General features: G+C 62.9%; 52 protein-coding genes (2 of these 52 running past the window's edge). 18 read left to right on the top strand and 34 right to left on the bottom strand.

Annotation, left to right across the window (positions count from 1 at the left end):
- The 13 genes from D8767_RS16545 to D8767_RS16485 all read right to left on the bottom strand — a co-directional run.
- A protein-coding gene (locus D8767_RS16545) for a TonB-dependent siderophore receptor (RefSeq protein ID WP_016714267.1) crosses the window boundary here: on the bottom strand, positions 1–132 show its start. 2,280 nt of this gene lie to the left of the window's left edge; the window shows 132 of its 2,412 coding nt (coding positions 1–132); its start codon is at positions 130–132; its stop codon lies beyond the left edge, outside the window.
- A 33-nt stretch (positions 133–165) separates the two neighbouring features.
- Complete coding sequence (locus tag D8767_RS16540) at positions 166–660, bottom strand: RidA family protein (protein WP_026020330.1); 495 nt, start codon at positions 658–660, stop codon at positions 166–168.
- A gap of 19 nt (positions 661–679) precedes the next feature.
- On the bottom strand, positions 680–2,242 hold the full coding sequence (locus D8767_RS16535) for an NAD(P)/FAD-dependent oxidoreductase (protein WP_016714265.1): 1,563 nt from the start codon (positions 2,240–2,242) through the stop codon (positions 680–682).
- Between the two features lie 359 nt (positions 2,243–2,601).
- Positions 2,602–3,696 (bottom strand): LLM class flavin-dependent oxidoreductase, encoded by a 1,095-nt coding sequence (locus D8767_RS16530; RefSeq protein ID WP_016714264.1) that lies wholly within the window; start codon positions 3,694–3,696, stop codon positions 2,602–2,604.
- A 62-nt stretch (positions 3,697–3,758) separates the two neighbouring features.
- Positions 3,759–5,093, bottom strand: coding sequence for an LLM class flavin-dependent oxidoreductase (locus D8767_RS16525; protein WP_122048342.1), 1,335 nt, complete (start codon positions 5,091–5,093; stop codon positions 3,759–3,761).
- A gap of 273 nt (positions 5,094–5,366) precedes the next feature.
- A complete protein-coding gene (locus D8767_RS16520) occupies positions 5,367–6,986 on the bottom strand; it encodes an ABC transporter ATP-binding protein (RefSeq protein WP_016714262.1) in 1,620 nt (539 codons plus the stop codon).
- On the bottom strand, positions 6,983–7,879 hold the full coding sequence (locus tag D8767_RS16515; RefSeq protein WP_016714261.1) for an ABC transporter permease: 897 nt from the start codon (positions 7,877–7,879) through the stop codon (positions 6,983–6,985). The genes D8767_RS16520 and D8767_RS16515 overlap by 4 nt, the downstream gene beginning before the upstream one ends.
- A 1-nt stretch (position 7,880) precedes the next feature.
- Positions 7,881–8,831: an ABC transporter permease gene (locus tag D8767_RS16510; protein ID WP_016714260.1), complete on the bottom strand. Its 951-nt coding sequence runs from the start codon at positions 8,829–8,831 to the stop codon at positions 7,881–7,883.
- Positions 8,828–10,447, bottom strand: coding sequence for an ABC transporter substrate-binding protein (locus tag D8767_RS16505; RefSeq protein ID WP_063977575.1), 1,620 nt, complete (start codon positions 10,445–10,447; stop codon positions 8,828–8,830). Before D8767_RS16505 ends, D8767_RS16510 begins: the two co-directional genes overlap by 4 nt.
- Before the next feature lie 93 nt (positions 10,448–10,540).
- Complete coding sequence (locus D8767_RS16500) at positions 10,541–11,338, bottom strand: class II aldolase/adducin family protein (protein WP_016714258.1); 798 nt, start codon at positions 11,336–11,338, stop codon at positions 10,541–10,543.
- 17 nt (positions 11,339–11,355) lie between these two features.
- On the bottom strand, positions 11,356–12,300 hold the full coding sequence (locus D8767_RS16495) for a D-isomer specific 2-hydroxyacid dehydrogenase family protein (protein WP_016714257.1): 945 nt from the start codon (positions 12,298–12,300) through the stop codon (positions 11,356–11,358).
- Complete coding sequence (locus tag D8767_RS16490; RefSeq protein ID WP_016714256.1) at positions 12,297–13,430, bottom strand: acyl-CoA dehydrogenase family protein; 1,134 nt, start codon at positions 13,428–13,430, stop codon at positions 12,297–12,299. The genes D8767_RS16495 and D8767_RS16490 overlap by 4 nt, the downstream gene beginning before the upstream one ends.
- 212 nt (positions 13,431–13,642) lie before the next feature.
- Positions 13,643–14,533: a LysR family transcriptional regulator gene (locus D8767_RS16485; RefSeq protein WP_016714255.1), complete on the bottom strand. Its 891-nt coding sequence runs from the start codon at positions 14,531–14,533 to the stop codon at positions 13,643–13,645.
- A 357-nt stretch (positions 14,534–14,890) separates the two neighbouring features.
- Between D8767_RS16485 and D8767_RS16480 the strand changes: the two genes are divergently transcribed.
- Together D8767_RS16480 and D8767_RS16475 are read left to right on the top strand one after the other, a co-directional pair.
- Complete coding sequence (locus tag D8767_RS16480; protein ID WP_016714254.1) at positions 14,891–15,856, top strand: ABC transporter substrate-binding protein; 966 nt, start codon at positions 14,891–14,893, stop codon at positions 15,854–15,856.
- A gap of 16 nt (positions 15,857–15,872) precedes the next feature.
- Positions 15,873–16,829 (top strand): aliphatic sulfonate ABC transporter substrate-binding protein, encoded by a 957-nt coding sequence (locus tag D8767_RS16475; protein ID WP_016714253.1) that lies wholly within the window; start codon positions 15,873–15,875, stop codon positions 16,827–16,829.
- A 72-nt stretch (positions 16,830–16,901) separates the two neighbouring features.
- On the opposite strand, the gene D8767_RS16470 is transcribed toward D8767_RS16475, so the two are convergent.
- Positions 16,902–19,379: a TonB-dependent siderophore receptor gene (locus D8767_RS16470; RefSeq protein ID WP_016714252.1), complete on the bottom strand. Its 2,478-nt coding sequence runs from the start codon at positions 19,377–19,379 to the stop codon at positions 16,902–16,904.
- Positions 19,380–19,847: 468 nt separating this feature from the next.
- On the opposite strand from D8767_RS16470, the gene D8767_RS16465 reads away from it, so the two are divergent.
- Positions 19,848–20,408 carry a hydrolase gene (locus D8767_RS16465; protein ID WP_016714251.1) on the top strand — a complete coding sequence of 187 codons (561 nt, stop codon included), beginning with the start codon at positions 19,848–19,850 and terminating at the stop codon, positions 20,406–20,408.
- Positions 20,409–20,450: 42 nt separating this feature from the next.
- Here D8767_RS16465 and D8767_RS16460 read toward each other — a convergent pair whose 3' ends face one another.
- Together D8767_RS16460 and D8767_RS16455 are read right to left on the bottom strand one after the other, a co-directional pair.
- On the bottom strand, positions 20,451–21,458 hold the full coding sequence (locus D8767_RS16460) for a zinc-binding alcohol dehydrogenase family protein (protein WP_016714250.1): 1,008 nt from the start codon (positions 21,456–21,458) through the stop codon (positions 20,451–20,453).
- Positions 21,459–21,593: 135 nt separating this feature from the next.
- A complete protein-coding gene (locus tag D8767_RS16455) occupies positions 21,594–22,388 on the bottom strand; it encodes an SDR family oxidoreductase (protein WP_016714249.1) in 795 nt (264 codons plus the stop codon).
- A gap of 106 nt (positions 22,389–22,494) precedes the next feature.
- Here D8767_RS16455 and D8767_RS16450 point away from each other — a divergent pair, with 106 nt between their 5' ends.
- A complete protein-coding gene (locus tag D8767_RS16450) occupies positions 22,495–23,445 on the top strand; it encodes a GlxA family transcriptional regulator (RefSeq protein WP_019096431.1) in 951 nt (316 codons plus the stop codon).
- Between the two features lie 116 nt (positions 23,446–23,561).
- Here the strand turns inward: D8767_RS16450 and nhaA are convergent, their stop codons facing one another.
- From nhaA to D8767_RS16420, 6 genes are all read right to left on the bottom strand, one after another.
- The gene (gene nhaA / locus D8767_RS16445; protein WP_016714247.1) at positions 23,562–24,920 is read right to left on the bottom strand and encodes a Na+/H+ antiporter NhaA; all 1,359 of its coding nucleotides are present in this window, start codon (positions 24,918–24,920) and stop codon (positions 23,562–23,564) included.
- A gap of 292 nt (positions 24,921–25,212) precedes the next feature.
- Entirely contained in the window at positions 25,213–25,704 is a 492-nt protein-coding gene (locus tag D8767_RS16440) for a DUF1543 domain-containing protein (RefSeq protein ID WP_016714246.1), read from the bottom strand.
- 98 nt (positions 25,705–25,802) lie between these two features.
- Positions 25,803–27,326 carry a histidine ammonia-lyase gene (gene hutH / locus D8767_RS16435; RefSeq protein WP_016714245.1) on the bottom strand — a complete coding sequence of 508 codons (1,524 nt, stop codon included), beginning with the start codon at positions 27,324–27,326 and terminating at the stop codon, positions 25,803–25,805.
- Positions 27,327–27,338: 12 nt separating this feature from the next.
- A complete protein-coding gene (locus D8767_RS16430; protein ID WP_121757653.1) occupies positions 27,339–28,172 on the bottom strand; it encodes a glycine betaine/L-proline ABC transporter ATP-binding protein in 834 nt (277 codons plus the stop codon).
- A complete protein-coding gene (locus D8767_RS16425) occupies positions 28,169–29,020 on the bottom strand; it encodes a proline/glycine betaine ABC transporter permease (protein WP_016714243.1) in 852 nt (283 codons plus the stop codon). Before D8767_RS16425 ends, D8767_RS16430 begins: the two co-directional genes overlap by 4 nt.
- 73 nt (positions 29,021–29,093) lie before the next feature.
- Positions 29,094–30,062, bottom strand: coding sequence for an ABC transporter substrate-binding protein (locus tag D8767_RS16420; RefSeq protein ID WP_016714242.1), 969 nt, complete (start codon positions 30,060–30,062; stop codon positions 29,094–29,096).
- Positions 30,063–30,259: 197 nt separating this feature from the next.
- On the opposite strand from D8767_RS16420, the gene D8767_RS16415 reads away from it, so the two are divergent.
- Positions 30,260–31,174, top strand: a complete 915-nt coding sequence (locus tag D8767_RS16415) for a LysR family transcriptional regulator (RefSeq protein ID WP_016714241.1) — start codon at positions 30,260–30,262, stop codon at positions 31,172–31,174.
- Positions 31,175–31,220: 46 nt separating this feature from the next.
- Here the strand turns inward: D8767_RS16415 and D8767_RS16410 are convergent, their stop codons facing one another.
- Complete coding sequence (locus D8767_RS16410) at positions 31,221–32,120, bottom strand: DMT family transporter (RefSeq protein WP_016714240.1); 900 nt, start codon at positions 32,118–32,120, stop codon at positions 31,221–31,223.
- Positions 32,121–32,279: 159 nt separating this feature from the next.
- Positions 32,280–33,380 carry an SDR family oxidoreductase gene (locus D8767_RS16405; RefSeq protein WP_016714239.1) on the bottom strand — a complete coding sequence of 367 codons (1,101 nt, stop codon included), beginning with the start codon at positions 33,378–33,380 and terminating at the stop codon, positions 32,280–32,282.
- 73 nt (positions 33,381–33,453) lie between these two features.
- On the opposite strand from D8767_RS16405, the gene D8767_RS16400 reads away from it, so the two are divergent.
- The 5 genes from D8767_RS16400 (at position 33,454) to D8767_RS16380 (ending at position 38,537) form a co-directional block, all read left to right on the top strand.
- Positions 33,454–33,840 (top strand): MerR family transcriptional regulator, encoded by a 387-nt coding sequence (locus D8767_RS16400; protein ID WP_016714238.1) that lies wholly within the window; start codon positions 33,454–33,456, stop codon positions 33,838–33,840.
- Between the two features lie 92 nt (positions 33,841–33,932).
- The gene (locus D8767_RS16395) at positions 33,933–34,457 is read left to right on the top strand and encodes an RNA polymerase sigma factor (RefSeq protein ID WP_016714237.1); all 525 of its coding nucleotides are present in this window, start codon (positions 33,933–33,935) and stop codon (positions 34,455–34,457) included.
- Positions 34,454–35,290, top strand: coding sequence for a FecR family protein (locus tag D8767_RS16390; RefSeq protein WP_016714236.1), 837 nt, complete (start codon positions 34,454–34,456; stop codon positions 35,288–35,290). The genes D8767_RS16395 and D8767_RS16390 overlap by 4 nt, the downstream gene beginning before the upstream one ends.
- 78 nt (positions 35,291–35,368) lie before the next feature.
- Entirely contained in the window at positions 35,369–37,807 is a 2,439-nt protein-coding gene (locus tag D8767_RS16385; RefSeq protein ID WP_016714235.1) for a TonB-dependent receptor, read from the top strand.
- A 214-nt stretch (positions 37,808–38,021) separates the two neighbouring features.
- The gene (locus D8767_RS16380) at positions 38,022–38,537 is read left to right on the top strand and encodes an MgtC/SapB family protein (RefSeq protein ID WP_016714234.1); all 516 of its coding nucleotides are present in this window, start codon (positions 38,022–38,024) and stop codon (positions 38,535–38,537) included.
- 39 nt (positions 38,538–38,576) lie between these two features.
- Here the strand turns inward: D8767_RS16380 and D8767_RS16375 are convergent, their stop codons facing one another.
- The 3 genes from D8767_RS16375 to D8767_RS16365 all read right to left on the bottom strand — a co-directional run bounded on the left by D8767_RS16375 (position 38,577) and on the right by D8767_RS16365 (position 44,478).
- Positions 38,577–42,686: a CheR family methyltransferase gene (locus D8767_RS16375; RefSeq protein WP_016714233.1), complete on the bottom strand. Its 4,110-nt coding sequence runs from the start codon at positions 42,684–42,686 to the stop codon at positions 38,577–38,579.
- Between the two features lie 121 nt (positions 42,687–42,807).
- Positions 42,808–43,905 (bottom strand): mechanosensitive ion channel family protein, encoded by a 1,098-nt coding sequence (locus tag D8767_RS16370; RefSeq protein WP_016714232.1) that lies wholly within the window; start codon positions 43,903–43,905, stop codon positions 42,808–42,810.
- A gap of 72 nt (positions 43,906–43,977) precedes the next feature.
- A complete protein-coding gene (locus tag D8767_RS16365; protein WP_016714231.1) occupies positions 43,978–44,478 on the bottom strand; it encodes a DUF4142 domain-containing protein in 501 nt (166 codons plus the stop codon).
- Between the two features lie 212 nt (positions 44,479–44,690).
- Between D8767_RS16365 and D8767_RS16360 the strand changes: the two genes are divergently transcribed.
- The 6 genes from D8767_RS16360 to D8767_RS16340 all read left to right on the top strand — a co-directional run bounded on the left by D8767_RS16360 (position 44,691) and on the right by D8767_RS16340 (position 49,386).
- Positions 44,691–44,876 carry a hypothetical protein gene (locus D8767_RS16360; RefSeq protein WP_016714230.1) on the top strand — a complete coding sequence of 62 codons (186 nt, stop codon included), beginning with the start codon at positions 44,691–44,693 and terminating at the stop codon, positions 44,874–44,876.
- Positions 44,877–44,890: 14 nt separating this feature from the next.
- Complete coding sequence (locus tag D8767_RS16355; protein WP_016714229.1) at positions 44,891–46,216, top strand: iron-containing redox enzyme family protein; 1,326 nt, start codon at positions 44,891–44,893, stop codon at positions 46,214–46,216.
- Positions 46,216–47,169 carry a class I SAM-dependent methyltransferase gene (locus D8767_RS16350; protein WP_016714228.1) on the top strand — a complete coding sequence of 318 codons (954 nt, stop codon included), beginning with the start codon at positions 46,216–46,218 and terminating at the stop codon, positions 47,167–47,169. Before D8767_RS16355 ends, D8767_RS16350 begins: the two co-directional genes overlap by 1 nt.
- A gap of 7 nt (positions 47,170–47,176) precedes the next feature.
- Positions 47,177–48,283 carry a carboxylate-amine ligase gene (locus tag D8767_RS16345; RefSeq protein ID WP_016714227.1) on the top strand — a complete coding sequence of 369 codons (1,107 nt, stop codon included), beginning with the start codon at positions 47,177–47,179 and terminating at the stop codon, positions 48,281–48,283.
- 119 nt (positions 48,284–48,402) lie between these two features.
- Entirely contained in the window at positions 48,403–48,540 is a 138-nt protein-coding gene (locus D8767_RS29475; protein ID WP_182774216.1) for a PSPA7_2676 family Cys-rich small protein, read from the top strand.
- A gap of 9 nt (positions 48,541–48,549) precedes the next feature.
- Positions 48,550–49,386: a Ku protein gene (locus D8767_RS16340; RefSeq protein WP_016714226.1), complete on the top strand. Its 837-nt coding sequence runs from the start codon at positions 48,550–48,552 to the stop codon at positions 49,384–49,386.
- 1 nt (position 49,387) lies between these two features.
- On the opposite strand, the gene D8767_RS16335 is transcribed toward D8767_RS16340, so the two are convergent.
- Genes D8767_RS16335 through ligD form a run of 5 tightly spaced genes read right to left on the bottom strand, consistent with a single transcriptional unit; the run spans position 49,388 to position 54,900 of the window.
- On the bottom strand, positions 49,388–50,050 hold the full coding sequence (locus tag D8767_RS16335; protein WP_016714225.1) for a glycosyltransferase family 2 protein: 663 nt from the start codon (positions 50,048–50,050) through the stop codon (positions 49,388–49,390).
- Complete coding sequence (locus tag D8767_RS16330; protein WP_016714224.1) at positions 50,047–50,646, bottom strand: bifunctional 2-polyprenyl-6-hydroxyphenol methylase/3-demethylubiquinol 3-O-methyltransferase UbiG; 600 nt, start codon at positions 50,644–50,646, stop codon at positions 50,047–50,049. Before D8767_RS16330 ends, D8767_RS16335 begins: the two co-directional genes overlap by 4 nt.
- A complete protein-coding gene (locus D8767_RS16325; RefSeq protein ID WP_016714223.1) occupies positions 50,643–51,413 on the bottom strand; it encodes a PIG-L deacetylase family protein in 771 nt (256 codons plus the stop codon). Before D8767_RS16325 ends, D8767_RS16330 begins: the two co-directional genes overlap by 4 nt.
- A complete protein-coding gene (locus tag D8767_RS16320; RefSeq protein WP_016714222.1) occupies positions 51,410–52,435 on the bottom strand; it encodes an acyl-CoA dehydrogenase in 1,026 nt (341 codons plus the stop codon). The genes D8767_RS16325 and D8767_RS16320 overlap by 4 nt, the downstream gene beginning before the upstream one ends.
- The gene (ligD, locus tag D8767_RS16315) at positions 52,432–54,900 is read right to left on the bottom strand and encodes a DNA ligase D (protein WP_016714221.1); all 2,469 of its coding nucleotides are present in this window, start codon (positions 54,898–54,900) and stop codon (positions 52,432–52,434) included. Before ligD ends, D8767_RS16320 begins: the two co-directional genes overlap by 4 nt.
- Before the next feature lie 153 nt (positions 54,901–55,053).
- Between ligD and D8767_RS16310 the strand changes: the two genes are divergently transcribed.
- Positions 55,054–55,515: a hypothetical protein gene (locus D8767_RS16310; protein ID WP_016714220.1), complete on the top strand. Its 462-nt coding sequence runs from the start codon at positions 55,054–55,056 to the stop codon at positions 55,513–55,515.
- On the top strand, positions 55,512–55,742 hold the full coding sequence (locus D8767_RS16305; protein WP_016714219.1) for a metallothionein: 231 nt from the start codon (positions 55,512–55,514) through the stop codon (positions 55,740–55,742). Before D8767_RS16310 ends, D8767_RS16305 begins: the two co-directional genes overlap by 4 nt.
- Positions 55,743–55,839: 97 nt before the next feature.
- On the opposite strand, the gene D8767_RS16300 is transcribed toward D8767_RS16305, so the two are convergent.
- The gene (locus tag D8767_RS16300) at positions 55,840–56,268 is read right to left on the bottom strand and encodes a hypothetical protein (protein ID WP_028698737.1); all 429 of its coding nucleotides are present in this window, start codon (positions 56,266–56,268) and stop codon (positions 55,840–55,842) included.
- Between the two features lie 26 nt (positions 56,269–56,294).
- Positions 56,295–56,353, bottom strand: the end of a protein-coding gene (locus tag D8767_RS16295; protein ID WP_016714217.1) for a lysylphosphatidylglycerol synthase domain-containing protein. 901 nt of this gene lie beyond the right edge of the window; 59 of the gene's 960 nt are visible here — the last part of the coding sequence; its start codon lies off the right edge, out of view; its stop codon occupies positions 56,295–56,297.

The following is a 56,353-nucleotide window of genomic DNA, read 5'->3' as shown; positions in this document are numbered from 1 at the left end:
GCCACGGTTGCCGGTGACGATCACCGTGCCCAGGGCCTGGGCACTGGGTTCATCGGCCAGTGTCGGGGTAGTTTGCAGCCCCGCGGCGAGGGCCATGGGGAGTAACGAGGCAGAGGTAAAGACTTGCTTCATGCACGCAGTTCCTTGTTGGGCGGGGTGGCGCGCTCAGGGCGCCTTGGCCGCGATCGCGTCGATTTCCACCAGCGCGCCCGGCAACGGCAGGGCCACCACCTGCAAGGCGGTGCGGGTCGGGGTGCGGGGTTGATCGGCGGTGGCGAAGAACTCGGTGTAGGCCGCTTGCAGTCCGGCGAAATCGAGGTTGCCGCCATTGGCCGGATCGCCCACCAGGAACACCCGCAACTGGACGATGTCGCCCAGGTCCAGGCCTTGGCTCTGCAAGGCTGCGCGCAGTTTCTTCAGCACCGACCGGGCCTGTGTTTCGGTATTACCCAAGGCCGCGACGCTGCCCTTGGGCGCCTTGGGGTCTGCTACATCCGGCAGGGTGCCGCTGATGAAGGTCAGCTGACTGCCGGCCGGCACCGTGACCAGTTGCGAGATGGGGAAGTTCGAGCCAGGTGGCGCGACGCGCTTGATGCCGTCGGCGTGGGCGTTGAGGGTCAGGGACATGAGCACTCCGGCAAGTAGAAGAAGACGAGGCATGGGTAGAATTCCTGCAGGGTCAGGCGGCAGCGCCGCGGGTGGTCTGGCTGGCGTGTCGGGCGATCAGGCTGACCACGCGGCGGGCGGATTCGGCGGCGCTGTTCTGCCAGATGCCCACCCCGCCATGGGCCAGGGCGTCACTGGCCAGCCAGGTGCGGCCCTGGGGCTGGTTGAGCCGGTCGTAGCCGGGCTGGGCGACTTCGTCGTGGACGATCCACGGCGCCTCGCTGAAGGGGATCTTCGACCAGTTCACCACCACCGGCCGGCCGAGTTTCTGGCTGTGACCGGGGTGCAGCGATTCCACCGCCTGGCGCGACGAGGCAATCTGCGCGGCCAATGGCTTGGCGGCGAACTGCTGGGCCACGCCACCGGTGTTGTAGGTGGCCACCAGCACGCCTTGGGCGCTGTTGAGACGATCACTGGGGTACCACAGGGTGCGCGCCTCGTGGTTGATGTAGCTGAGGCCGCCGTAGATCTGAAAATCCGTTTCCCAGAACCGCGGCGACTGCCAGGCGACCTTGTTGGCCTTGTCGCCTTCGGCGCTGGCGATGGCTTGCTTGAACGGCGCGTCGAAGTTGTTCGGCAACTTGGCCAGCAGCGGCAAGGGCAGGGTGACGATGGCGTAGTCGGCCTGTTCGACGTGCTGCTGGCCGCTCTTGCGATCACGCCACACTACCTTGGCGCCGGTGTCGCCGGTTTCGACCCCGAGCACCTCGGCGCCCAGGCGTACGCTGTCCTGGACCTGGCGGTAGAAGGCCTTGGGGATCTGGTCCATGCCGCCCACTGGCTGGAACATGGTCGAGGAAAACTCGGGGATCTCGTCGAACACCAGCGGCAGTAGCAGGTTGCTGTCCAGCAACTGATCGAGCGGCACGGGTTGGCGCTGGATCGGCGTCTGGTCGCCGGCGCCGGCGAAGCGAGTGTAGCCGGCGCGCACCGAGCCGCGGTACTGCTGTTGGCTGTCGAGGTCACCGTAGACCTTGAGGAAGTCCAGCAGCGCCTTGCGCTGGCCACTGCTGAGTTCGGCATCCAGGCTGTTGCGGCTGACGCTGCGCGCCAGCAGTTCGCTGAAATGCCCACGGGTGTCGTTGACCGCCTGGCGCAGCAGCAGCGGTGGACGGGCAAGGTCGGGTTGGGCCAGGGCGTTGCGGCTGCTGTTGACCAGCACCTGCAACTCTACGCCCAGTTCGCGGCAGTAACCCAGGATGGTCAGGTGATGGCTGGGCAGGCGCGCGGCGCCGGCGTTGAAGAACTGGCCCTGGTCGAACTCCACGCGCTGCGTGGTGCCGTCGTTGTGTTCGATACGGTCGCCCTGGCGCAGGGTCCAGACCCGGCCGCCGACCCGCTCGCGGGCCTCCAGCACGGTCACATTGAAGCCTGCCTTGCGCAGCTCGTAGGCCGACACCAGTCCGGAAATACCGGCGCCGACAATCAGCACGCGCTTGCCGTTGCCACCGTTGGCGGCCAGTTGCAGGGGTTCGAAGGTGGCGGCCAGGGCGTTCTGCCCCAGCGCGCCCAGTGCCGCCGAATAGCCGCCGATGGCGGCGAGGCGGGCGATCAGATCTCTACGGGACAATCCCATGTCGCGGTCTCCGAGAAGTTGGGTTCGGATGTGCGCAACAGGGCAGGCGGACGCAGGCGAGGCCCGACGACGGTTGGCACGAATCCATTTGCCTCCGCCAGGTCGGGGTCGGTTTACAGAACTTAATGATCTTTGCGTGGGTTGGGAAAGGCTTTTTTGTTCTAAGTTAATTATGTAATTTCATGATTATGTTTGTTTTACTAAATGCGTGATTTGTATTTTGTGATGTATTGTTCATTCATTTGGCGGCAACATGAAAAGGCCCCTTCGCGGGGCAAACCCGCTCCCACGATGCACAACGGTCGTGCTTTCGTGGAAGCGGGTTTGCCCCGCGAAGGGGCCGTTGCCGTTATGAAGATCTAAGCCGTACGCGCGCTACGCTCACCTTCCCGCAGCGCAACCAGCGCCTTGATCCGCGGAATCAACGCCTGCCCATACTCCACCGCATCGCGCAACTGATCGAACCCCCGGAACAAGAAGGTACTCACCCCCAGCTCGTAATACGCGTGCGCAGCCTCGGCCACCTGGTCCGGCGTGCCCACCAGCGAGGTGGAGTTGCCCGCACCGCCGCCGAGCGCGGCGATCTCGGTCCACAGCCGGGTGTCGTGCACCTTGCCGGCCAGCTGCACCAGCCGTTCGGAACCCACGTTGCTCTTGCCGAAGTTCTTCTCGCGGCGGTTGCCCTGGCGGATGCCGATACGCTGCTTGGCGTCGGCCAGAATGCGCTCGGCGCGGGCCCAGGCTTCGTCCTCGGTGGCGCCGAGGATCGGGCGCAGCGACAGGCTGAAGCGGATGTGCTTCTCGCGCCCGTAGCGGGCGGCGGCCTTGCGGACCTTGGCAATCCGCTCGCGCACCTGCTCCAGCGGCTCGCCCCACATCATGTACACGTCGGCGTGCTTGGCGGCGACCTCCACGGCGGCGTCGGAGGCGCCGGAGAAGTAGATCGGCAGCTTGCCCACCGGTTTGACCAGGGTCAGGTTGTCTTCCACCCGGTAATGTTCACCCTGGTGGTCGAAGGGCTCGGTGCGGGTCCAGGTGTTGCGCAGCACCTCCAGGTACTCGTCGGTGCGTGCGTAGCGGGCGTCCTTGTCGAGAAAGTCGCCATCGCGCTGCAGGTCGCCGCTGTCGCCGCCGGTGATGACGTTGATCGAGGCGCGGCCACGGCTGAGCTGGTCGAGGGTGGCGAACTGGCGGGCGGCGAAGGTCGGTGCCTGGAAGCCTGGGCGGTGGGCCACCAGCAGGCCGATGCGCTCGGTCAGCGCGGCCACGTAGCTGGCCAGGATCATCGAGTCCGGCGCGCTGGTGTTGACTGCCAGCAGCGCCTTGTCGAAACCGCCGTATTCCTGGGCCTGGGAGAACGCCTTGATGAATTCCAGGTCTACCAGCGGGCCGCGCGGGGCCTGGGATTCGCTGCCTTCCTGGGGGCCGATGAGGCCGACGAATTCGAGAGTCATGGAGCAAAATTCCTTTTCTGGGGGTATGGGCGGGCTGGGGCCGCAAAGCAGCCCTGGCGGTCTCAAGCCACTGCGCTTTGTTCGCGGCGCAAGGTATTGCGGTTGGCCGGCACATCCAGCCCGAAGTTGGCGCGCAGGGTGTCGCCTGCGTACTCGCCGCGTACCAGCCCGCGCGCCTGCAACAGCGGTACCACCAGCTCGGTGAAGTACTGCAGGCCATCGGGCAGCAGCTGGTTGATGATGAAACCGTCGGCGGCGCCGTGCTCGAACCAGTCCTGCAGGGCGTTGGCCACTTGCTCGGGGGTACCGACGAAGTCGCGGCGCGGGCGCGAGAAGCGCAGGGCCAGTTCGCGCAGGGTCAGTTGCTCGTCCCGGGCCAACTGCTTGAGCTGGTCGGCGGTGCCTTTGTGGCTGTTGTCGCCCAGGGTGCCCAGGTCGGGGAAGGGCGCGTCCAGCGCGTGCTGGCTGAAGTCGTAGTCGTTGAACGGGCGGCCCAGGGCGACGATGGCATCCTCGATGCTCACCAGCTCCACGGCCTGCTGGTAGCGGTGTTGCACTTCCTCCTCGTCACGCCCGACGATGGGGCGGATGCCCGGCAGGATAAACAGCTGCTCAGGGTCGCGGCCATGCTTGGCAGCGCGCTGCTTGAGGTCCTGGTAGTAGGCGCGGGCGTCACTGAACGACCCGGGGCTGACGAAGATCGCATCGGCGTTCTGGGCGGCGAAGTTACGTCCGTCCTCGGACACTCCGGCCTGGAAGATCAGCGGCTGGCCCTGGGGCGAGCGCTGGATGTTCAGCGGGCCTTTGACCTTGAAGAACTCGCCCTGGTGGCCGAGGGTGTGCAGTTTGTCCGGGGCGAAAAACTCGCCGGTGTGTTTGTTGCGGGTGAAGGCATCGTCCTCCCACGAATCCCACAGGCCCTTGACCACCTCGACGTGCTCGCGGGCGATGCGGTAGCGCACGGCATGCGGCGGGTGCTCGGCCTTACCGAAGTTGTCGGCAGTGCCTGATAACCACGAGGTGACAACGTTCCAGCCGGCGCGTCCGCCGCTGATCAGGTCCAGCGAGGCGAACTGGCGTGCGACCTGGAACGGCTCGGTGTAGCTGACCGTGACCGTGGCCACCAGACCGATGTGCGAGGTGACTGCGGCCAGGGCCGAAAGAATGGTCAACGGCTCGAAGCGGTTGAGGTAGTGGGGGCTGGAGCGGGCGTGGATGTGCAGGCTGTCGGCGATGAAGGCGAAGTCGAATTTGGCGGCCTCGGCCAGCTGCGCCTGCTGCTTGTAGAAGCCGAAGTTGACACTGGCATCGGCCAGCGCCTCGGGGTGTCGCCATTCGCCCCAGCCGTGGCCGACACCGTGGATCATCGCGCCGAGTTTGATTTGTCGCTTGCTCATGGGGAGTCCTTCTGCAATCAGGTGATGGAGGCCTCCGCCGGGTGTGGGGTCGGACTGGTAAAGGGGACGTTAGCGTGGAGGGGAGGGGGTTGTGAAAGGCTTTGTGGTTCTAAGCTAATTATGCATAAGTATTATTTGAGTAATTAAACAATATGCATTGTTTTTTTGTTTCCGCCTGATCCTGTCGCAGGCTTCGCCAGCTCCCATAGTGTCCGGTGTGAACCTTGTGGGAGCGTGCGACAGGGCCGTCAGGGCAAATCAGGGGATCCGCCTTTACACCGCCACCGGCAACACACTGCGCGAATGCCCCGGGATCGCCGCAATCAACTCCCGGGTATAGGCACTGGCCGGCCGGCTGAACACCTCCAGCGCCGGCCCTTGCTCCACCACCTGCCCGCGCCGCAGTACCAGCACCTGATCGGCCATGCTGGCCACCACCGCCAGATCATGGGACACCAGCACATAGGCGATCCCCAGCTCGCGCTGCAACTCATCGAGCAGCGCGAGGATCTGCGCCTGCACCGACACATCCAGCGCGCTCACCGGCTCGTCCAGCAGCAACACGTGCGGCTCCAGCGCCAGGGCCCGGGCGATCGCCACCCGTTGGCGTTGGCCACCGGACAACTCCCGCGGCAGGCGGTCGAGAAAGTGCACTGGCAACTGCACCCGGGCGATCAATTCACGCGCCTTGCGCTCCAAGGCCTGGCCCTTGAGCACACCAAACGCCACCAGCGGCTCGACGATGCTGTCGAACACCGTGAAGCGCGGATCGAGCGCGGCGAAGGGGTTTTGCTGCACCAGCTGGATACGCCGGCGCAGTGGCCTGAACTGGCGCCAGCTGTAGTGGGTAACGTCCTGGCCTGCAAACTCAACACGGCCCTGGCTGGGCGTCTCCAGCCCCAGGGCGATGCGCAGCGCGGTGCTCTTGCCCGAGCCCGATTCACCGACGATGGCCAGGGTTTGGCCTGCTTTGACCTCCAGGCTCAGGTCGTGCAGGGCAGTGAAGTTGGCGTCCTTGCCCGGCAGCGCAAAGCGCTTGCCGACGTTGCTCAGACGCAGCAGCGGCGTTTCTCCCAGGGCCGTGTTCGGCCGCTGGCGCGGCACGAAGGCGGGCGCAGCGGCGAGCAGGTCGCGGGTGTAGGGCTGTGGCGTGCCCCACAGCACCTGACGCGGCGAGGCGTGCTCCACCAACTCGCCGTGCTTCATCACCAGCAGGCGGTCGGCGCGGTCGCAGGCCATCCCCAGGTCGTGGGTGATGATCAGCAGCGAGATGCCGCGCTCGGCCACCAGCCGTTGCAGGTGGTCGAGAATGCGCCGTTGCACGGTCACATCCAGCGCGCTGGTGGGCTCGTCTGCGATGATCAGGCGCGGATCGCCGGCCAGGGCGATGGCGATCAGCACCCGCTGGCGCATGCCGCCGGACAGCTCGTGGGGGTATTGGCGGGCGCGCAGGGCCGGGTCGTCCAGGCCCACTTGGGTCAGCAGCTCCAGCACATCGGTGTCCAGCCCCGGATAACGCCGGCCGCGGGCCAGCAGCAGGGCTTCGGCGATCTGCCGGCCAATGCGCAGGGTGGGGTTGAGGCTGACCATCGGGTCCTGCGGTACCAGGCCGACGGTACGCCCGCGCAACTGGCGGCGGGCCGGCTCGCTGGCCGTGGCCACATCGACCCCGGCGACCAGCAACTGGCCCTGGTCGATCCGTGCGTTGCCCGGCAGCAGGCCCAGCAGGGCGTTGGCCAGGGTCGACTTGCCCGAGCCTGACTCGCCGACGATGGCCAGGGTTTCGCCCTGGTTCAGGCTGAACGACAGTTGGCGTACGGCTTCGGTACGCTGCCCGGCGAAGTGGTAGCTGACACTGAGGTCGCGGACCTCGATCAACGCAGGCTGGCTCATCGGGCATGCTCCTCGACGCTGCGCGCCAGGTGGTTGAGGCTGAACACCACGGCCACCACGAATAATCCCGGCAACAGGGACACCCACGGGGCGGTGATGAGGAAGTGGCGGCCATTGGCGATCAGTGTGCCCCATTCGGCCGCCGGTGGCGCAGCGCCAAAGCCGAGAAAGCTCAGGCCCGCGGTGGCGAGGATGGCCGCGCCGAAGTCCAGGGTGGCGAGCACCGCCACTGGCCCCCAGGCATTGGGCAGCACATGGCGCAGGAGCGTGCGCGCCCAGCTGGCGCCGCCCAAACGCGCGGCCTCGACATAGGGCAGGGTCTTGATGCGCAGCACCTCGGCGCGGGTGGTGCGGGCAAAGCCGGGGATGATGCCGACGCCCACGGCAATCGCTACCGGCACCGTGCCAAAGCCGATGGCGGTGACGATCGCCAGGGCCAGCAACAGACCGGGCAGGGCCAGCAGCACGTCGATCAGGCGCATCAACGCGGCGTCCACGCGCCCGCCGGCAAAGCCGGCCAGCACGCCCAGGCCCAGGCCGCCGGCCAGGGCGATGGCCACCGCCAGCAGCGCGGCCTGCACGCTCAAGCGCGCGCCGTAGACCACCCGGGTGTACAGGTCGCGGCCCAGCTCGTCGGTGCCGAACCAGTGCACAAGGTTCGGCGCGCTGAGTTTGTCGGCGGGGGAGGTGGCGTAGGGGTCGAAGCTGGTCAGCAGTTGTGGAGCCAGCGCGCTCAGCAGAGCGAACAGCACTACCAGCAAGGCCAGGCTGAAACCGGGGCGGCGCAGCAGCGGGGCCACGGCCTCGTGCAGGCGTTGCCAGCGCGTGCGGCGTTGCCATTGCTGTGCAGCCGTTGAGGGGACTGGATGATAGAGGCGAGTATCGGAAGTCATATCAGCTCACCTTGGCGGTATGGGTGATGCGTGGGTCGAGGTACGGGTACAGCAGATCGACAATCAGGTTCACCACCACGAAGGCCGCCGCCGACACCGCGACGATGGCCAGCACCACCGGAATGTCCTGGCGTAGCACGGCTTCCTGGGCCAGGCGGCCGACGCCGTTGCGCGAGAAGATGGTCTCCACCAGCACCGCACCGGACACCGTGTTGCCCACCTGCAGGCCAACCAGCGTGAGCAGAGGCAGCGCCGCGTTGCGCAAACCATGCCGGGCCTGCACCTGCGCCCGGCTCAGGCCCTTGGCGAAGGCGGTGGCGATGTACGGCTCCTGCCACACGCCTTGGAAGCCTCGTTGCAGCACCTGGGCGTACACCGCAGCGCTGGGAATGGCCAGTGTCACGGCTGGCAGCACCAGGCTGGCAAAGCCCTGGCTGCCGGTGGCCGGGAACCAGCCCAGACCAAAGGCGAACACCTGGATCAGCAGCAGCCCCATCCAGAACACCGGCACCGAAAAGCCCAGCGACGGCAGGCGGGTCAGCGCGGTCTTGAGCGGGCGCCATTGCAGGTAGGCGGTCAGGTAGGCAAGGCCCACGCCACCCAGCAACGACAGCACGATCGCCAGGCCGGCCAGCGACAGGGTCTGCGGCAGGCGCTCGGCCAGCAGCGCGGTGACCGGCCGGCCCAGCGAAAGTGACTGGCCCAGGTCGCCGTGCACGGCGCGCCAGAGCAGGTCGAAATACTGCTCGAACAGACCCTTGTCCAACCCGTAGTAGGCGCGGGCCTTGGCCAGGTCTTGGGGCGACAGGCCGTCGGCTTCCATGCCGGAGGCGCTGAGCATGATTGCCAGGGTGTCGCCCGGCAGCAGGTAGAGGATGAAATAGCTGATGGTGTAGGCACCCCACAGCACCAGCAGCGCCTGGCCGACGCGGCCGATCAGGTAGCGCTTCATGGCTGGCCGACCTGGATGTCACTGAGGAAGGCGAAGCCTTCGGCGGTCCAGCGGAAGTCCTTGACCCGTGGCGCGGTGGCCGCCTGCCAGACCCGTTCGTACAGCGGGAAGGCTGCCGCCTCGTCCACCAGCAGGTCCTGCAACTGGCCGTAGGCGGCGGCACGCTGCGGGTCGGCGGTGGCGGTGATGCCGCTTTCGAACAGCGCCTGGACCTTGGGCAGGGTGTGCGGCTCGTAGCTGTTGGTGGCCAGCGTTGCGCTGTTGGCGGCGCGCGGGTCGAGGATGGTCTGCAGGATGATCGGGTCGGCGCGGGTCATGTAGGTGGACGTCAGGTCGTAGTTGCCGGAAGTGTTGCCGGCCACCCACTCGGCGCGGGTCAGCACATTGAGCTTGAGGTCGATGCCTACTTTGCGCAGTTGGTCCTGCACCAGCACATCGCCTGCGCTTTCGGCGGGGGTGAGGTTGTAGCGCAGGGTCAGGCGCTGGCCGTTCTTCTGCCGGTAGCCGTCCTCGCCCTTGTGCCAGCCGGCGGCTTCGAGCAGTTGCTCGGCGCCCTTGGGGTCGTAGGCCAGCTTGTCGGCCTGGGCCTTGAAGTACGGCGTGGTCACGTCGTACACCCCGCTGACCACCGGGAACTCGGCGTTGTACACGGTGTGCGCGTAGCTGGTGCGGTCGATGGCTTTCTGCAGGGCAAGACGCACCTGGCGGTCGCCCAGCAGGCGGTTGTTGCGGGTATTGGGGTAGAGGTTGAGCGCAGGCCCCGGCAGCGACCGGCTCTGGATGGTCGCGCCCTTGGACTGGAACAGCTTGAGGTCGACCTCCGAGAACGGGTTGCGCGGCCACAGGATGTCGGCTTTGCCTTGCAGGAACAGGCCGTTGCGCACGCTTTCTTCGGGGATGTAGCTGACCTCGACGGTGTCCAGGTGGGCAGCGCCCTGGTTGCGCACGTTGGCCGAAGCCCAGGCGTAGTCCGCGCGTTTGACCAGCTTGGCGCCGACTTCCGGCGTGTAGTGTTCGAGCACGAACGGGCCGGTGCCGATGATCTTGCCCAGCGAGCGCTCCTGGGCGGTCAGCTTGTACGAGGCCGGGGCGAGGATCGCCAGGTTGGTGGTCGAGGTGGCTTGCAGGAAGCCTGCATTGGGCTTGGACAGCACCAGGCGCACGGTGAAGTCGTCAATCACTTCGGCGTGATCGTAACCGGCCAGGTAGGTGGCGCCGAAGGTGGCGGGGAGTTGCGTGGCGAAGGCCTTGTTGCTGTCGAAGGCTGTCTTCACGGCGTGTGCGTCGAAGCGCTCGCCGTTGCTGAACGTGACGTCCTGGCGCAGGTGGAAGGTGTAGCTCAGTGCATCGCTGCCGATCTCCCAGCTTTTGGCCAGCCACGGGATGATGCGTCCGGTGTCCGGGTCCTGGTCGGTGAGCGACTCGGCGACGTTGCGCAGCAGCACGCGGTGTTCCAGCCAGTAGACCTGGAACGGGTCGACGCTGACCAGGGTGGTGTTGTCGCCCCAGAAGGCGATGTTGAGGGTCTTGCTGGCGGCGGTGTTGTCGGCGGGGGAGCAGCCGGACAAGATCAGGGCCAGGGAACTGATGGCGAAAAGGCGGTGCAGTGAGGGCATGGGGTGATCCTTGATCAAGATGGAGTTCGCCAGTACCGGCCCTTTCGCGGGCTTGCCCGCGAAAGGGCCGGTACTGGCAGCAGATGCCTTCAGTCAGTCCTGATAGTCCCGCCCCTCCCGATCCAGCTGGCGAATCAGCGCATCCCAATGCCGCTGGATCCCCTCACCCTGGCCGTCGGAAAACCGCTTGGACTGCTCATGCACCTTGGCAATCGCCGCCGGCGCCGCATGCAGCAGCTGATCACTGCCCCCAGCCTGGGCCGCCACCTGGATATTGCACGCCCGCTCCAGCCCGTGCAGCTCGCGGAAGGCATGCTCCACGCTGACACCGCCCGTGAGCAGCCCGTGGTTGCGCAGAATCAGGATGTTGCTCGCGCCCAGGTTGGCCACCAACCGCTCTTGCTCGTCCAGGTCCAGCGCCACGCCTTCGTAGTCGTGGTACACCACGCGGCTGTAGTAGGCCAGGGCGTGCTGGGAGATCGGCAGCAGGCCATCGCGCTGGGCCGACACCGCCGCGCCGTCGCGGGTGTGGGTGTGCAGTACCGCCTTGAGGTCGGGGCGGGCACGGTGGATGGCGCTGTGGATCACGTAGCCGGCCTGGTTGATGCCCAGCCCCAGCGGGTCGTCGATGATCGTGCCGTCGACATCCACCTTGACCAGGTTGGAGGCGGTGATTTCATCGAACAGCAAGCCGAAGGCGTTGATCAGAAAATGCTCCTCCGGCCCCGGTACGCGGGCCGAGAAGTGCGTGTAGATATGGTCAGTCCAGCGAAACAGCGCGGCCAGGCGGTAGGCGGCGGCCAGCTTGACGCGTACTTCCCATTCCTCGGCGCTGACCCGTTGGCGAACGCTCTGGGCGGTATTGCTGGTGACGGCAGACAGTGAAGTCATGGTGTGTTCTCCGGTGGTCAGTAGCCGCGCGCGGTATCGACCAGGTTGGCCAGGGGCGCCTGCTCGCGGTAGCGGTGGAAGTTGGCGATGAAGGCGTCGAGGAAGGCCGGGTAACCGTCCTCGGAAATAGCCGAGGTGTGGGGTGACAGGAACACCCGTGGGTGGTGGTACAGCGCATGGCCCGCCGGCAGCGGCTCGGGCTCGGTGACATCGAGACTGGCGCGGGCGATCAGGCCGCTGTCCAGCGCGTCGAGCAGCGCCTCCTGATCGAGCAAGCCGCCCCGGGCGATGTTGATCAGGTGCAACCCGGGGCGGGCATGGGCCAGCACCTGGCGGTCGATCAGCCCGCGGGTGGCGGGGGTCAGCGGGGCGGCCAGCACCAGGTGGTCGCTGCCAGCGAACAGCTCACGCAGATCGGCGGCACGCTCCACGCCGGGAATCTCGGCGATGGGTTGGCCGGGGCGGCTCAGGGCCAGCACTCGCAGGCCGAGGGCCTGCGCCTTGCGCGCCAGGCTCTGGCCGATGCTGCCAAAGCCGAGAATGCCCAGGGTGCGGCCACGTACCGGGGCCAGTGGGGTCAGGCGCCAGTCGGCGTCCTTGACCCACAGCTCCGGCAGTTGCTTGGCGGCGGCGAACACCAGGGCCAGGGCGAACTCGGCCACGTGCTCGGCGTTGGCGCCCTTGCCGCTGGTGACCGGCGGGCCCTGGAACACCCAGTCGGGGTAGAAGTCGATGCCTGAGGACACCAGTTGTACCCACTTCAGGTTCCACGGCCAGCCCGGCGGCGGGGTGTCGACCCGCTGTCCGCGGATGTTCACCGGGCGCAGGATGAAAACATCGGCGGGCACATCGACGTGTAACTGGCCGAAGGGGATATCGATTACCTCATGGTCCACCAGTCGCTCGCGCAAGACTTGGTTGGCCTGGGTGTCCAACTGGCTGGCGATGATCGAACGGCTCATGCTGCGACCTCCGTCAGCGCGTTGCGGCCGACCTGGCCGAACACCACATCGTCCTGGGGCGTGTGAATGCGGCTGCACAGCACGTCGCGGTAATGCCGCTCCAGTGGGTTGCGCCGCGACAGCCCTGGGTTGCCGGCGGCCTCGATGGCCAGCTCGACGGCCTCGATGGCGTTGGCGCTGACCAGGTGCTTGATCTGCCCGGCATGACTTGGGGCGATGTGCCCGGCAGCGGCCGAATCGAGCAGGTTCTGATTGGCGAACAGCAGGGTGTCGATGCGCCCGAGCACGTCCTGGAAGCGCGGTAGGCTGGCCAGTGGCGCGCCGAGGTTGGACGGCGTGCGCTCGTTGAGAAAGCGCGCCAGCCAGTCCCGCGCGGCGCGGGCCACGCCGTCGTACACCGCCGGCAGCAGCACGGCCATCCACAGCAGCCCCTCGCCATCAAGTTCGGCGCGCGGTGCGCTGGCGGGACTGACACTGACGGCGTGGTCGAGGGGGATCAGGACGTCGTCGAAACGCACTTCGTGGCTGCACGTGGCGCGCATGCCCAGGTGGTCCCAGTCGTCGATGATGCGGATGCCGGGGGTATCGCGGTGGACCAGAAAACCACCGACCAGCGGGTCGCTGTCATCGCTGCGGCCCCACACCAGGTACCAGCTCAGGCCATGGCTGCCGGTGGAGTAGATCTTGCGCCCGCTCAGGCGCCAGCCTTCGGCGGTGCGCCTTGCCACGGTGGCCGGCAGCCCGCCACGGGCCGGGGTACCCAGCTCGGGCTCGACACGCAGGGCATTGATCAGGGCTCCGTGGCGCACGGCGTCGTCGGCCACGCGCTGGCGCAGGTGGGCGGGCCAGCGGGTGTCGTCCTGCAGGCGAAAGTGTTGCAGGTACTGCATCACCAGGATCAGCGCGGTGGCCGGGTCACCCTTGCCGACCGCGCCGATCACCCGGCGCGCGGTGGCCAGGTCCGCGCCGCCGCCGCCGAGGGCGCGGGGCACGGTGAGGCCCAGCAGGCCGTGGCGCTGGAGCAGGTCGAAGTTGTCTTTGGGAAACTGCGCGCTGCGATCGTAGCGCTCGGCGTTGGCCGCTAGGGCCTCGGTGAGTTCGGCCAGGGCGCTGTCGGAAGGGTGACTCATGGGGGTTCATCCCTGAATGACGGTGTGTGACTAAGACCGTATTCGTATGAATGAGCTCTGTAAAAGTCTTTTTTGTTCTATGCTAATTATCAGTTTATGGAATTTATATTTTTACTAATTATGCGTAATTTGCATTTAGAGGGGCGTGGCGGGCTTCCCCGCGATGGCGATGTCAGCGTTGTACCGCTATCGCGGGGCAAGGCGTCACGCTTTCACCCTAACAACCGATGTCCCGCCACCTCACCAAACAGCTCCACCGGCTCCTGCAAGTTCCCCAGATAGCGCGGATGGAACAGCCACAGATCCACCTGCGGCTTGAAGTCGCTCACATTCAGGACCTCCAGGGTATCGCGGTGCCGGCTGGCCATCAGCAAGGGCTCGGGCACCAACCCCAGGCCTTGTCCGTTGGCCACCAGCCCCAGTTGCAGCTCGGTGCCGAAGGTCTCCAGGTTGATCGACAGGCTCAGTCCCTGTTCGCTCAGCGCTCGCTGCAAGCCTGCGCGGAAACCGCAGCCATCGGGGTTGAGCACCCAGCCACGGGTGTAGCAGTCGCGCAACTTGTAGTTGCGTTTGCCGGCGCTGCCCTTGGCAGCCACCACCTTGAGCGGCATGCGCGCGATAGACTGGCTGGCGATGCCCTCGGGGAAGATCTTGCCCGGCGGGAACAGCGCGGCGGCGGCGTCCAGCTCGCCGTTTTCCATGCGCGCGATCAGGCTGCTGCCCCAGCCGCTGCTGACCTGGGTGCGCAGTTGCGGATAGGCCTCGCGGATCTGCGCCAGGGCGTCGAGCAGCACCACATCGCCCAGGGTTTGCGGCACGCCCAGGCGCAGGGTGCCGGAGGGGGCGCCGTCGTTGGCCACCAACTCGCGCAGTGAATCGATCTCGCGCAGGATCGCCTTGCACTGCTCGTACACCCGCAGGCCCATGGGGGTTGGCTTGAGCGGCTTGGTGTTGCGGTCGAGCAGGGTCGCGCCGAGGTCTTCCTCGAAGTTCTGCACCCGGCGGGTGATGGCCGGTTGGGTGAGTTGCAGGGCCTCGGCGGCGAGGTTGGTCGATTGGCAACGAATGACCGCCACGAAGGCGTCCATGTCATCGATTTTCATGTTCGGTGCTCACGCAAGAGAACGGAAAAAATAAGGTATTAGCATAATCCTGGTTCTATGTAATGCCATATATTCTTGCAGGAGAGCACCCAGCCCCGCTGGGCTGCGCTATCGCGCAGAGAACTGATTTCGCCAGCGCGCCGCGTACCCTTGGGGAGCGGTTTTAGCCGCGAAGCAGACAACGCGGTGTATGGCACCGGCTACGCCGGTGTTCGCGGCTAAAGCCGCTTCTACAGGTTTTCTGTAAATTTGCATATTAGGTTATTCCTAAAATCACTTTTTGTAATTAAGCACTTCTCGCTACAGTCGCAGCTCCCGGGCCGCAAGACGCCGCCCGCCACGACACCGAGGAGCGCCATGTCCATTCGTTCGAAGTTGCTGACCCTTGCCGCCGCTGCGCTGCTGGCCAGCCAGGCTGCCGCCAGCGAGCGCCTGACCCTGCGTATCGGCGACCAGAAAGGCAATATGCGCGCCCAACTGGAGGCCGCCGACGCCCTGCGCGATTTGCCCTATGACATTCACTGGGCTGAGTTTCCCGCCGCCGCACCGCTGGCCGAGGCGCTCAATGCCGGCGCCATCGACGCCGGCATCATCGGCGATGCGCCGCTGTTGTTCGTGCTGGCCTCGGGGGCGCCGGTCAAGGCCATCGCGGTGGACAAATCCGACCCCTATGGAACCGCGCTGCTGGTGCGCCCGGACGCTCAACTGCACAGCGCCGCCGACCTCAAGGGCAAGCGCATCGCCACCGGTCGCGGTTCGATCGGGCATCACCTGGCGCTCAAGGCGCTGGATCAGGTCGGCTTGAGCGAAAAGGACGTGGAGTTTCGCTTTCTTGGCCCGGTGGACGCCAAGATCGCCCTGGCCAACGGTTCGGTGGACGCCTGGTCGACCTGGGAGCCCTACACCGCGCTGGCCGAACTGAGCGGGCAGGGCAGGGTACTGGTGAACGGCCGCGGCCTGTCCAGCGGCAACAGCTTCCTCGCCGCCACCGACAAGGCCCTGGACGAACCTGCCCGACGCGCTGCGCTGCAGGACTACCTCAACCGTCTGGCCGGCGCCCAGGTGTGGGCCAACCAGCACCTGGACACCTACGCCAAGAACCTGGCCGCGATCATCGGCTTCCCCGAGGACGCCGCGCGCCTGCAATTCGAGCGACGCCAGTTGCGCTGGCAGGTGATTGACCCACGCACCGTGGCCGAACAACAGGAAACCGCCGACTTCTACCAGGCCCACGGCCTGATGAACCAACGCCTTGATGTGGCGCCGACCTTCGCCACCGGCTTTACCGTGCCGACCAACGCCAAGCTGGCCGCACAACCCTGACTCGGAGACCCGCCCCATGACCTTCAAACCCCTGCGCCGTGTGGCCCTGGTGCTGCTGGCCAGCGCCTTGCTGCCGAGCTTTGCCAGTGCCGAGCAGACCCTGCGCATCGGCTACCAGAAATCCTCGACCCTGCTGACCCTGCTCAAGGCCCGCGGCACCCTCGAACAACGCCTGCAAGCCGAGGGCATCCGCATTAGCTGGCACGAATTCCCCAGCGGCCTGCCGCTGCTGGAGGCACTGAACCTGGGTAATGTCGACCTGTCGGCGGACGTCGCAGATACCGTGCCGGTGTTCACCCAGGCCGCCGGCGCCAAGCTTACCTACTTTGCCCGGGAAACCCCTTCACCCACGGCCCAGGCGATCCTGGTGCCGGCAGACTCACCGCTCAAGACCCTGGCCGGCCTCAAGGGCAAGCGCGTTGCGGTGACCAAGGCCGCAGGCAGCCACTACCTGCTGATCCAGGCCCTGGCCAAGGCCGGGCTGACCTTCAAGGACATCACCCCGGCCTACCTGATTCCCGCCGACGGCCGAGCCGCCTTCGAGAACCACAAGGTCGATGCCTGGGTGACCTGGGACCCGTACGTGGCCAGTGCCCAGCGCCAGCAGAACGCGCGTATCCTGGCCGATGGCAGCGAGCTGGCCAGCTACCAGCGGTACTACCTGGCCGGGAGCGACTATGCCAAGACCCATCCCGAGGTGCTGCAGCAGGTGTACCTGGCTCTGCGCGAGGCAGGTGCCTGGACCAAGGCCAATCCGGCGGAGGCTGCGCGTATTCTCGGCCCATTGTGGGGCAACCTGGACAGCGCCACGGTGCAGCAGGCCAACGCGCGGCGCAGTTATGACGTGCAGCCGGTAAAGCTGGACAACCTGGCTGAGCAGCAGCGTATCGCCGATGCGTTCTATCGCGAGGGGCTGCTGCCAAAGGCGGTGGATGCCAGCTCGGTGAGCCTTTATGAGCCGGCACAGGACTAGCCATTGTTCTTAGGTCAAGCGTCACCGAACTGAAGACTGTGCGTGGAATTGTTGGGCAGCCTGCGCCTGTGGTCAGAAGTCGTAGGCGATTTTGCTGTACCAGAATCCGCCGCCAGGATGGAAAGGGGGGGATCCGTAGTTGTACTTGTAGGCAGCCTGGGTAATGCCGTTGTTGTCGGGGCGCACGTTGAACAGGTTGGTGCCGCCGATGCTGAGCGTCAGGCTGTCGAAAAACACGTAGGACAGGTCGAGGTCGGTGATCCACTTGGCGCCAAATGAACGGTCATTGGCCGCATTCTGTTGCCAGGTCTCGACCTTGCCGTAGCGGGTGGTTTGCAGGTTGGCGGCGAAGTTTCCAAGTGTCCAGTTCGCGCCCAGTATCCATTTGCTGCGCGGGGTGGCCGCCACCAGCAAACCCTCTGCGGCGTGACCAACGACACTGATGCCCGCATTCTGCAGTGCGGCCGGCGTACCGCGGCTGCCTTCGACGGTCGTCTTGTTGTAGTTGAAGGCCGCGCTCCAGCGCACATCGCCCCAGGCGCCGAACTGGCTGCTGTGATCGGCTACCAGGTCGATGCCACGCGTACGGGTATCGAAGGCGTTGGTGTAGTAACTGACCCAGGTATTGCGTGCCACGCCGACGGATTCGAGGATGTCGCCGATCGCGCCGTTGCCGTTGCTGCGGTCATACAGGTTTTCACTGAGCAGGATGCGGTCGTCGATGTCGATCACATAGGCGTCGGCGGTGAAGCTGGTACGCGCAGCTGGCTGCCAGGTGATACCAAGCCCTGCGTTACGCGATTTCTCTGGTTTCAGATCCGCTGCGCCCAAGGCTTGAGCTACCTGGCTGTCCGGCGTTGCGGTGTAACGCAGGGCGGGTACTGCGTTGCCATTGGCATCAGCCGCCGTACGGTTGTCCGTTACGGTGTAGCCGAGCTGGGTCAGAGAGGGCGCTCGGAAGCCGGAACCCAGGGTACCGCGGACGGCAACCTGGTCAGTAAGCGCGTAGCGGGAGTTCAGCTTGAAGCTGTAGGTGTTTTCCTTGATGTCATCATAATGTTCGGCGCGCCCGGCGAGGCCGATGTACCAACGTTGGGTGAGATCGAAGCCAAGATCCAGGTAGGCTGCAAAGTTGTTGCGTTTCAGATCGGCCTCGTCTTGCGGGCGGATGGCCAGCACGCCTTGGGCGCCCGTTGAAGGTTGGGAACCATTGGCGACATACAGCTGACTGCCCACCGGGAAGGTGTAGGGGCCGACGCTGTAGGCGCGTGGGTCATTCCCGGCAAATGTCCTGAAGCGCTCCCAGCGGTGCTCCAGTCCAACGGACACTTGGGTGGGGACGGACACACCGAAAAGCCCATCGAAGTGGCGCGTGATATCCAGGTTGTTGACCCACTGTTCGAACTGCAAGGTCGCCAGGTCATCCCACTTGGTCGGGGACTGGGGGCCATAGGTCGGGTTGGCAGTCAGGTCGCTGGCATGCTCGATCTTGTTCCGGCCATAGCTGGTGGACAGGTCCCAGTCCCACTCGGCCGCGTTGCCTTTACCCCCGAACAGGATCTGATAGTCGGTGTCCTTGAGGTTGTTCAAGGGGTAGTAGCCATCCGGAAACAGCTCCGGGATCGATGCCCCGCCGTTGGCCGCGCGCAACTGGTTGTTCGCTTCGGTCTTGCGCTCGCCATAGGTGGCATAGGAGTAGAGCTTGAGGTCGTCGGCCAATGGCAGCTCGGCATTGTAGGCCAGATTGAATGCTTTCAGATCCGGGTCGCCGTTCTTGGTGCTCACATGATCCCAGGCGGCTTGGCGATCATCCTCGAAAAACGCACGGACGCTGTCCGGTGACTTCCCAACCCACGTAGCGGTACCGCGTTTGCGGGCATCTGCAGACAGGTGCAGGAAGCCCCCGTCACCCAGCTCGAAACCATGATCGGCAGCGCTCTTGATGGTTTCACCCTGGCCCGAGAACAATTGACCGTAGCTGGCCTCGGCATGACCACCAGAAGCACTGCTCTTGAGGATGATATTGATGACCCCGGCTACTGCGTCCGAGCCGTATTGGGCTGCAGCGCTGTCCTTGAGCACCTCGATATGGTCGACGGCACTGATCGGGATCATGTCGATGTCGACAGCGTTGGCGCCACTGGTATCGATGCTGCCATTGGCGGGGGCAGCGCCGTTATGCCGACGTTTGCCGTTGACCAGTACCAGCGTGTAGGCCGGCCCAAGGCCGCGATTGCTGAGCGGGCGTACTTGCGAGTTGACCCCGGCGATGTTGGTGCCGAAGTTGAACGATGGCAGCAATTTCGATATGGCTTCCGACAGTTCCGCCCGACCGGTCTTGAGCAGTTGCTCGCTGTTGATGATGTCGATGGGCGCTGGGCTGTCGGCGACCGTACGTTGTTGCCCACGCAGGCCAGTGGAAATTACCGAGACGGTGTCGAGCCGAGTCTCCTCCTGCTCGGCTGCCTGCACTGAGAGTTGCGGCAGCGCCAGGCATGCGACGAGTGCTGTCAGCCCTGATCGCAGTGGAAAGGGCGGGCGTTGGTTCATGTTGAGCTTTCCTTGTGTTGGCAAGCGGCAATCAGGGGCCGCGTTTTGTTAAGCCAGCACTGGCCCTTGGTGCGGGTACAGGATGCTTAGTCCCGATACAGTGGGACGTGTTGTATGGTGGGTGGGTTGGCCTGAGCGTGGGGGTGTTGGCATGCAGCGTTGGTCCCTCATCACGGGTGTAGGGGGGCAGATCGCTGCGCCGCTCGCTTTAGCGCCCCAGCGTGATGAGGTGGCCGTGTAAGACCGTATTCTTATATTTTTCCTCTGTAAAAGGCTTTTTCGTTATAAGCTAATTATTACTAATACTGATTTATCGTTGTTTGAAATATGCAAAATTAGAATTTTAAACTTCTGGATGGCTAGCCTTCCTTGACCCGCACGATTCAGGGCTGCATCGATATGAATGTAACCCGGCTACGTTGACGGCGCATGGATGGGGACAGACAACAACAAATGGAAAGGTGCGTTATGAGTGGTGTTCTGATTGATGCAAGCCAGGCGACGTTGCTGGTTGTCGATGTGCAGGAAAAGCTGATAGGTGCCATGCATGAGGCCGAGCGCCTCACCGCACGGGTCGAGTGGCTGGTGGCTGCCTGCGCGCGGCTGGCCTTGCCGGTGGTGTTTTCCGAGCAGTATCCCAAGGGCCTCGGCCCGACCCTGGCACGGCTGAGGGAAGCCTGCGCTTCGGCGCCGGTGGTGGAGAAACTGCATTTTTCGTGCGTACCCGCCGAATGCCTGCCGCAGGCGATGATGCAGCGTGAGCAGGTCATTCTCTGTGGCATCGAATGCCATGTGTGCGTGCTGCAGACCGCACTCGACCTGCTGGCCGCCGGCAAGCAGGTGTTCGTGGTCGCTGACGCAACGTCGAGCCGCACAGCGGAAAACCACCTCGCGGCGCTTCAGCGCATGGCGGCGGCTGGCGTTCAGGTCGTCACCCGCGAAATGGTCGTGTTCGAACTACTGCGCAGTGCAAGCCACGAACAGTTCCGTGAAATCAGCAAAGCCTTCCTGGCGGGCGAGCAGCCTTAGCTGACCCATGCAGGGTAGCCTGGGTCGTTGTGCTGGCGGCAATCAGAAGCCTTCCAGCACAATCTTGCCGCGCGCTTTTCCACTTTCGATCATGGCGTGGGCGCGCTTGAGGTGCTCGGCGTTGATCGTACCGTAGTGCTCGCCGAGGGTGGTTTTGAGCACACCACTGTCGACCAGTTGCGCAACGCGATCGAGCAGTTGGTGCTGCTTGATCATGTCTTCGGTCTTGTACAAAGAACGCGTGAACATGAGCTCCCAGTGCAGCGACAGTGACTTGCGCTTGAGCGGCATGACATCCAGCTGCGCCGGGTCGTCGATCAACGCAAGCTTGCCTTGTGGGCGAAGCACTTCTACCAGTTGCGGCAGGTAGGTGTCGGTGTGGGTAAGGCTGATCACGTAATCGACCGGGCCCAGCTTGAGCGCCTCCAGCTGAAGCGGGAGCGACTCGGTGTGATCGATCACATGATGGGCGCCCAGTGCCTTTACCCACGCCTGGGTTTCGGGCCTTGACGCTGTGCCGATGACGGTCAGCCGAGTGAGTTTGCTGGCAAGCTGGACCAGGATGGAGCCAACCCCGCCACCGGCACCGACCACCAGAAGGCGCTGGCCTTCGCCACCGTTTTCTTCAACGCCCAGGCGGTCGAACAGCAGCTCCCAGGCGGTAATGGAAGTGAGGGGCAGGGCGGCGGCACTGGCATTGTCCAGGCTGCGAGGCTTGTGCCCGACGATGCGTTCATCCACCACATGCAGCTCGCTGTAGCTACCCGGGCGGTCAATGGCGCCGGCGTAGAAAACTTCATCGCCCGGACGGAACAATGTGACCTCAGGCCCGACCTCGCGGACAACGCCGACAGCGTCCCAGCCCAGCACCTGCGGCTGGTCACCGCCGCGGCTTGCACGGATTTTAGTATCAACCGGGTTGACGGCAATGGCCCTGACTTCGACAAGCAGGTCCCGGGCACCGGGTTTGGGGGTGGGCAGTTCCGCGTCGTACAGCGATTGTGGGGCGTGGATCGGCAAACCGGGTTGGGTGTAAACGACGGCCTTCATTGGCGCTACCTCCAGGGTGGTCGAAAAGTGCATTCAGGCTATGCGATTCGATTTGCTCAAAAAACAGCCTGAATGCAGTAAGACTTTCTCGTTTTCAATGAAAATGAACGGTGCGGCTTGGTTTCATCTTGATCACTAGGCCCTGTAGCGGGGCGCGAGCTGGTTGCTGGACAGTTGGCCGAACAAGGCCTGGCGGCTGGCTTCGTAATGCTCGAACGCTTGCAGGTCGTGTACCGAAGGCAGGGAGATCAGCACACCCTTGTCGAAGTCCTGCAGGGCGCCGTCCACCAGGTCCTCGGCCGACATCACGATGGCAGGGTCGAGGTTTTCGAGCGGCAACCCACCTGTCTGCCAGAGGTCAGTCGCCGTGGCCCCGGGCAGGACAGCCTGGACCTGGACGCCTTTGCCGGCCAGTTCCTTGTCAAGCGCCTGGGTGAACGCGGTGACATAGGCCTTGCTGCCGCCGTAGACGCCGTTAAGCAGTTCCGGTGCCAGGCTGACGATGGACGAAATGTTGATGACCGCGCCTTGTTTGCGCGCCACGAAGCCAGGCACAGCCGCGTAGGTGAGGCGGGTGAGGGCGGTCACGTTGAGGCTGATCATTTCGGCCATGCGCTCGACGTCACTTTCCAGCAGGCCGGTATGGGTACCGATACCCGCGTTGTTCACCAGCAGGCTGATGCTGGCGTCTTCGCGCAGTTTGCGTTCGACCTTGGCGAGGTCGGCTGCGTTGGCCAGGTCGGCCGGGAACACTTCCACGTTCTGGCGGGTTTCGCTGGTTAGCCGGGCGGCCAGTGCGTTAAGGCGTTCGCGGTTGCGTGCTACCAGCACCAGGTCATAGCCACGTCGGGCCAGATGGTCTGCGTAGATCGAGCCGATGCCGGTGGAGGCGCCGGTGATGAGCGCGGTGCCTTTGAATTGCTGCGTCATGGTGATGCTCCTGTGTTTGGGTGTGGAGCCATCATGCAAAATGTATTTTGTGACTTAAATGACGTATATGATACGTTTTCAGGACATCGCAAAGAGGGCTTCAATCATGCACCGGGTTGGCTACCTGATACCCGAAGGCTTCCAGGTCATGTCCCTGGCAACACAAACCGTATTCGAATTCGCCAATATCGTGGCGGGCGAAGCGGTTTACAGGATCGAGAATTTTTCCATCGGGGGTGGCACGGTGCGTTCTTCCCTGGGGATGCATATCGACACGTTGCCATTGAGCGCACCGGGCCTGGCCGACACCTGGATGGTCGCCGGTACGCTGACCCCGCTCACGCCCCCCAGTGAAGAGGTACTCGCCAGCGTGCGTGGATTCGTCGACGGTGCGCGCCGCACCGCAGGCCTTTGTACCGGCTGCTTCATGCTGGCGCAGGCCGGTGTGCTGGATGGCCGGCGCGCCACCACCCACTGGGCTTATGCAAACAAGCTGCGCGAGTTGCACCCGAAGATCGACGTCGAGGAAGACCGGATTTTCATTGTCGATGGGCCGGTATGGACGTCCGCCGGCATGACCGCCGCCCTGGACATGGCGCTGGGCATGGTCGAAAAAGACCTGGGCACCGAGCTGGCAAGGTCGGTGGCGCACAAGATGGTCATGCACCAACGCCGCTCTGGTGGGCAATCCCAGCATTCCGAACTGTTATCGCTTTCGCCCAAGTCGGACCGTATCCAGAGCGCGCTGGATTACGCCCGCAAACACCTCAGCCGCCCGCTAAGTGTGGAGGAACTTGCCGATGTGGTGCACCTGAGCCCGAGGCAATTCACCCGTGTATTCACCGCTGAGACCGGTGAGTCACCCGCCAAGGCCGTTGAGCGCCTGCGGCTGGAGGCAGCCCGTTTGATGATAGAGCAGAGCCGGCATAGCCTGGATGTTGTAGCCAGGGAGACCGGGTTCAGGGACCGCCGGCACCTGCGAGAAGTGTTCATGCGTGGGTTTGGTGTGCCTCCACAGGCTGTGCGCAGGGATGCCAGGAGGTTAGTGTCCATTTGATAGTGGGCGCTAGGGTGGCGGGGTGTTAACACCCTGATGCCGCAAGATAAAAATAGGTGCGTGCCTCACTTGCGGGCCGCCAGGACTCGGCGCACCCGCAGGAGGTGACTGGCAGGCTAACCGGCGTTCAAAGGCTTGGCGTTAGCGGCCTTTCTCATGCTTATGGCCCCCCACAACAGCCCGACTGTTGCTGCAATGAGCGAGCCGGTAAGGATGCCGAGCTTGGCTGCACCCAGTGAACCTGGGTCAACAAAGGCGAGGTTGGCGATAAAGATCGACATGGTGAAACCGATGCCTGCCAGCAAGCCGATCAAGGTAATGCCACGCCAGGTGACACCCTTGGGCAGTGCACACCAACCCAGGCGAACCATCAGCCAGCTGATGCCGACGATGCCCAGGGGTTTGCCCAGGACAAGTGCCAGGGTGACAGCGAGCATGACGTGGTATGGCCCTTCGGAGGACAGGTCGACCCCAGACAGCCCGACCCCGGCATTGGCCAGCGCGAACAGGGGCATTATCACGAAGGCGACCCAGGGGTGCAGTGCACTCTGTACCCGCACCACAGGCGGTACCAGGTCACGCTGGGCAAGCCGCAGGCGTTTCAGCGGGTCGATCAGGCTGCTGCTGTCTTGCTCTGGCGCTTTTGCACTGCCGAGCAAATCGTTGGAGAACCGCTTGACGGTGTCCACAGGGCGCTCACCCATGGGGGCTGAGCGCACGGGTGTCATGAGCCCAAGCACCACACCCGCCAGTGTGGGGTGGGCGCCGGTCATCAGCACGCCGAGCCAGGTAATGGCGCCCGGAATAACGTACGCATAGGCCGAACCAACGCCGATCTTCTGCAACCCGACAACCAGCAGGATGCCAATGATGGCAACGCCAAAGCCGGTGTAGTCCAGGCCCCCGGAATAGAAAATGGCAATGATCAGCACCGCGATGATGTCGTCGATGATCGCAAGTGCCAGCAAGAAGATACGCACGTTGGACGGGATCGATTTACCGAGCAAGGCGAGCACGCCAACCGCGAAGGCGATGTCGGTGGCCGTGGGGACAGCCCAGCCGTTCTGTTCTTGCGGGGCATGCGCGAACGCTAGGTAAATCAGGGCGGGTACAACCACGCCGCCAACGGCTGCCGCCATGGGCAAGGTGGCCTGGCGCAGGCTCGCCAGCGCGCCTTCGTGAATTTCTCGACGGATCTCCATGCCGACCACCAGGAAGAAGATGGTCATGAGGCCGTCATTGATCCAGAAGTGCAGGGATTGCGAGAAGACCATCGACCCCACACCGAACGTTAGCGATGTGTGCCAGAGCGTATCGTAGCTATCCGCGAGGGAAGAGTTTGCCCAGGCGAGTGCAGCCAGGGCGGCTATGAGCAGTACGACACCACTCACGGCCTCGACATGCAGGTAGCGTTCAAGCGTGTCGAACGCGCGACGGGCCAGTTGTTGGGCGAGGGGAATTCGAATTTTTTGCATAGGCACAAGCAACCCCGCAAGGCGGCCCGACCTGCGCTGTTCTTTAACCTGCGTCGCTGCCTCATGCAGCTAGCACCCGGGGGGAGTCTATCATCCAAAACGCGGTTTTGCGGTGATAGATTGTGACGCTCCTTTTCCGCAGCTCAGGAGCAAGTGGCGTGCGTTGTGGAAGACGGCGGAAGAACAACTGTCACTCAGCCCCGCGCTAACTGAAGCAGAAGCAAAGGTTAACGCTTGCCAGGGTTGTCAGGCCAAAAAGAGCGGGGCTGGCACCGACCTCGGCCCACGCCCTTCAGAGCAGAATGTAGTCGCTGAACTGTCGGACACCCGCATGCTCGCCCTTGACCAGATGCACATAGCGGCCTGCCACCAAGTCGACCGGCAGGCAATCGTCGACATCCAGCACAGCGTCGATATGTGGCTTGAGCCAATCTTCTGCCATGCGTTGCTTGCCCAGGCGCTTGGCCTCGGCCTTGTCGACAGCCGCCACCAGCAGGTACCGGTGAGCTTCGCCGAAGACCTGCCGTTCATAACCGCCCAGGTTCAGGAAAAACAAGCGCATGGCGCCGGGGCCGGGGGCTACTTGGCTCAGTTCGACACGGTAGCCATCGACCCCGCCGACTTCCAGCCAGGAGTCGATGTGCAGGCCTTGTGCGCTGCCGAACCAGGCTTCGCGCAATTGGGGATGGAGCTGTTCCAGGGTGTCGGCCTGGGCGAAGACCACATCGTGGACTTCGATACGGGCTCGAGGGTGGCGACCGCCGAGCATGACGATGTAGAGCATGAGTAATCCTTTGGGGCAGCATCAAGCGCTGTAGTGTGAACACCCTAGCGCTGTTCGCCAAGCGCACAATCCGTCGGCACGGCGCCGTTCAGCACGCGTCATAGCAGCCAAGGAAAGGCAGCGCCTGGCAGGCCGGGATCCTTCAGGATCGATGCACTGCTGGCAATGTCCGGCGCCAGCCAACGGTCCTGGGCATAGGCCGGCACCCGTTCGCGCAACAACCGCCAGGCTACGTGGGTCCCTGCGCCAAAGCGCTGCTCCTTGAGGAACTCGAATGCCTGGGCCGCCAACAGGTATTCGATGGCAAGGATCTGTGTACAGTTTTCCAGGGCGCGGTGCAGCTTCAAGCCGGCGTTGGTGCCCATGCTCAGGTGATCCTCCTGCAGACCAGAGGTGACGTAGTTGTCGACGACTGCCGGTTGTGCGAGCTGACGGTTTTCTGCACACAGTGAAGCAGCCACGTACTGGACAATCATCATGCCCGAGTTCACACCCGGTTGGCTGACCAGGAAAGCCGGCAAGCCGCTGACCAACGGGTTGATCAGGCGATCGAGTCGGCGCTCGGCAATCGCCCCGATTTCGGCCACCGCGATGGCCAGCAAGTCGGCCGCCATGGCCACCGACTGGCCGTGCGGATTCGCCTGGGACACCACCCGATACGACTCGGGTGTACCGAGCAACATGGGGTTGTCGGTCGTTGAGTTGAGTTCGGTTTCGATCTGCCGCGCAGCGTGATCCAGCTGATCGCGCGCGGCGCCATGAACCTGCGGAATCGAGCGAATGCTCAAGGCGTCCTGGGTGCGAATGCCATGGCTATTGGCAATTATTTCGCTGCCGTCGAGCAGGCGACGCAAGTTACTGCCCACGCGCTGCATGCCGGGGTGCGGTTTCATCGCGATAATTTCGGGGTCGAAGGCGTCGAGTTGACCCCGCAGGGCCTCGAAGCTCATGGCGCCGATAACGTCCGCCCATTGGCTCAGGCGCGTGGCGTCGTCCAAAGACAGGCAGCTCAGGCCCGTCATGCAAGGAGTACCGTTGACCAGGCACAGGCCATCCTTGGCGCCCAGTTTGACCGGCGCCAGGCCGACCTCGGCCAAGGCTTGCCGGGCCGGCACGATCTGGCCGCGATAACTGACCTGGCCGACGCCCAGCAAGCTGATGCTGATATGTGCCATGTGGGTCAGATACCCCACAGACCCCTGTTTCGGAACCTGCGGGGTGATGTGCTGGTTAAGCAAGGTCAGCAGCGCCTCGACCACCTTGCGCTGAAGGCCGGAACGGCCCTGGCAGAAATTGATGATCGCTGCGCACATGATCGCGCGGGTCTGTTCGTCTGACAGCGCTGTGCCCACGCCACAGGCATGGCTGAGCAAGGTGTTGTGCGACAGCTGGCTGAGTTGTTCGTCCTGCAACGAGACATTGCACAAGGCGCCAAGCCCGGTGTTGACGCCATAGGCGCGTTCACCGCTGGACACGATGCGCCGGACAATCGCCTGGGCGTTATCAATCCGCGCCCAGGCCGATGGAGCCAGCTCAAGCTTCGCCCCGTGTCGGGCCACTGCCACCACGTCCTGCCAGCGAACTGGCGCGTCGGCGATGATGATCTTTTCGGCAAGTGACATACACGCGGTTCCTTAAAGCGAAGCTACACGGCGCTGCACGAAACGGTCTACGTATTCGTCCGCAGGCTGGTAGAGGATTTCTTTCGGCGTGCCGACCTGGATCAGGCGACCGTCCTTGAGAATGGCAATCCGGTTGCCGATACGCACCGCCTCGTCCAGGTCGTGCGTGATGAAGACGATGGTCTTGTGCAGGGTCTTTTGCAGTTCCAGCAACTGGTCTTGCATCTCGGCGCGAATGAGCGGGTCAAGGGCACTGAAGGCTTCGTCCATCAGGATGATGTCGGTGTCGGCGGCCAACGCACGGGCCAGGCCGACGCGCTGACGCATGCCGCCTGATAACTGGTGCGGGTACGATTTTTCGTAACCCTTCAGGCCCGCGGTGTTGATCCAGTGCAGGGCACGCTCGGTGCACAAGGGCTTGCTCTCGCCACGGACTTTCAGCCCGTAAGCGACGTTGTCCAGCACAGTGCGGTGCGGCAACAGGCCGAAGCTCTGGAACACCATGCTGATCTTGTGCCGGCGGAATTCGCGCAGGGCTTGCAGGTCGTATTGCAGAATGTCTTTGCCATCGACCAGGATCTCACCGCTGGTCGGGTCGATCAGACGGTTGAAGTGACGCACCAGGGTTGACTTGCCCGAGCCCGACAGCCCCATGATCACGAAGATTTCACCGCTGCCGATGGACAACGACAGATCGTTGACCCCGACCACGCAGCCGGTTTCGGCCAGGACCTGATCTTCGGTTTTTTTCTGGCGGATCAGTTGCAGGGCATCTTCGGCTCGGGCACCGAATACCTTGAAGACATTTTTGACTTCGATCTTGTTCATAGTCTGCTTGGCGCTCATTTGCCCACCCCATGCCGTGGCCGGCCATAGGCCTGGGTAATGCGGTCGATCACAACCGCCAGAATCACAATGGCCAGGCCCGCTTCAAGGCCGCGGCCCACGTTCAGGGTCTGGATGCCGACCAGGACGTCTTCACCCAGGCCACGGGCACCGATCATCGACGCGATGACCACCATCGACAGGGCCATCATGGTGGTCTGGTTGATACCGGCCATGATGCTCGGCAACGCCAGTGGCAGCTGCACGCCGAACAGTTGTTGCATGCGATTGGCACCGAATGCATTGATCGCCTCCATGACCTCGCCATCCACCTGGCGAATGCCCAGGTCGGTCAGGCGAATCAGCGGCGGGGCGGCATAGATGACGGTGGCAAAGATCGCCGGCACCTTGCCCAGGCCGAACAGCATCAATACCGGAATCAGGTACACGAAGCTGGGCATGGTTTGCATGATGTCGAGCAGCGGCATCAACACCGCCCGCAGGCGATCGTTGCGCGCCGACAGGATACCCAGCGGAATGCCGACCAGGACCGATATCAGCGTTGCCACCAGCATCAGCGCCAGGGTCTGCATCAGCTTGTCCCAGAGCCCGACCGCACCGACCAGAAAGAGCAAGCCGACGATCACGGCAGTGGGCACGACCTTGCGGGTGGCGTGCCAGGCAATACCGGCGACGATGGCCAGCATCAGCCACCAGGGTGTTGCGCGCAGCAGGCCTTCGAGGTTGACGATGGCCCACAACAAGGTGTCGGAGATGTGCCGGAACACGTCACCGTAGTTGGTTACAAGCGCGTCGACCCAGCCATTGACCCAGTCGGCAATGGAAAACGTGAAGTTTTTGGGAAACATGGAATTCTCTCGAGCAAGTGTATGAAGCGGACTGTCGTGTCTTACCCGGCAGGCGCCGGAGGAGCCCACACGCTCAGAGTGCCGCGTCTACCTTTTTGGCTGCGTCTTCGCTGACCCAGCTGTGCCAGACTTCGGGGTGTTCCTTGAGGAACAACCTGGCCAGTTCCGGCGACTCGATACGTTCCTTGGTCATGCGCCCCAGGTTCTGGTTAAGTAGATCGACCGGCAAATTGACCTTTTCCAGCACCGCCACCAGTTCAGGCGCCTGCTCGTGGAAGGCCTTCGATACACCCACCTTGATGGTCAGGGCTTTGTTCACGCCCGGCTTTTCGTCCAGCTTGACCAGGTTCAGCTGGCCCATCAGCGGCGTCGGCGACCAGTAGTAGAACAGGATGGGCTCGCCACGTTTGTAGCTCGACAGTACGGCAGCATCCAGTGCCGGGCCGGTGCCAGGGCGGAAGTTGGTATAGGTGCTTTCCAGGCCGTAGCTTTTCAGCATCTCGCTGTTGTCCAGCTCGCAGGTCCAGCCGGCCGGGCAATTGTAGAAGCGCCCCTTGTCCGGCTCTTCGGGGTCCTTGAATACCTGGGCGTATTGCCCCAGGTCGGCGATGTTCTTGAGGTTCGGTGCCTTGGCTTCAAGTTTGCGCTGGGCATCGCCCTCAATCACATAACGCGGTACATACCAGCCTTCGACCGCGCCAACGACCGGCGAACCGATGCCAACCACCTTGCCGGCAGCCGCAGCCTTGTTCCACACCTCGCTGCGCCCCACCCACTCTTCGGCAAATACCTGAATATCGTTGCTGCTCAGTGCGTTTTCCATGGAGATGGAGTTACCTGGCAGGCTATCGGTATCGCAGCCATAACCATGCTTCAGCACGAACTGCATCACGTCAGTGAGCAGCATCCCGCTTTCCCAGTTCAAACCGGCGAACTTCACCGGTTTGCCAGACTCGCACCAACCCGCTGCCTGGCTGGTGTCAGCCGCTGCCAGCAGCCCGAAAGATAGTGTCGTGGTCAACAGAGCCTTTGTAATTTTCATTGTGACGCTCCCAAACAAGAATGGAGTGCGGCAGTTGAGGGCATCCGGCCCCAAGAGGGTCGCCAAACTGGCTGATAAGCCTTGTAATCGGCGTTGGCGTGGCACTTCTGATCGGTGGCCACTGCGCAGGAGAAATATTTCACAACCTCAAAAAAGGATAAAATAATATGTGCTGATGTATCACCACGGAAAAAACTATGAAGTTCACACTGCGTCAGCTTCGCTATGCGCTAGCAGCGGCCAAGCACGGTAACCTGACGACCGCTGCCATGGAGCTTCATGTTTCACAGCCTTCCATCTCGGCGGCCATCACCGAACTGGAAGAGGTGTTGGGCCAATCCATTTTCGTGCGCCAACGTGGCCTCGGCATATCGCTGACCCCATTCGGTCGTACCGTCATGGTCCAGGCTCGTCGCGTTCTGGCAGAGGCTCGGACCTTTGCCGAGATCAATGCCAATGCAGGGGAGTGCGTCGGCGAACTGGTGGTCGGATGTTTTGAAGACCTGGCGCCCTATTGCCTGCCACAAATTGTGCGGCGGATGCAGGAGTCCTGCCCAAGGGTCACTGTCGATATGCGCGAAGGCAGCTTCGATTATGTTGGCAAGCGGCTGGGTGAAGGGGCGATAGAGTTGGCAATCACCTACGATCTGGGTTTGCCGCCGAATACGCAATGCACCCAGTTGTGTGAACTGACTGCTCAGGTACTGCTGTCGGCCGATCACCCGTTGGCCAAGGAGTCGCGTGTCAGTCTCAAGGCGTTATCCGAACATACGCTGGTCGTTACCGATCAGGTCCACAGTTGGCAGCATGTGTTGGACCTGTTCAGCTTTTACGATCTTGCACCCGCCGTTGTGCACCGTGTGCGCACGTTCGAGTTGCAGCGTAGCCTCGTCGCCAATGGGTTTGGCGTGGCGCTGATTTATACCCGGCCGTTTGGTGACCGCAGTTATGATGGCCAAGCGCTGGTCTGCAGGCCGACTGAGGAGAAATTGCCAACGCATAGCATTGTGCTGGCGCATGATCAGCGCTATCCGCTGACGCCTTCGGCCGAGGCGTTCAAGGAGCTGGCGGTGGCATGGTTTGCGGAACGACCGTCGTTTGCATCCGAGTGAACAGCGGGTGGGGCGAGTGAATTGCAGTCATCGGGAGGCACGCGTTTCATGCTTTGGACGGCTGTGGCGCTTTCTTGCCCAGTTGGATCAGCTCGTTGGAGAAGCACAGGCCGAAGAGAATCAGCCCGGCCCCCAGGTACAACGTGTCCCGCGGTACTTCATTGAGCACCACGAACGCCAGCAGTGTGGCAAACAGCGGTTCGGTCAGCTCCAGTGCCTGGACTTGCGAGGGTTTCAGGTACTCGATGGCCTTGGTGGTACAGAAGAAGCCGAGGATGGTCGGCAACGCGGCCAGCGCCAGCAGTGCCATGACTGCCACCAGCGACAGCTCTCCCACGATGAACCCATCGCTCGCAGCTGGCATCAGCAGGTAGAGGCTGCCGAAAAACAAGAGTTGCCGAGTAAAATGTAGCCCCCCGGAAACGCCCATACGCTTCATGGCAACCGAAAATGCGCCATAACCGCAGCCTCCGATCGCAGCGAGCACTGCACCTTGCAGCGTGAAGCCTTGTTCCAGGTCGGCGCCAAAAATCACGGCAATGCCGGCGATGGTCAAACCGGCGCCCACCGTCGCGTTGGCGGTGATCGGGTCCTTGAGGATTAGTCGTCCCAGTAATATCGAAGAAATGGAGGCGCTTGCCATCAGGATCACCACGACGCCTGCCGCAGCGTAATGGCCATACGCCGAGGTTTCAAAGTGGAACAACACAAAAATGCCTAGAAAAGCGCAAACGGCGGCATGTATCCACTTGGCCGTATGCAGGGGCCGCTTGAGAAACAGTAGTAATGCTGACAGCAACAGGCAGCCGAGGACTGTTTTTATCAGGGCGATGGTGCTGGCGGTGAATCCACTGTTCATCAACACTTTGCTGAGTACGCCGATCGTTGCATTCAGTGCCGCAGCGCACAGTGCAAAGAGTACGCCTTTGCCGAAATGAGATTGCATTTGTACATTCCTTGTTATTGGCTTCATGCCTTCGTCCGGTCGACACGCTTTAATTAACCAGGCGGTCAAAAAGTAATCAGTCGGTTTATGCGCAATAATATAACATCGAAGTTGCTGGAGTGTCCGGCAGAATTACGCGTTCTTTCAGCCCCCCGTTTGTTATCTTCCAGCAAGTTTTTCAGAACTGTGAGCCTGACGATTGGGCATGTAGCCCTGGACGTAGCGCACGGTCTTTTCCAACGTTCGCGCCATGTCGGGATGTGCCAACTGATACTTGAGTTCAAGTTGTTGACTGTCACTCATGTCGAAGCGCTGCGTCTGGACAAAGTTCAGTGACTCGGCGCTGATCGATAATCGGGTGGCCAGTCCGGGAATCGTCAATAGCCACTTCAGCAATCCTATAGGTACATGGCGGCGGGGAGCTTTTATATTCAGCGTTTGTGCCAATTGTTCGAGCATACCCTGCAGGTTCGGCGTGTGCTCATACAGCGCCAGCACCTGCCGGTTGGCCATTGACGGGTCGAACGCCACGCAGGTCATCATCTTTACCAGGTAATCGACGCTGACCAATGGCAACCAGTGCCTGGCGGAACCAGGAACAGCCTTGAACCGGCCCAGTGCCAGATTTCGAATGAGATCTACCAGAGGTTGTCCTTCAGGGATGTGCCCACTCTCGCTGTGACCACACACCGTAGCGGGATGAACGATCGCGTAATCTGCGCCTACCTCCTGCATGTAACGGATGACGGCGAAATGGGACTCCAGCTTGCTGCCTTCGTAGCCACCCACACGGCCGTAGACTGCAGGCCAATGGGTGTTTTCAGAGTGCTCGTTATCAACCCCTATACTTGCAAGATGGCTAAGGTTCTGCAGCATATAACCGCCCACCATCAGCAAGCGCATGCGCTGGCTCGCCGCGAGCCTGGCGACGTTCAGCGCCCCTTGTACATTGACTGCGCGGGCCTGCTCCATTGTCAGACCCCAGGTAAACTGTGCTGCGAGGTGGAAGACCACAGCGGCTGAAGCTACGCATTGCCTGTCTGCTTCGCTGAGTCCAAGCCCATCCCTGCTGATATCCCCTTCAACTGCACTTACATATGCAGGGTTTCCTCCCAGTTGCCCTACTTGCTCTTTGAGGCGTCCGATATTTTCAGGGTTGCGCATGAGCACCCAGGTCTTATGCCCTGTCGCGGTAAGATGGGCCAGCAGATGTTGACCCACAAACCCACTGCCGCCGGTGACGAAGCATTCCACGCTCATATCTTAATCCTTGTCTGGATGATCGGCGCAGGCTAAGGTGTAGAGCGTACTCTACAGTCAAGGAGTTTTTACTGTGAAGGTTGGAGAGTTGGAGCGCCGGAGTGGAGTGGGCCGCCATACATTGCGCTATTACGAGCAACTCGGGCTTATCGTGGCCCATCGTCAGGCCAACAACTACCGCAGCTACAGCGACCAGACCGTTGTTGATCTGGCCTTTATTCAAAGTGCCCAGAGCGGCGGCTTTTCGCTCGCCGAGATCGGTGAAATCCTTGCGGCCAAGCGGGGCAATACGCTCGATTGTGCGCAAGGCGCGATGTTGGTAGCCAGCAAGATGGCCGACATTCAAGCGGAGATCACCACGCTGCAAGCCGCCTATGCCCTTCTGGGCGCGGAGCGCGCAAAGCTTGAAGCCAGTGCCGTTGCCAACGGGCTGACCATTGCTCACCTTCCTGCGATTTAGCATACCGCAACGCTGCAGCTGGTTTATTCGCAATTATTTCTCATTTACACTTGTGTCTTGTTTCGGAGCCTACCTCTTATCCAGGATGCATCGTGCCGTTCGATCCCGCCAAACCGACGCTGCTGTCTACCTTGGTACGTCACTATGACGATCTGGTGGACCACATTCGCCGACGCTTCCGCGACAGAAGCATGGCGCGTGATGTTGTGCATGACGTGTGCGTGCAGTTGCTTGAGCGCGGTGAGAAAGAAGACGTTCGAACCCCATTGGCCTTGCTACGAAAAATCTCCCACGACACCGCCATGAGTCGCTATCGTAGCGATCGCCGCCGAGGCGCCTGGGTAGAGGCAATCTCCGAGCTGCCTGAGGTGGCCTGCCCGGCAGCCACCCCGATGACCAGGTATGACAGCGAGCGCGAGTTTCAATTGCTCGTCGACGCGATCACAGACCTCCCACCTCGCTGCCAAGCTGTTTTCGTCATGCACAAGATTCACCAAATCCCCCAGGCAGAAGTAGCCACTCGCCTCGGTATTTCAATCAAAACTGTGGAAAAGCACCTGCGCCTGGGGCTGGCGGCATGCAGGCAACGGCTTGGGCGCGATGAGGTGCACCCATGACGAAGCAACCCGAACAGGTGCCACTGGACGAGGCTCTTGGGCGACATCGTGAAGAGCTCAAGCAGCTGTTCCCCATGCCGCCGTCCAGGCCTGCGCCCTCGAAGGCAGCAAAGTCGGCAGGTATCACGCTGGCGGTTGCGATCGCCTGTGCAGGCTTGGCCTGGCTGAACCCTGCCTACAAGAGCGAGCGTTTCGCTACCGCCATTGGTGAGCGGCGTGCTGTGCTGCTGAACGATGGAAGCAAGCTGCTGCTCGACAGTGCCACGCATGTCGATATCAGCTGGCGTCTGCTCAGCCGCGACGTCGACCTGCGCGCAGGGCAGGCGCTTTTCGATGTCTCCTCGGCCGTGTATCGCCCCTTTGTAGTGTCCGCTGGCCTGGCGAAGGTCGAGGTGCTCGGTACGCTGTTCAATGTCCGCCGCCTGGATAACGACGCGGTGCGTGTGACCCTGGCCCGTGGACGCGTGGACGTCACCGCTACAGCTGCAGAACACGCGCCGGTCACCCTCAGGCCAGGGCAACAGGTCGACTCGATTGGCGGGCAACTGATGCCGGTTGCGAAGGTCGACGCCTTGAAGGCGATGGCCTGGAAAGATGATCGCATCGTGTTCGAGCAGACGTCGCTGGATGAAGCGGTGTCGTTGCTGCGTCACTATCGCAAGGCATCCATTGAGCTGAGCGACCCAAGCTTGGCTGCACTCAAGGTGACAGGGGTCTTCGAGGCGCACAATGTCGACCGACTGCTGGATCTGCTACCGAGCATCCTGCCCGTCGCCGTGTTGAAAACAGAGGATGGCAGCGTCAGGATTCAACGTAAATCGGCAATAAAATAATGCTCATGCGCAGGTAGGGTTTCTCGATTCCCATGGCGGCTATTGAAAAAAAGCCCAACCAACAAAGGAACTCGAGACGTGCATTTTCCCCTCCGCAGTCGCCAACTACGCCTGTCATTGCTCGCCAGTAGCCTGCTCATCGCAATGTCGGCCCAGGGCCGGGAAAAGGTGAGCGTGGATCTCCCCGCCGCGCCGCTGGGGGAGGCCATCAACGCCCTTGCGCAGCAGTCTTCGGTACAGGTCATCTTTGCCAGCGATCTCGGTGCAGGCCGAAACGCGCCTGCGGTGAAAGGGCGGTTCACACCTGAGGAAGCGCTTCAAACGCTGCTCAAGGACAGTGGCTTGCAGGTACAGGCCAAGGATGAGCGTACGTTCGTCATCGTCGCGCAGGGTGCCCCTGCATCCAGCCTCGTGACCCAGAGCGTGCCCGTGGAAATGGCGCAGATGGAAATCACCGCCTCGCGCACCAGCAGCAGCCTGGTTTCCGCAACGCGGCAATCCACCGTTCTTGAGCATGAACAACTGCAGGAGCTGCGCCAGGGTTCAGAGAGCCTGGCCACGGTACTGGCCAAGGCGATTCCGGGCATGTCCGACTCCAGCCGCACCATCACCGAGTATGGCCAGACCCTGCGCGGGCGCAGCATGTTGGTCATGGTCGACGGGGTGCCGCTCAATACCAACCGCGACTCTTCGCGCAACCTGGTCAACATCGACCCGGCGCTGATCGAACGGGTCGAAGTCATCCGTGGCAGCAGCGCCATCTACGGCAGCGGCGCCACGGGGGGCATCATCTCCATCACTACACGGCCTGCCGGTGGTGAAAACCGTGCCGAAACCAGCCTGAGCGCTACCTCGCCACTTACCCGCCTGGGCAGCGATGGCCTGGGGGGCCAGTTCCAGCAGTATTTCGCGGGCTCTCAGGGAGCGGTGGACTACGCGTTCGACTTCGGCACCCGCCACATCGGTGCCTCGTACGATGCGCATGGCGGCCGGATCGCCCCGGAGCCCAGTCAAGGCGACCTGTTCGATTCGAACATCTACAACATCGGCGGCAAGCTGGGGCTGCACATCGACGAGAACCAGCGAATCCAGCTTGCAGTCAGCCACTACGATGCACGCCAGGACAGCGACTACGCTACAGACCCGAGCGTCGCGAAACTCCCCGCAGGCTCTGTGCCGGCCAATGCGATCAAGGGCCTGGATCTTGATGAACAGAACCGCATTCGCAACACGTTGGTGAACCTGGAGTACGAGAATCTCGACATTCTCGGCAGCCGGCTTTCTGCCCAGATGTACTACCGGGACTATTTCACCCGCTTCACGCCGTTCGACGCCCGGGCCGTTGCCACTCGCGGCGGCAACGTGGACCAGATCATGCAGAACAGCGAAGTGTTCGGCAGCCGGCTGACCCTGCGCACGCCGCTTGGCGAAAGCGGGAGTACCGAGCTGGTGTGGGGTGGCGACTATAACCAGGAGCGCAGCGACATGCCGCTCGATGTCTTCGACCCTGCGGTTTATGACGCCAGTGGCGGCCTGGTCTTCGACAAGACCGGCAAGCTCACCTACATGCCCCCGCTGAGGACTCGAAGCGCCGGTGCGTTCGCCCAGCTACAGCATCGTTTTGATGAGCATTGGTCTGTCGACGGCGGCCTGCGCTACGAATACTCCACTGCCGAATTCGATGACTTCGTTCCCTTGTCCGAATCCACGGCTGCCTCCCCGGTGGCGGTGAAGGGGGGCGAAGTTCATTACGATGCGCTGCTGTCGAACCTGGGCATCGTCTACTCACCGGTACTCGGCCAGGAGATCTACGCCTCTTTCAGCCAGGGCTTCCAATTGCCCGACGTGGGTATTCAATTGCGCAATGCCCGCCGTGGTTTCGACATCGGCGCATCGAACCTGGAACCGGTCAAAACCAACAACTATGAGCTTGGCTGGCGAGGAGAGCTGGGCAGCAACACCCTCGGCACCTTGGCGCTGTTCTACACCACCTCCAAACTGGGGGATGTGCAGAGTTTCAACAATGGCCTGATTCTGACCCGCACCAAGGAGCGCATCTACGGAGCTGAAGCCAGTGCAGATTGGCTGTCGGACGATGCGGTGTGGGGCGCAGGGGGGAGTGCGACCTGGATGCGCGGACGAGAAAAACCGGACGGCAAAGGCTGGCAAGACATGACCGGCTATCGCGTTCCACCCCTGAAGCTGACCGCCTACGTCCAGTACAAACCGACACTGGAGTGGAGCAACCGCTTGCAAGCTACGTTCTTCGACGCCAAGGACTATAGGCTCGATGGCGTGGACAGCTTTGGTCGGCATCAAGTGAGTAGCTATACAACAGTGGACCTGGTCAGCCAGTACCAGATATCCGCTGACGACAAGGTAAGCGTCGGCATCCAGAACCTGTTCAATCGCGACTACTACCCGCTCTACAGTCAATTGCTGCGCAATAACAACAACACCAGCCACTTGCCAGCACCCGGCACTGTGTTGACTGCCAGTTATACGCACAATTGGTAAGGTGGTGAACATCACCGGGCCGGTATCGAGCCCGGTGGTCGTTTACAGGGCGAGACGCTTGGTGGAACGTGATGCAGTAACCTTGCAGTGCTCGCAGTCATACGCTTTATTAACCGGCCTCGGAAAACGCTACCATGCCCATCGAGATCGAACGAACGCGAGCCTGTGAAGAGCGCTGCACCGGCAGAGAATCTCATCACGGCGGAACCTGTCCATGGATATGATCTGGCAAACAATCCAGGCCGAATTTGCCGACATCGGCGACGAACGCGAGATCGTGCGGATTCTGGTGCGGCTGGTGATGGCTGCCGTACTGGGCGCTGTTCTGGGTTTCGAGCGCGAGCACAAGGGCAAGTCTGCCGGGGTGCGCACGCACATGCTGGTTTCGTTGGGCGCGGCGCTGTTCGTGCTGGCACCGAGCATGGCAGGTGCCGATGCGCAGGCGCTCAGCCGGGTGATTCAGGGCATCGTTGCCGGTATCGGCTTTCTGGGGGCGGGCACCATTCTCAAAGGCAATGGCCATGACACCAGTCATGTCAAAGGCCTGACGACAGCTGCGGGGCTATGGATGACGGCGGCCATCGGTACGGCAGCGGGGATGGGGCGCGAAGCCACGGCGCTGGTCAGCACGGTGCTGGCGCTATTGGTGCTGGGCACGATGCCCTTGCTGGTGGACAAGGTCGAAGGGCAGAACGAAGAAAAACAGAAGGAGGAGGGCAGGAAGCACTGAGGGGCGTGGGTCGCCCCCGCAAAGCCTGCCTGCCCTTGTTCAGACTGACGCTGAGCCGTTCAGGCGCTCGATTGCGTCGATCAGGTCGTCATAACCCACTGGCTTGTTCAGGTGGCGGTCGAACCCGGACTGGCGAGACTTGTATTGGTCAGCGCTTGCACCATAGCCTGTCAACGCGATGGCAGGGATGTAACGCAGATGCTCCAGGCCGCGCAGCGCCTGGATCAGTGCATGGCCGTCCATGCCAGGCATGCCGATGTCGGAAATGATCACATCGTAACGCGCGTCCGCCGCCGATTGCAGCGCCAGTTTCGGGTCGCTGTAGGCATCGACGTCGGCATCCTCCATCAACAGCAATTGTTCCATCACTTCCAGCACATCGAGCGAATCATCCACCAACAGGATGCGAACGCCTTTCAGGCGACCTTCTGGTGGCAGCACGTCGCCCTGATCCTGGGGTTGCTGGGTATACACGCGCAAAGGCAGGGTGATGATGAACGTACAACCCTGGCCTATTCCAGGAGACTCTACGCTGACCGCTCCGCCATGGGCCTCTACCAATTGACGGACCAGGGAAAGGCCAATGCCCAGCCCCTCACGCCCATGGCCGGTTGATGCCGCCTGGTTGAATAGCTCAAAAATATCTTCCAGCGAGTTTTCGGCGAGGCCTATGCCCTGATCGATGACTTCAAGGCGTGCCTGCTCATCCTGCCGAGTCAGTTTCAACAGAATTTCGCCATCGGCAGGGCTGAACTTCAGAGCGTTGTTCAACAGGTTCCAGATGATCTGCTCGACACGTGTGCTGTCGGCCTCCACATAGACCGGTTCGCCATCGGCCGGGAGCGCCAGCCGAACATTGCGGCCGCGTTGCTCGTTGCAGGCTACAGAACAGATACCTTGTAGCACGGCACACAAATCGACAGGCTGTGTCTTCAGTTTGAGCTTGCCCGTGCGGATGCGCGCTACATCGAGCAAGTCATCGATGATCCGCGCTTGGCTGGTGACCGCTTCGCGAATGACGTTGACCGCTTTGCTCGCCATGTCGGTACTTGTGACCGACGGTATACGTCGCAAGATATCCGCATTGAGCTGAATCAGGTTCAGTGGGTGCTTGAGCTCGTGGGACATCACCGCGAAGAACTCATCCTTCATGTGGCTTGAACTCTGCGACTCGGCCAGGCGCTTGCTTTGTTCGTCCTGCAGGCGCTTGTGGCCGGTCAGGTCACGGGCGATCTTGACGTAACCGCGCAAGCTGCTGCCCTTGAGGCGCGAGACTTCGCCACTGCAGTAGAAGCGGCTGCCGTCCTTGCGCACATGCCAGCGTTCGTCCTGGCCACGGCCATGCAGACGGGCGGCGCGCAGCTCACGCGCCGGCTCGCCATTTTCGCGGTCCTGCTCGGTGAAGATCAGGGAATAGTGCTGGCCAATGACTTCGTCCTTGGCGTAGCCGAAGATCAGCGCAGCGCCGGTGTTCCAGTCGATAATCAGGCCTTGTTCGTCAAGCAGGATGATGGCGAAGTCATGGGTACTTTCGGCAACCAGACGCATGCGCTCTTCACCCTGGCGCAAACGTTCTTCGGCGGCGCGACTCTTGGTGATGTCGATAAAGGTCAGTACGCTGCCATCGACATTCTGCTCGCTGGCCCGATATGGCAGCAGGCGCGCCAGGTACCAATGCTGGTCCTGCCCGATCACTTCACGCTCGATCGTGGTTTCGCGCTCGATCACCGCACGCGCATCGTCCGCCAGGCCTGGGTACTCCAGGCGGTGGGTGATGTCCAGTAGCGAGCGGCCGGTGTCGACCGGCAGCATGCTGAAAATATCGGTGGCCCTGGGGGTGAACCAGCGAATGTGCAGGTTGCGGTCGACGAACACGGTGGCGATCTGGGTGGAGGCGATCAGGTTGCTCAGGTAGTCGTTGACCTTGTCGGTTTCATCGACCTTGGTCTTGAGCTCGTAGTTGACCGTCAGCAATTCTTCGTTAATTGATTGCAGCTCTTCCTTGCTGGTTTCCAGCTCTTCGCTGGCCAGGCGCAACTCCTCGTTGATCGCCTGCATCTCTTCGTTGGAGGCGGTCAGCTCCTGGCTGGAGATTTCCGACTGTTCGATGGTTTCCTGCAACTGTTGGCGGGTGCGCTGAAGCTCGCGCTCCAGCGTGTTCAACACCATGCCGTCGGTTTGCTGGATGACCGGCTGGCTGTGTTGTTCGGCTTCGCGGACATGTAAAACCACCAGCAGGCATTCGCTGCCGCTGGGTTCATCCTGGTGCGGCTGGACCTCGACCTGTACCTCGACGCGATGATCGTCGACGGTGATGATCGCCGCGCCAGAGGTCACCGGCTGGCCCGTGTTCTGTGCCTGCAGCAGGCTACTGCGCAGGACAGGGCGCAGTGGTGCCAGCACCAGGTTCAGCAAGCTGGGGCTGAGTTCGCCCCCGGCATGGCGCAGGAAGCGCCCGACACCGTCGCTCATGTGCAGGATGTTGCCATCAAGGTCGACGATCAGGCTGGGCGGCGTATGCCTGGCCAATGCACGGTGGTGAACTTCGGCGTAGGACAATTTGCGCATGGGCTTGGGCTTGGCGCGCGCCGCCAGTGTGTCGGGCGTCAGCAGGCGCCCCGGGCGACGCGCCGGCTCCACCTCGCGTGCGCGGAAAATACGATGGCGCTTGTCCACGGCAATGAACAGGTCGGCCGCCACGTCTGCCGACTCCGAGCTGCCCAGGAACAGGTAGCCGCCCTTTCGCAAGGCGAAGTGGAACAGACGCAGGATTTCCCGTTGCACCTCCCGGTCCAGATAAATGAGCAGGTTGCGACATACCACCAGGTCCAACTGGGAGAACGGTGGATCGGACAAGAGGTTGTGCCGGGCAAACAGCACCTTTTCGCGGATGTCCTTGCGTACCCGGTAATGCTGGTCCTCCTTGATGAAAAACTGACGCAGCCTGGCCGTGGGTACATCGGTGGCGATGGCATCGGGATAAACGCCTAGCCGGCCGAGATTGATCGCACGTTCGTCGAGGTCGGTGGCGAACACCTGTACCTTGGCACTGCGCTGCCCCATCGCCAGCTGTTCGGTCGCAATCATCGCCAGGCTGTAGGCTTCCTCTCCCGAAGAGCAGCCTGCCGACCAGATGCGCATTTCGCGTTGCAGGTCTTCGCTGTCGTCATTGGCCAGGCCCGGCATCACCTGTTGTTGCAGGGCTTCGAAGGCGTCCCGGTCACGGAAGAAGTTGGTCACGCCGATCAGCATGTCAGCCAACAGGGCGCGACATTCCTCCGGGTGACCCTCCAGGTAATCGCGATAGCTGGCCAGGTCGGTCTGCGCAGTGACATGCAAGCGCCGCTCAAGCCGGCGCAGGACCGTTGCCCGCTTGTAGTGCTGGAAGTCATGGCCGGTGCTGGCATGCAGGCGGGTGAGGATGTCGTCGAGCAGCGGGTCGCTCTGCGCCGGGTCGCCTGAGCGCTCGCCAAGGGGAGGCGGCAGGCTGTCGTCTTCGATCGCCGGCAGTTTGACCTTGCGCGCCGTGCGCCACAGTTCCAGAATCTTGCCGGGAATCTCGGCCACCGGCAGGATCAGGTCGACCATGCCGGTAGCGATGGCTGCCTTGGGCATGTCGGAGTATTGGGCGTCATCGGGCGATTGCACCAAGGTCACGCCACCCTGCTCCTTGATGCGCGACAGGCCCACGGCGCCATCGCTGCCGCAGCCTGAAAGAATCACGCAGAACGCATGGTCCTTGTGTACGTCCGCCAGGTCCCGGAAGAACAGATCGATGGCGACATGGTCCCCACGGCTACGCCTGGCCGGGCTGACCCGCAGGTAACCATCGTTGGTGGAAAGGCGGTTGGCCGGCGAAATCACATAGACGTGGTCACGCTCGATCGGTACCGGCTCGCTCACCTGGTACACCGGCATGCGCGTGACGCGCTGGATCAGGCGATCGGCCTGGCTCTGATGGTCCGGCGACAAATGCAGTACCACGACGAACGCCATACCGCTATGCTCCGGGGCGTGCTGGAAAAACGCCTGCACCGCCTCCAGCCCGCCGGCCGATGCGCCGATGCCCACCACTGGGAAATCCAGGTGGCTGGGGCTCAGCGCAGGGTTGTGCGGCGACGCGAGGGTAGTCTTGCTGGACGATTTCATGGGCACGAGCCTTGTGCGAACCGGGAATGAGCAGTGGCAGCGATTATAGGCCCGACACCGATCAATCGACGAGCGGGTTCAAGGTTAGGACTGGCTACGCTGGCCAAAGTGCCGCTGTCGGTCAAAGGGCCTGGGGCTGCTCGCGGTGTTGCGGCAGTGCGGTGACCTTGATGGCACGGACCGGCACGGCAAACTTGGCACCGATTCTGTTGAAGCGCTCGAGCAGGTGGAAATTGATTGCCTGCTGGATATCCATATAGAGGTTGTAGCCCGGGTCCTTCACGATATAGACGCATTCGAACTCCAGGGCCTCTTTGCCAAAACCCCGCAGGTGGGCGCGGTCGAAACGCACCTGCTGCTGGGCCTTGATCGCTTCCTCGACGATCGCGGGCGCCTGTTTTACCGCCTCGGTGGGCGTGTCGTAGGACAAGCCGAACTCGAATACGATGCGGCGCTCCTGCAAGCGCTTGTAGTTCTGGATGGTGCTGCTGATCATGCTGGCATTGGCCATGACGATCTGCTCGCCACCCAGGCTGCGGATGCGCGTGGTCTTCAGCCCCACATGCTCCACCGTACCGGCCAGCGGCCCGATGACGATGAAGTCACCGACCTCGAACGGCTTGTCGACGGCGATCGACAACGAGGCGAACAGGTCACCCAGGATGTTCTGCACAGCCAGGGCGACGGCAATCCCGCCCACACCCAGGCTGGCCACGAAGGCGGTGATATTGACGCCCAGATTGGACAGCATGGCCAGCAACACCACCGACCACAGCAGCACCCGTGCGCCCCAGGCCGAAAGCGTGGCCAGCGCACTGCCTTGGTAAAGGCCGTCGGCGCTGTGCCGGCTGAAGTAGCGGGTCAGGCCCAGCGCGATGGCGCGATTGACCCAGAGGCCGATCTGCAGGGCAGCGACCACGAACCACAAGCTACTGACCCGGCCCAACCAGCGCTCGGGCAGGTCCAGCATGCTCAAACCCACCAGCAGCGAAGCAAGCAGCAGCAGGCTGTTGCTGGTGCCGGCCAATACCTTGGCCAGCACCTGGCTCATTGCCCCGTCATGTTCGGACCAGCGCTGCACCCGGCGCATCAACAGGCCGATGACAGCTCTGGCAACCACGAACGTCAGCACGGCAACGCACAGCGCTACCAGCAAGTTGAGAATGGAAATGCCAAAGAATGTGGTGTCGGTGAACAGTTCAATGATTCGATCATTCATGGGGAGCCCACCTCAAGATGGCTCATGGCAGGGCCGCAGGGCGGCCCCTGGGATTGCGCGGTGACGTGTGGGTTACTTGCCGTGGGTGGCTTGCAGCGCCTTGGCCTGTTCCAGATGGTGTTGCAGCGTTGGCAGCTTGTCGCTGGCGAAGGCCTTGAGCTCCGGCTTGTCGGAGGAGGCGGCCTCTTTCTTGAACAGTTCCACGGCCTTTTCGTGCGCGTCGACCTGGTTATTGACGTATGACCGGTCGAACGACTCGTCGCGCCATTCGAGGATCATCTTCTTGACCTTGTCGGTCAGCGCCGCTTCGTCGGGCACGCTGATGTCCAGCTTGCGGGCGATATCACCGAGTTCCTGGTTGGCTTTGGTATGGTCTGTGACCATTTGCTGGGCGAATTGCTTGATGTCTGCGCTCTGGCTCTTTTCCTGCGCCAGGTTGGCGGTGACCACTTCGGCGATACCGGCTTCAGTGGCCGCATCGACGAAATCGTCCGAAGACGCTGCCTGTACCTGCAGCGAAGCCAGGCCCATCAACAGGGTAACTCCGGCGATTTTCAAGAATGGTGTGCTCATGTCTCACTCCTTCGTTCTGTTGGCGCGACCTCAATGTCGCACTCGGTTGAACCGCAGGAGTGGGTGAAGGTTTAGTTTTTCTGAAAAACAGGGCTGCCGTGGCGCAATCTGCGTTTCGGGGCACCGCTCATCCGCTATGTCGTAATCAGAACGAATTCAGGGGGACAGGTGGGACTCGTTGGTTTAGGTCTTCACAAAAACGAGTAGCCATCATGAAAAACAACCTGTTCGCCATGTTGCTGTTGACTGCCAGTTTCTCGCTGCTCGGAGGTTGCTTCGACCGCGATAGTGATCATCCAGCGAAGGATGCCGACCCAAGCAAACCGTCACTTCAGATGCAGCAACCCAGTGACCCTGTAACTAACCCTCCAGCTGACACCAAACCGCAGAATCAATGAGTGAGGTACAGGGCATGGTGGCGACGACAAAGGCAGGTATAAGGCCTCACAATGCCAACTTAGGGCTGGAGCATCGCTATCGAGCGCTACTTGAGGGCCCGGAGCCCACCACCGAGGCCTGGCTGGAGGAGCAACTGCGTCTGGCCCGTGCGCTTTCCGACGACCTGCCAGATGATCCTGGGCTAATCCCGCAATGGGCCGATAACCATGCGGGCCGTGTCGCCAGCGAGCATGCGGCCTATCTGGAACAACGGCGTCAGGGCGGCCCCCGTCGTTTTTTTGCCAATCGTGCCCATGCCTTGTGGTTTTTGCAGCAAGTCGCGCCGACCAAAGCGGTCGACGGCGCATGGCTACACGGAGCCCTATGGCATTGGCAGGACCCGCGCTTCCATGGGCTGATCCGCACCTTCCTCGAAGAACTCGGCGACGGCGACCCACGCTGCAATCACGTGCTGATCTACCAGCGCTTGCTCAGCCGTCTGGGTTGCTCACAGGAGCGGCCGCTTGACCCCGCTCGTTACCTGCAGGGCGCGCTGCAACTGGCCTTGGGGCAGCACTGCCAGCGATTCTTGCCGGAAGTGGTCGGTTACAACCTGGGTTACGAGCAACCGCCCTTGCACCTGCTGATCACCACCCACGAGCTGGCCGAGCTAGGTATCGACGCCCATTACTTCCAGTTGCACGTGACCATCGACAATGCCGCCAGCGGCCACGCGAGGCGTGCCGTGGAGTGCTTCACCGAGCTGGCACGAGATCAGGGGCCGGCGTTCTATGAACGCGTGAGACACGGCTACCGGCTTAATGACCTGGGTATAGACACGCCCTCGTTGATCGCCTCGTTCGACCTGCATGCGGAGTTGCTAAGTACATTGGAACGCAAGCGCATCTACGGGCAGTGCATGCATTCGGACCGCTGTCGCCTGCAAGGACGCACCATCAACCAGTGGCTTGCTGAGCCCGGCGCGATGCCCGGGTTTCTTGAAGCATTACAGGCTCAAGGCTGGATCAAGCGTGACAGCGATCCTGGGCAAAGCCGCTTCTGGTCGCTGATCGAGGGCCCGACCGCAGCCATGTTCGGTGTGTTCGATGCCTATGAAAAGCAACTCTGGCATGACTGGATCGCCGGCTCCTGGCAAGGCACCGGAATCCGTCGGGTGCCGCCAGGGCAATGGGAACATGCCTTGCAACTGGACGATAAAGTCCCCATCGCATCCCAGGTACCGGACATACCTGCGCTAATCGATGCAATGGCCGGCAATCGGCACGCCACCCCTCAGGGCCTGCACGCCACTCATGCGTTCATCCAGGCCACCGGTTTGATGCGCGGAGGGCTTCATTGATGCTGCTCGACCAAGACCGGATCCGCGCCGATGAGGCCTTGCTGAAATTGGGGAACCGCTTGCGTGCCGACGGCTATCGTTTTACCTGCGTGACGCCGGCGACCCAAGCCAGGGTCAATGCCCGGGACGATGCGCAGCAGGCGCGTACCTTGCGTGATGTGTTCGGCTGGAGTAGGCCATTCGCCGCGTCACTGCTAAGCCCCGACGAACTGGAGCAGCTGCGCCTCGCTGGCGTGCTGGAGGCCCAAGGTGCACTGTGGCGCAGCACTGTGCGCTGGTCCAGCCTGGACGATCTGTTGCTGGTACATGCTGCCTGGCCAACGGACAGCCGCGACGCGGTGTTCTTTGGCCCGGACAGCTACCGTTTCGCCCAGCTGATACACGATCATTTGAGAAGCACGCCCGAGCGCGTGCAGCATGCCGTAGACATCGGCTGTGGCAGCGGTGTAGGGGCGTTGCTGATCGCTCGCGCCGCCCAACACGCGAAGGTTTGCGCAGTGGACATTAACCCTATGGCATTGCGCTACACCGCCATCAATGCCGCCTTGGCCGGTGTGGCCAATGTTTCGGTCGAGCGCAGTGACCTGCTCAATGACATCGCGGGTACGTTCGACCTGATCGTCGCCAACCCGCCGTACATGCTCGACGCCGGCCAGCGCGCCTACCGCCACGGCGGCGGCGCACTGGGTGCCGAGCTGTCGCTGCGCATCGTCGAGCAAGCCCTTGAGCGCCTGTCGCCCGGGGGGACGCTGCTGCTCTACACCGGTGTCGCCATCGTCGAGGGGCGCGACGCGCTGCTCGAAGCCATGCGGTTACGCCTGGCGGGGCCTGCGTTCAGTTGGTTCTATCGCGAGCTGGACCCAGATGTATTCGGTGAGCAATTGCTTGAACCCGGTTACGAGCAGGTCGAGCGCATTGCCGCCGTGGCCCTGACCGTCACCCGTCGCGGCTGATAGCGTCGTGGCGCGGCAATGTACGTTTGGCATCGAGGAAGAATACCTGCTGGTGAAGCTGGCCACCGGGCAGGTCATGGCTGCTCCGTCAGCCGCCGTGGCCCGCTGTTGTCGGGATGCGCTGGGCCCGTGGTTCGCCGAGGAAATGTTCCACAGCCAGATAGAGGCCGCTTCGCCCATATTCGACGCACTGCATCAGGCGCGTGATTTCTTTGGCGAGCGGCGTCAGCGCCTGGCCCAGGCGCTGGCCGAGGAGGGCGCCGGCCTGTACGGCGCGGCGAGCCACCCCAGCGCCCGGTGGCTGCGCCAGCGTCCTCGTGGCACTGCGCACTATCGCCAGTTGTTCGACGATTACCAGCTGGTGGCCCGGCGCAGCCTGTTGAATGGTCTGCACGTGCACGTCGGCGTACCGGTGGGCATTGATCGGATACGAGTGATCAATCGGGTGCTGTACTGGCTGCCCTTGTTGTTGGCGCTCAGTACCTCGTCTGCGTATTGGGGCGGTGAGGATACAGGCTACATGAGCTACCGCCGCGCAGTGTGCGGGGAATGGCCGCACATGGGCCTGCCAGAGCCTTTGCCGGACTGGAGCGCGTACCAGCGCTACCGGGCATTGCTGCAACGGACCGGTAGCCTGGCCGAGGACGGTGACTTCTGGTGGGCGATCAGGCCCTCGCGGCGGTTTCCGACGGTCGAGCTGCGTATCTGCGATGGCTGCCCGCGGCTGGAAGATGCTCTGGCCGTCGCCGGCCTGTTTCGCCACCTGGTCGAGCAGGCGCTGGCCCGCCACGATGACCCCGCCAGCCGCGAGATGCGCTGGGTCACCCAGGAGAACTACTGGCGCGCCCTGCGTCAGGGCCGCCTGGCCACCTTCATCGGTGTCCACGAGCAACAGCCGGTCAGCGCTGAGGGCTGGCTGATGCAGTTGCAGCAGCAGTGCCCGGCTGACACCGCCGATACCGAGCGTTCATTCATTCAGGCCCGGCACATCCTGCGCGAGGGCAGCAGCGCCGATCGCCAGCGCCAAGCCTTCGCGCTGGCCAGTGAACAGGGCCTGGATAACCGCCAGGCGATGCGCGCAGTGGCCGGGCAGGTGATGCGCGACTATCGGTAGGGCCGGTGGCGAACCGCTGCCCTGATGGCCTGACTTGGAAATCCGGATAAACCTTTGCGGCGCTGCGCAGTCAGTTTCAGAAAGGGCCCGGATACTCAAGAGGGCTAGGGAGGTGGCTGATGAAACTCTTCTGTCTGCTGCGGGGCTGCCAATGGCGCAGCTTGGTGGTGTGTGAAGTCGCCGGGCTTCACTGCCAATGTTGCGAACGCTGTGGCGCGTTGCGCTACAGCCAGCCCGGTCAACCTTTCAATGTGTAGGAGCGGACCATGGCCCGGTCAATCTGGAAAGGCGCGATCAGCTTCGGCTTGGTGCACATCCCCGTCTCGCTGAATACCGCCGTGCGCAGCGAGCGTGTGGACTTCGACTGGCTGGACAAGCGCAGCATGGAGCCGGTTGGCTACAAGCGGGTGAACAAGGTGACCGGCAAGGACATCGACAAGGAGCACATCGTCAAAGGGGTGGAGTACGAAAAGGGCCGCTACGTGGTGATCAGCGAGGAAGAAATCCGCAAGGCCAGGCCCGAGGCGACCCAGACCATCGACATCTTCTCGTTCGTCGATGCCGGCGACATTCCGCTGCAACAGTTTGACACCCCCTACTACCTGAGCCCCGACCGTCGTGGCGGCAAGGTCTATGCCTTGCTGCGCGAGACCCTGCACAGCACCGGCAAGGTGGCCTTGGCCACCGTGGTGCTGCACACCCGCCAGCACCTGGCCCTGCTGCGCCCGCTGGAAGATGCACTGGTATTGATCACTCTGCGCTGGCCGGAAGAGGTGCGCGGGCTGGATACGCTGGAGCTGGACAAGAGCGTGACCGAGAGCAAGGTCGACAAGCGTGAGCTGGAGATGGCGCGGCGCCTGGTGGAGGACATGAGCGGGCAATGGACGCCGGATGATTACCATGATGCGTTTCGCCAGACCATCCTCGACCTGGTGGAGGAGAAGGCCAGCAAAGGCAAGATCGAGACCGTGGACAAAGGCGAAGGCGCGGCGGCGGAGAAGGGCGCCGACATCATCGACCTCACCGAACTGCTCAAACGCAGCCTCGGTGGCAAGACCAAGCCAAAGAAACCGGCGGCCAAGCGGCCACGCAAGGCCTCTTGAGCTACGGTAGCTGCCCCTCCAGCCCGCAGAGATAGTCCCCGAAGCCCTGCCGCGCGCGGCTGTCCACCCGGCTGCTGGTGGCCACGCTGTGCGCCGCGGTCCAGACGATCTGTGCGCCGCTGGCTTCGAGGGCCAGGACCAGTTGCACATCTTCATGCGCCGGCAATGGCTGGAAGCCGCCCACGCGTTCGTAGGCCTTGGCGCATACGCCGAGGTTGGCGCCATGGATATGCCGATGCCCTTCACGGGCCTGATAACGGCTGCGATACAACTGGCGTAACGCTGCGTTCTGCCACGGCTGCCAGCGTTCGATGTGCACCGTGCCGCACACCGCGTCCGCGTGCCATTGCAGCTGTGACACCAGCCAATGCGGGGGCACGCGACTGTCGGCGTCGGTGAAGGCCAGCCACTGTGCGCCGCGCTCGATCATCCACGCCGCGCCCAGGCGCCGGGCGATGCCGACGTTGCCGGCCTCCAGTTCCAGGGTATGCACGCCATGGCGGCGGGCGATGCGCGCGCTGGCGTCGACACAGCGGTCGAGCACCACCATTACCTCCACTGCCAAGCCCGCCGCTTTGGCTTGCGCCACAGCCAGCTTGACGGCGGCCAGGCAGTGCCCGAGGCGACGGGCTTCGTTGTGGGCGGGGATGATGACGGCGATCATGGGCAGGTCTCGTCAAGGTCCACCACGCTGGGCTGACACGACCAATATTCGAGCAGGAAGTCTGCCTCCTCGTGGCGCAGCAGTGGATAAAGTGGCAGATGCCGGGCGAGCAGGGCATGCACCTCGCGGCCATCCTGCGGGCAACCGGCGATGGGATGGCGCCAGTGGCAGGCCAGCAAACCACCGTCATACGCCAGGCTGGTCACCGACTGTTCGATCACCTGCAACCAGTCGGTGGGGTCCAGGTAGTAGCCGATCTCACTGAGCACGATCAGGTCAAACTGACCGCCCGGCCAGTCGCCCGGCAGGTGGCCCTGTTCGACATGGGCGTGGCTCACACCTGCAAGCCGCTGACGGGCCAGGGCCACGGCCGTCGCGTCGATGTCCTGGCACGACAGGCTGGCGCAGCGTTCGGCCAGCAGGATGCTCAGCTCGCCGTTGGCGCAGGCCGGCTCGAATACGCGCTCATAGCATTGGCGCGGCAGGCTGGCCAGGGTCAGCTCGCGCTTGCGCCGCTCGTACCAACGGGTACGAAAGGCCCAGGGGTCATCGCTGCCGGCGTACAAGTCGGCGAAGTACTGTGCGTCCAGGCTCATGTTGCCTCCGTTGACAGAAAGATCAGCTCGAATGGTTGCAACAGGCAAGCCTGCAGCTGTTCTGGCACAACCGGGGGGCGATCACCATCGGGCTGCAACTGGCTGGCATGGGCGGCAAGGGCTTGGCGCTTGAGCGCCAGATGCTCATCGCACAGCTGCAGGCGGTGAGCCCGGGGCCAGGGCAGGCGCGGGTCATCGGGGCTTGCCCAGTGCCAGGCCCAGACCGGGGCCTCTGCGAGTTGTACACGCCTGGCCTGGGCCGCCTGGGCACAGGCGCGACCTGCTGCTTCGTGGTCGCAATGGCCGTCGCCGCGCCAAGTGGTCAGCAGCAGGTCGCCAGGTTTGAGCAACTGGTTCAGGTGGTTGACCAGGAAGGCTTCATCGTGGGGCAGCGCGCCATCCTTGAGGTTGAGTCGTCGCCAGTCGAGGCGGGTGAGATCCAACCCAAGCAATTGCAGGGCATGACGGCTTTCCAGTGGGCGCTGATGGCGCAGGCGGCGCTCTGGCCATTGTGAGGAATGCGGGTGGCTGCCCTCGCCATTGGTGGCAGAAACAAGCAGCACGTCCTGTTCTCGTCCCTGGAAGCTGGCCAGCAGCCCGCCGGCCATGAGGATTTCGTCGTCCGGGTGCGGAGCCAGCAGTACCAGGCGCCTTCCGGGTGGGCACAACTGCTCGGGCAGCGTCCAGCTGGCGCGGGCCAACTGAGCAGAATGCTGCCAGGCGCTCCATGGTGTGCCTTGCGCAGCCTGTATCAAGTTCTGGCTCATAGTTGCCATGCTCCTGCCGGCATGCCGGTCAGTTGCCGGCCCAACTCGGCCAGGTCGCGTTCGGCGTGGCTCTGGCGTATGTATACCGGCAGGTCGGCACTGAGCCGGGCGAAATGGCTGCTGCAACAGAACGGCGTGGCACCGAGCGCCCGGCCAGCATGCTGAATGACCTGCTCGACCGCCTGCTCGACCTGGGCGCGGGTGCGCCGCACCTGGAAGCTGGCGTCGTCCTGAGGGTGGAGGTCGATCCACGTGGCGCATTCGTGCAAGGCTGCGCGGGCACCGTACAAGGCTGCATCGACTGCGCCCAGATGCGCATCGGCATGCGGGTCGCGCCGGGGTTTGCGGCACTGTTCGCGAAGGTAGTCCGCCAGGGCCTCGGCGGCGCCATACCAGCAAGCGGCGATACCCGCGCCGCCTTGCCAGAAGCCAGGCCGGGACAGGTACTGGCCGGGCGAACCGATGGCCAGCCCTGGCGAGTCGTCGAATTCGATCACAACGCTGCTGGTGGCGGCCATGCCTACGGCCTGCCAATGCTCGGCCAGAATGCGCTGGCTGGAATGAGGTAATTCGATGGCCACCAACTGAGGCTGGTCGTCTTCCCAGGCAGTCAGCAGGGCACGGTCGATCTGCAACGCGCCCGAACACCAAGCCTTGCGGCCTTGCAGGCGTACGCGTTCACCGTTCCGCTCGACGATGTATGCCCGGGCATCCGGCGGCTCAGCGGCCCACACGCCCCAGATGCTGTTGCCGGCCTGCTGGGCGGCACCGCATTCGGCGAGGATCGCCAAGGCGTCGGTATGGCTTTCATAAAGTTTGGCCAGGCTCAGATCACACCCTGCGATCCGCGCCAAGGCCCGCCAGCGCTCCAGGGTGCAGCCCTGGCCAGGCAACGGAAGCACATCGAGCTGTTCGCCCTGCAAGGCCTGCATCAGTTCTATTAGCGAAGCGTCGCGTTCAATAGCCTGCGAACGGTGAGCAAAGCGGTGTAACAACGAATCGAAGTGGGTCAGTTCCATCATGCAATACCCAACTGCTTGCGCATACGCAACGTGATCGACTGGCGTGTCTTGCCCATTTCGGCCCACGGGTCTTCGACCTGTGCAAGCCGCGTGTGAAGGTTGCCGATGTTCCACTGGTTGGCACCCTTGAGCTGGCTCAGTTCCTCACGCCAGATCGGCACCGACACCGGCAGGCCCTCGCGGGCCCGCAGCGAGTAGGCGGCGACGGTGGTGGCACCCTTGCCGTTACGCAGATAATCGATAAAGATCCGCCCGACCCGGTTCTTCGGCCCGGACACGGCGCTGAGACGGTCAGGGAGCAGCCCGGCCATGTGGTTGACCAAGGCATGGCCGAAGTCCTTCACCTCGTCCCAGCCAGCGCGTCGGGTCAACGGTACGACGAGGTGCATGCCCTTGCCGCCGCTGGTCTTCAGAAATACCTTCAGGCCTAGTTCGTCGAGCAGGGTAAGGGTCAGCTGGGTGGCCTCGAGCATGGCTTTCCAGGGCAGCGCCGGGTCAGGGTCCAGGTCGAGGACAAAGCGGTCGGGTTTATGGAAATCCTTGGTGGTGGCATTCCAGGTGTGCAGTTCAAGCGTGTTCATCTGCACCGCGCCCAGCAGGCTGTCGGCGCGGTTGAGCACCATGGCTGCCTGGCCGGCCTGGGCCTTGCTGTAGCTGAGCACCTTGGGAATGTGCAGCTGGCCGGCGTTTTTCTGGAAGAACAGTTCGCCGTCCAGACCATCCGGTGCCCGCACAAGGGCTACAGGCCGGTCCTTGAGCTGTGGCAGCAGCCAGTCGGCGACCTGAGCGTAGTACTGGGCGACCTCGCGCTTGGTGGCACCTGTGGTTGCGTCTACCACGCGGTCGGGGTGGGTCAGGCGCAGGGTGCCCAGGTTCTCGGGTTCTGTCTGTACTGCGCGCTTGGTGGGCATTGCTCGCTCCAGGTCGATGGCGGTGGCAGGTTTGTCGTCGCGTAGGCCGTGGAACACCGAATGGCGAACGATGCCTTCGCGGGTCATCTGGGCATAGGCGACTTCTGCCAGTAGCTGTGGCTTGAGCCAATGTACGCCGCGAGCTTCGGCACCGGTGGGTGGTTTGGACAAAGGCGATTTGTCTGTCTGCAACGGCTTGAGGCGGGCGTGAATGCTATCCAGGGTGGCCGCGCTGAAACCGGTGCCGACCTTGCCGGCATAGCGCAACGGGCCGCTTCCGTGGTCGTGCAGGGCCAGCAGCAGGGCGCCGAAGCCGTTGCGGCTGCCTTTGGGGTCGGTGTAGCCGACGATCACGAATTCCTGACGCTGCTTGCACTTGAGCTTGACCCAGTCGCTACTGCGCCGGCCAACGTAGGGGCTGTCGGCACGTTTACCGATCAAGCCTTCGAGTTCCAGCCGGCAGGCGCTGTCGAGCAATGACGCGACGGGCTCCTCAAAATCGGCGGAATACCTGATTACCTGCGACGCATGGCCTTCCAGCAACCGGGCGAGGGTTGCACGGCGCTGTTGCAGCGGCAGTGCTCGCAGGTCCTCACCGCCCAGCCAGGGCAGGTCGAACAGGTAGTAGGTGATGCGCTCGTCATGCTCGGTGTCGAAGGCATTCTGCAAGGCCTGGAAGTCGGCCACGCCGTTGTCGTCGACCACTACCATCTCGCCGTCCAGCCATGCCGAGTCGAGCCCCAGGGCCTTGAGCGCCTCGACCTGCCGGGGCATCTTCGCACTCCAGTCGTGGCCATTACGGGTAAACAGGCGTATATCGTCACCGTCGATACGCGCCAGGATGCGGTAGCCGTCGAACTTGACTTCGTAGCGCCAATCGCCGCTTGGCGGGGAAGCGACCAACGTGGCCAGTTGCGGCTGGAGCGCATCCGGCAGGGCTTTGGGGTCGGTTTTCCGCTTGTGCCTGACGGTGGTCGCCTTGCCCGGGCTGCGCGGGGGCAGGGTACGTTCGCTCAGCACGCTGTCCGGCAGGGCCTCGACAATGCTGTAGTCCGTTTCACTGCGCGCCTGCCCGTCATGGGACTTGACCAGCATCCACTGCTCTTTCTTGCCTGCCAGGTGAGTGCGGAACAGGTTCCAGACCCCCGACAGCTTCTCGCCCTGCAGGCGAAAGCGCAGCTTGCCCTTTGCATAGGCTTCGCGTGGATCGCCCTCGGGCTCCCAGACACCCCGGTCCCAGACGATCACATCGCCGGCGCCGTAGTGGCCTTCAGGGATGCGGCCTTCGAAGTTGGCGTAGTCCAGCGGATGATCCTCCACATGCACTGCCAGGCGCCGGACCTTGGGATCCAGCGAGGGGCCCTTGGGGATGGCCCAGCTCTTGAGGGTGCCGTCGAGCTCCAGGCGAAAATCGTAATGCAGGTGGCTGGCATCGTGCTTCTGGATGCAGTACTGCAGCGCATGGGCCGAGCGGGGGCGGGCGCGTTTGCCAGCCGGCTCGGGCGTGGCATTGAAGTCGCGCTTGCGCTGGTACTCCTGCAGGGGCTTGGCCATGACGGGCTCCGGAAGGGGTTGCGGGTCTCAGGATTGGGAGGTGGCGGCGCAGCGAGGAGTTCAAAAAAAACGCGGGACGGGGCTGGCAGAAACTCTGAATCATTTGCCGCTGGGGAGGGTCGACCGAGTGAAGCCCACTAACGGAGACCGTTCATGTCCACACCCAATGACCCAAGACCGCCCATTGAGATCGACGACATCGAGGACCGCATGGGCAGCGTCCACGAGCTGGATTTCAGCGAGCGCCGTGATGAGCGCCAGGGGCGTGTCGGCGACGAGCGTCCGGCGCGGGAGCTTGCCGAGGATTACCCGCCCCGGCGTGTCGCCGAAAGCGGCATGACCGGCGGCGAGGCGTTGAGCGACAGCCTGCACGAGGACAATGTCACCCTCGACGACCTGAGCCCGGATACGTTGTTCGATGAGACCGGTGCCCGCGATCCGGATGAGCCTGGCAGCGGCGGCCCGGCGGACAAGGCCTTGCGCCAGGTGGAGGCCCACGAGATCGGTGGCGGTTTCGGCCTGGACGAGGCCGAACTGGCCCGCTCGGCGCCGCTGGACGGCGAGCCGTGGACCGATGACGTGGTACCCGATGACGAAGGGAGAGAGCCGAGATGAACGAGCAACGCTGTTCCTGCACCCATTGTTCTTGCACCGCGGATGCCAATGCTGTGGTCCAGGATGGCAAGGCCTACTGCTGCGAAGCCTGTGCGACGGGCCATCGTAACGGCGAGCCCTGTCGTATGAGCGACTGCAAGTGTGGTGAGTTGGCTGAGTCGAAAGAGTCCAATGTCGATAATGCATTGGATGAAACATTCCCGGCGAGCGATCCGATTTCGCCATAAGGCCCAGTGGCTTACAGATGTGAGACGGGAGAGCGATAGGACGTCATTTAGATCATGTGGAACCTCACCCGTCACGCATCTGGTTTGGGTTACGCCCTCAATGGGTCTGCCAGACACCATTGTTGCGTTCGCAATCGCTGCGTGCCTGGCCCAGGCTAGGGGTGTCGTAGTAGTAGGTGATGATCCGCGCATCCTTGGGTAGTGCAGGGCGGGTGGCAGGCTCATCACGCCCAGCGGCATCGGGGTTGGCCAGTGTCTCCTGCGTCAGTGGCGCGATGCAGCTGCCAACGCTGCTGTCGGGGCAACGCTCAACACGACGCTTCTCGCTGTTCAACATCTCCTTGCTTTCGTTGCTGCACGACCAGGCAATCGCCTCAGCGGGCGTGTTGCTGTAGCTGTAACAGGTGTGTTGCTGCACCGGTTTGACCGCCTCGCTGGATGAGCGGGTGACCACGTCGCAAACTTCGGCCAACACCTGCCCGCTGCCAAGGGTGCCCAGCATTGCCATATACAGAGCGAATCGCATGATATACCTCCCGGGCACCAGGCCCGTCAGCGCTTGTCGAGGGCTGCCCCGGCCTGCCTGCGCAAGGCCTTGGCACGCTTTTCGA

The organism is Pseudomonas sp. LTGT-11-2Z (assembly GCF_003691445.1).
GTDB classification, from domain to species: domain Bacteria; phylum Pseudomonadota; class Gammaproteobacteria; order Pseudomonadales; family Pseudomonadaceae; genus Aquipseudomonas; species Aquipseudomonas monteilii.
This window is presented reverse-complemented; position numbering and strand designations above follow the sequence as displayed.

What these genes read in the sequence shown, in the direction of transcription:
- D8767_RS16540 (WP_026020330.1), bottom strand. Translation starts at nt 660, where the DNA reads ATGCCTCGTCTTCTTCTACTTGCCGGAGTGCTCATGTCCCTGACCCTC.
- D8767_RS16535 (WP_016714265.1), bottom strand. Translation starts at nt 2,242, where the DNA reads ATGGGATTGTCCCGTAGAGATCTGATCGCCCGCCTCGCCGCCATCGGC.
- D8767_RS16530 (WP_016714264.1), bottom strand. Translation starts at nt 3,696, where the DNA reads ATGACTCTCGAATTCGTCGGCCTCATCGGCCCCCAGGAAGGCAGCGAA.
- D8767_RS16525 (WP_122048342.1), bottom strand. Translation starts at nt 5,093, where the DNA reads ATGAGCAAGCGACAAATCAAACTCGGCGCGATGATCCACGGTGTCGGC.
- D8767_RS16520 (WP_016714262.1), bottom strand. Translation starts at nt 6,986, where the DNA reads ATGAGCCAGCCTGCGTTGATCGAGGTCCGCGACCTCAGTGTCAGCTAC.
- D8767_RS16515 (WP_016714261.1), bottom strand. Translation starts at nt 7,879, where the DNA reads ATGACTTCCGATACTCGCCTCTATCATCCAGTCCCCTCAACGGCTGCA.
- D8767_RS16510 (WP_016714260.1), bottom strand. Translation starts at nt 8,831, where the DNA reads ATGAAGCGCTACCTGATCGGCCGCGTCGGCCAGGCGCTGCTGGTGCTG.
- D8767_RS16505 (WP_063977575.1), bottom strand. Translation starts at nt 10,447, where the DNA reads ATGCCCTCACTGCACCGCCTTTTCGCCATCAGTTCCCTGGCCCTGATC.
- D8767_RS16500 (WP_016714258.1), bottom strand. Translation starts at nt 11,338, where the DNA reads ATGACTTCACTGTCTGCCGTCACCAGCAATACCGCCCAGAGCGTTCGC.
- D8767_RS16495 (WP_016714257.1), bottom strand. Translation starts at nt 12,300, where the DNA reads ATGAGCCGTTCGATCATCGCCAGCCAGTTGGACACCCAGGCCAACCAA.
- D8767_RS16490 (WP_016714256.1), bottom strand. Translation starts at nt 13,430, where the DNA reads ATGAGTCACCCTTCCGACAGCGCCCTGGCCGAACTCACCGAGGCCCTA.
- D8767_RS16485 (WP_016714255.1), bottom strand. Translation starts at nt 14,533, where the DNA reads ATGAAAATCGATGACATGGACGCCTTCGTGGCGGTCATTCGTTGCCAA.
- D8767_RS16480 (WP_016714254.1), top strand. Translation starts at nt 14,891, where the DNA reads ATGTCCATTCGTTCGAAGTTGCTGACCCTTGCCGCCGCTGCGCTGCTG.
- D8767_RS16475 (WP_016714253.1), top strand. Translation starts at nt 15,873, where the DNA reads ATGACCTTCAAACCCCTGCGCCGTGTGGCCCTGGTGCTGCTGGCCAGC.
- D8767_RS16470 (WP_016714252.1), bottom strand. Translation starts at nt 19,379, where the DNA reads ATGAACCAACGCCCGCCCTTTCCACTGCGATCAGGGCTGACAGCACTC.
- D8767_RS16465 (WP_016714251.1), top strand. Translation starts at nt 19,848, where the DNA reads ATGAGTGGTGTTCTGATTGATGCAAGCCAGGCGACGTTGCTGGTTGTC.
- D8767_RS16460 (WP_016714250.1), bottom strand. Translation starts at nt 21,458, where the DNA reads ATGAAGGCCGTCGTTTACACCCAACCCGGTTTGCCGATCCACGCCCCA.
- D8767_RS16455 (WP_016714249.1), bottom strand. Translation starts at nt 22,388, where the DNA reads ATGACGCAGCAATTCAAAGGCACCGCGCTCATCACCGGCGCCTCCACC.
- D8767_RS16450 (WP_019096431.1), top strand. Translation starts at nt 22,495, where the DNA reads ATGCACCGGGTTGGCTACCTGATACCCGAAGGCTTCCAGGTCATGTCC.
- nhaA (WP_016714247.1), bottom strand. Translation starts at nt 24,920, where the DNA reads ATGCAAAAAATTCGAATTCCCCTCGCCCAACAACTGGCCCGTCGCGCG.
- D8767_RS16440 (WP_016714246.1), bottom strand. Translation starts at nt 25,704, where the DNA reads ATGCTCTACATCGTCATGCTCGGCGGTCGCCACCCTCGAGCCCGTATC.
- hutH (WP_016714245.1), bottom strand. Translation starts at nt 27,326, where the DNA reads ATGTCACTTGCCGAAAAGATCATCATCGCCGACGCGCCAGTTCGCTGG.
- D8767_RS16430 (WP_121757653.1), bottom strand. Translation starts at nt 28,172, where the DNA reads ATGAGCGCCAAGCAGACTATGAACAAGATCGAAGTCAAAAATGTCTTC.
- D8767_RS16425 (WP_016714243.1), bottom strand. Translation starts at nt 29,020, where the DNA reads ATGTTTCCCAAAAACTTCACGTTTTCCATTGCCGACTGGGTCAATGGC.
- D8767_RS16420 (WP_016714242.1), bottom strand. Translation starts at nt 30,062, where the DNA reads ATGAAAATTACAAAGGCTCTGTTGACCACGACACTATCTTTCGGGCTG.
- D8767_RS16415 (WP_016714241.1), top strand. Translation starts at nt 30,260, where the DNA reads ATGAAGTTCACACTGCGTCAGCTTCGCTATGCGCTAGCAGCGGCCAAG.
- D8767_RS16410 (WP_016714240.1), bottom strand. Translation starts at nt 32,120, where the DNA reads ATGCAATCTCATTTCGGCAAAGGCGTACTCTTTGCACTGTGCGCTGCG.
- D8767_RS16405 (WP_016714239.1), bottom strand. Translation starts at nt 33,380, where the DNA reads ATGAGCGTGGAATGCTTCGTCACCGGCGGCAGTGGGTTTGTGGGTCAA.
- D8767_RS16390 (WP_016714236.1), top strand. Translation starts at nt 34,454, where the DNA reads ATGACGAAGCAACCCGAACAGGTGCCACTGGACGAGGCTCTTGGGCGA.
- D8767_RS16380 (WP_016714234.1), top strand. Translation starts at nt 38,022, where the DNA reads ATGGATATGATCTGGCAAACAATCCAGGCCGAATTTGCCGACATCGGC.
- D8767_RS16375 (WP_016714233.1), bottom strand. Translation starts at nt 42,686, where the DNA reads ATGAAATCGTCCAGCAAGACTACCCTCGCGTCGCCGCACAACCCTGCG.
- D8767_RS16370 (WP_016714232.1), bottom strand. Translation starts at nt 43,905, where the DNA reads ATGAATGATCGAATCATTGAACTGTTCACCGACACCACATTCTTTGGC.
- D8767_RS16365 (WP_016714231.1), bottom strand. Translation starts at nt 44,478, where the DNA reads ATGAGCACACCATTCTTGAAAATCGCCGGAGTTACCCTGTTGATGGGC.
- D8767_RS16360 (WP_016714230.1), top strand. Translation starts at nt 44,691, where the DNA reads ATGAAAAACAACCTGTTCGCCATGTTGCTGTTGACTGCCAGTTTCTCG.
- D8767_RS16355 (WP_016714229.1), top strand. Translation starts at nt 44,891, where the DNA reads ATGGTGGCGACGACAAAGGCAGGTATAAGGCCTCACAATGCCAACTTA.
- D8767_RS16350 (WP_016714228.1), top strand. Translation starts at nt 46,216, where the DNA reads ATGCTGCTCGACCAAGACCGGATCCGCGCCGATGAGGCCTTGCTGAAA.
- D8767_RS29475 (WP_182774216.1), top strand. Translation starts at nt 48,403, where the DNA reads ATGAAACTCTTCTGTCTGCTGCGGGGCTGCCAATGGCGCAGCTTGGTG.
- D8767_RS16340 (WP_016714226.1), top strand. Translation starts at nt 48,550, where the DNA reads ATGGCCCGGTCAATCTGGAAAGGCGCGATCAGCTTCGGCTTGGTGCAC.
- D8767_RS16335 (WP_016714225.1), bottom strand. Translation starts at nt 50,050, where the DNA reads ATGATCGCCGTCATCATCCCCGCCCACAACGAAGCCCGTCGCCTCGGG.
- D8767_RS16330 (WP_016714224.1), bottom strand. Translation starts at nt 50,646, where the DNA reads ATGAGCCTGGACGCACAGTACTTCGCCGACTTGTACGCCGGCAGCGAT.
- D8767_RS16325 (WP_016714223.1), bottom strand. Translation starts at nt 51,413, where the DNA reads ATGAGCCAGAACTTGATACAGGCTGCGCAAGGCACACCATGGAGCGCC.
- D8767_RS16320 (WP_016714222.1), bottom strand. Translation starts at nt 52,435, where the DNA reads ATGATGGAACTGACCCACTTCGATTCGTTGTTACACCGCTTTGCTCAC.
- ligD (WP_016714221.1), bottom strand. Translation starts at nt 54,900, where the DNA reads ATGGCCAAGCCCCTGCAGGAGTACCAGCGCAAGCGCGACTTCAATGCC.
- D8767_RS16310 (WP_016714220.1), top strand. Translation starts at nt 55,054, where the DNA reads ATGTCCACACCCAATGACCCAAGACCGCCCATTGAGATCGACGACATC.
- D8767_RS16305 (WP_016714219.1), top strand. Translation starts at nt 55,512, where the DNA reads ATGAACGAGCAACGCTGTTCCTGCACCCATTGTTCTTGCACCGCGGAT.
- D8767_RS16300 (WP_028698737.1), bottom strand. Translation starts at nt 56,268, where the DNA reads ATGCGATTCGCTCTGTATATGGCAATGCTGGGCACCCTTGGCAGCGGG.